Origin of the sequence: Paenibacillus sp. CF384 (genome assembly GCF_900106745.1) — a bacterium.
Classification (GTDB): Bacteria; Bacillota; Bacilli; order Paenibacillales; family Paenibacillaceae; genus Paenibacillus_Z.
Genome location: NZ_FNNV01000005.1, coordinates 173,015 through 230,685 on the forward strand (window position 1 = coordinate 173,015; position 57,671 = coordinate 230,685).

At 49.5% G+C, this 57,671-nt stretch carries 49 protein-coding genes and 2 pseudogenes (2 of these 51 running past the window's edge); 13 read left to right on the forward strand and 38 right to left on the reverse strand.

From position 1 onward, the window contains the following. From BLW29_RS11225 to BLW29_RS11275, 10 genes and pseudogenes are all read right to left on the reverse strand, one after another. Positions 1 to 211, reverse strand: the start of a protein-coding gene (locus BLW29_RS11225; protein WP_090979422.1) for a CBS domain-containing protein. It extends 458 nt beyond the left edge of the window; the window shows 211 of its 669 coding nt (coding positions 1-211); the start codon lies at positions 209 to 211; its stop codon lies beyond the left edge, outside the window. A gap of 194 nt (positions 212 to 405) precedes the next feature. Beyond that, positions 406 to 495, reverse strand: a pseudogene (locus BLW29_RS11230) (LuxR C-terminal-related transcriptional regulator); the annotation flags it as partial. A 504-nt stretch (positions 496 to 999) separates the two neighbouring features. After that, a complete protein-coding gene (locus BLW29_RS11240; protein WP_177186585.1) occupies positions 1,000 to 2,592 on the reverse strand; it encodes a recombinase family protein in 1,593 nt (530 codons plus the stop codon). Positions 2,593 to 2,834: 242 nt separating this feature from the next. Then, positions 2,835 to 3,488, reverse strand: coding sequence for a sigma factor-like helix-turn-helix DNA-binding protein (locus tag BLW29_RS11245; RefSeq protein ID WP_177186586.1), 654 nt, complete (start codon positions 3,486 to 3,488; stop codon positions 2,835 to 2,837). A gap of 147 nt (positions 3,489 to 3,635) precedes the next feature. Next, the gene (locus BLW29_RS11250; protein ID WP_090979430.1) at positions 3,636 to 4,103 is read right to left on the reverse strand and encodes a hypothetical protein; all 468 of its coding nucleotides are present in this window, start codon (positions 4,101 to 4,103) and stop codon (positions 3,636 to 3,638) included. Between the two features lie 304 nt (positions 4,104 to 4,407). Further along, positions 4,408 to 4,812, reverse strand: coding sequence for a nucleoside triphosphate pyrophosphohydrolase family protein (locus BLW29_RS11255; protein WP_256208533.1), 405 nt, complete (start codon positions 4,810 to 4,812; stop codon positions 4,408 to 4,410). Positions 4,813 to 5,002: 190 nt separating this feature from the next. Then, positions 5,003 to 5,695 (reverse strand): hypothetical protein, encoded by a 693-nt coding sequence (locus BLW29_RS11260; RefSeq protein WP_090979433.1) that lies wholly within the window; start codon positions 5,693 to 5,695, stop codon positions 5,003 to 5,005. After that, on the reverse strand, positions 5,692 to 6,237 hold the full coding sequence (locus tag BLW29_RS11265; RefSeq protein ID WP_090979435.1) for a RuvC family protein: 546 nt from the start codon (positions 6,235 to 6,237) through the stop codon (positions 5,692 to 5,694). Before BLW29_RS11265 ends, BLW29_RS11260 begins: the two co-directional genes overlap by 4 nt. Positions 6,238 to 6,390: 153 nt before the next feature. Beyond that, complete coding sequence (locus tag BLW29_RS32100) at positions 6,391 to 6,630, reverse strand: LexA family protein (protein WP_090979437.1); 240 nt, start codon at positions 6,628 to 6,630, stop codon at positions 6,391 to 6,393. Positions 6,631 to 6,671: 41 nt separating this feature from the next. After that, positions 6,672 to 7,049 carry a DUF2513 domain-containing protein gene (locus BLW29_RS11275; protein ID WP_090979439.1) on the reverse strand — a complete coding sequence of 126 codons (378 nt, stop codon included), beginning with the start codon at positions 7,047 to 7,049 and terminating at the stop codon, positions 6,672 to 6,674. Positions 7,050 to 7,133: 84 nt separating this feature from the next. On the opposite strand from BLW29_RS11275, the gene BLW29_RS11280 reads away from it, so the two are divergent. Beyond that, positions 7,134 to 7,331: a hypothetical protein gene (locus BLW29_RS11280; protein ID WP_090979441.1), complete on the forward strand. Its 198-nt coding sequence runs from the start codon at positions 7,134 to 7,136 to the stop codon at positions 7,329 to 7,331. A 10-nt stretch (positions 7,332 to 7,341) separates the two neighbouring features. Here the strand turns inward: BLW29_RS11280 and BLW29_RS11285 are convergent, their stop codons facing one another. The 4 genes and pseudogenes from BLW29_RS11285 to BLW29_RS11305 all read right to left on the reverse strand — a co-directional run. Then, a complete protein-coding gene (locus BLW29_RS11285; protein ID WP_090979443.1) occupies positions 7,342 to 7,743 on the reverse strand; it encodes a YhjD family protein in 402 nt (133 codons plus the stop codon). Between the two features lie 47 nt (positions 7,744 to 7,790). Then, positions 7,791 to 8,627 (reverse strand): ATP-dependent DNA ligase, encoded by an 837-nt coding sequence (locus BLW29_RS11290; protein WP_177186587.1) that lies wholly within the window; start codon positions 8,625 to 8,627, stop codon positions 7,791 to 7,793. A gap of 678 nt (positions 8,628 to 9,305) precedes the next feature. Then, positions 9,306 to 9,596, reverse strand: a complete 291-nt coding sequence (locus tag BLW29_RS11300; protein ID WP_090979447.1) for a hypothetical protein — start codon at positions 9,594 to 9,596, stop codon at positions 9,306 to 9,308. 185 nt (positions 9,597 to 9,781) lie between these two features. Beyond that, positions 9,782 to 9,931 (reverse strand): annotated as a pseudogene (locus BLW29_RS11305) (LuxR C-terminal-related transcriptional regulator); the annotation flags it as partial. A 230-nt stretch (positions 9,932 to 10,161) separates the two neighbouring features. Here BLW29_RS11305 and BLW29_RS11310 point away from each other — a divergent pair. Both BLW29_RS11310 and BLW29_RS11315 read left to right on the forward strand, forming a co-directional pair. Beyond that, a complete protein-coding gene (locus BLW29_RS11310) occupies positions 10,162 to 10,404 on the forward strand; it encodes a hypothetical protein (RefSeq protein WP_090979451.1) in 243 nt (80 codons plus the stop codon). Positions 10,405 to 10,406: 2 nt separating this feature from the next. Beyond that, complete coding sequence (locus BLW29_RS11315; protein WP_090979453.1) at positions 10,407 to 10,793, forward strand: retropepsin-like aspartic protease; 387 nt, start codon at positions 10,407 to 10,409, stop codon at positions 10,791 to 10,793. Between the two features lie 314 nt (positions 10,794 to 11,107). Here the strand turns inward: BLW29_RS11315 and BLW29_RS11320 are convergent, their stop codons facing one another. Then, complete coding sequence (locus BLW29_RS11320) at positions 11,108 to 12,022, reverse strand: phytanoyl-CoA dioxygenase family protein (protein ID WP_090979455.1); 915 nt, start codon at positions 12,020 to 12,022, stop codon at positions 11,108 to 11,110. Between the two features lie 172 nt (positions 12,023 to 12,194). Here BLW29_RS11320 and BLW29_RS11325 point away from each other — a divergent pair, with 172 nt between their 5' ends. Beyond that, the gene (locus BLW29_RS11325) at positions 12,195 to 13,052 is read left to right on the forward strand and encodes a helix-turn-helix transcriptional regulator (RefSeq protein WP_090979456.1); all 858 of its coding nucleotides are present in this window, start codon (positions 12,195 to 12,197) and stop codon (positions 13,050 to 13,052) included. Between the two features lie 96 nt (positions 13,053 to 13,148). Here the strand turns inward: BLW29_RS11325 and BLW29_RS11330 are convergent, their stop codons facing one another. Beyond that, a complete protein-coding gene (locus BLW29_RS11330; protein ID WP_090979458.1) occupies positions 13,149 to 13,937 on the reverse strand; it encodes a YhcN/YlaJ family sporulation lipoprotein in 789 nt (262 codons plus the stop codon). Positions 13,938 to 14,026: 89 nt separating this feature from the next. After that, a complete protein-coding gene (locus BLW29_RS11335) occupies positions 14,027 to 15,970 on the reverse strand; it encodes an adenylate/guanylate cyclase domain-containing protein (protein ID WP_090979460.1) in 1,944 nt (647 codons plus the stop codon). A gap of 141 nt (positions 15,971 to 16,111) precedes the next feature. Between BLW29_RS11335 and BLW29_RS11340 the strand changes: the two genes are divergently transcribed. Genes BLW29_RS11340 through BLW29_RS11350 form a run of 3 tightly spaced genes read left to right on the forward strand, consistent with a single transcriptional unit; the run spans position 16,112 to position 19,575 of the window. Next, positions 16,112 to 17,431 carry a spore germination protein gene (locus BLW29_RS11340; protein ID WP_090979462.1) on the forward strand — a complete coding sequence of 440 codons (1,320 nt, stop codon included), beginning with the start codon at positions 16,112 to 16,114 and terminating at the stop codon, positions 17,429 to 17,431. Further along, positions 17,428 to 18,486, forward strand: a complete 1,059-nt coding sequence (locus tag BLW29_RS11345) for a GerAB/ArcD/ProY family transporter (RefSeq protein ID WP_090979464.1) — start codon at positions 17,428 to 17,430, stop codon at positions 18,484 to 18,486. Before BLW29_RS11340 ends, BLW29_RS11345 begins: the two co-directional genes overlap by 4 nt. Before the next feature lie 9 nt (positions 18,487 to 18,495). Then, positions 18,496 to 19,575: a Ger(x)C family spore germination protein gene (locus tag BLW29_RS11350; RefSeq protein WP_090979466.1), complete on the forward strand. Its 1,080-nt coding sequence runs from the start codon at positions 18,496 to 18,498 to the stop codon at positions 19,573 to 19,575. Between the two features lie 69 nt (positions 19,576 to 19,644). Here BLW29_RS11350 and BLW29_RS11355 read toward each other — a convergent pair whose 3' ends face one another. The 16 genes from BLW29_RS11355 to BLW29_RS11430 form a co-directional block, all read right to left on the reverse strand. Continuing rightward, positions 19,645 to 20,790 carry a YyaL domain-containing protein gene (locus BLW29_RS11355; RefSeq protein WP_090979468.1) on the reverse strand — a complete coding sequence of 382 codons (1,146 nt, stop codon included), beginning with the start codon at positions 20,788 to 20,790 and terminating at the stop codon, positions 19,645 to 19,647. A gap of 15 nt (positions 20,791 to 20,805) precedes the next feature. After that, on the reverse strand, positions 20,806 to 22,647 hold the full coding sequence (locus BLW29_RS11360; RefSeq protein ID WP_090979470.1) for a hypothetical protein: 1,842 nt from the start codon (positions 22,645 to 22,647) through the stop codon (positions 20,806 to 20,808). A gap of 25 nt (positions 22,648 to 22,672) precedes the next feature. Further along, positions 22,673 to 23,422, reverse strand: a complete 750-nt coding sequence (kduD, locus tag BLW29_RS11365) for a 2-dehydro-3-deoxy-D-gluconate 5-dehydrogenase KduD (protein ID WP_090979471.1) — start codon at positions 23,420 to 23,422, stop codon at positions 22,673 to 22,675. Positions 23,423 to 23,424: 2 nt separating this feature from the next. Beyond that, the gene (locus BLW29_RS11370) at positions 23,425 to 24,192 is read right to left on the reverse strand and encodes a DeoR/GlpR family DNA-binding transcription regulator (RefSeq protein WP_090979472.1); all 768 of its coding nucleotides are present in this window, start codon (positions 24,190 to 24,192) and stop codon (positions 23,425 to 23,427) included. 33 nt (positions 24,193 to 24,225) lie between these two features. Then, positions 24,226 to 25,059, reverse strand: a complete 834-nt coding sequence (gene kduI, locus BLW29_RS11375; RefSeq protein ID WP_090979474.1) for a 5-dehydro-4-deoxy-D-glucuronate isomerase — start codon at positions 25,057 to 25,059, stop codon at positions 24,226 to 24,228. 934 nt (positions 25,060 to 25,993) lie between these two features. Continuing rightward, the gene (locus BLW29_RS11380; protein ID WP_090979475.1) at positions 25,994 to 27,541 is read right to left on the reverse strand and encodes an alpha-L-rhamnosidase-related protein; all 1,548 of its coding nucleotides are present in this window, start codon (positions 27,539 to 27,541) and stop codon (positions 25,994 to 25,996) included. A 209-nt stretch (positions 27,542 to 27,750) separates the two neighbouring features. After that, a complete protein-coding gene (locus BLW29_RS11385) occupies positions 27,751 to 28,578 on the reverse strand; it encodes a carbohydrate ABC transporter permease (protein WP_090979477.1) in 828 nt (275 codons plus the stop codon). A gap of 4 nt (positions 28,579 to 28,582) precedes the next feature. Further along, on the reverse strand, positions 28,583 to 29,443 hold the full coding sequence (locus tag BLW29_RS11390) for a carbohydrate ABC transporter permease (protein WP_090979479.1): 861 nt from the start codon (positions 29,441 to 29,443) through the stop codon (positions 28,583 to 28,585). A 71-nt stretch (positions 29,444 to 29,514) separates the two neighbouring features. Next, positions 29,515 to 30,882 (reverse strand): ABC transporter substrate-binding protein, encoded by a 1,368-nt coding sequence (locus tag BLW29_RS11395; RefSeq protein ID WP_177186588.1) that lies wholly within the window; start codon positions 30,880 to 30,882, stop codon positions 29,515 to 29,517. 98 nt (positions 30,883 to 30,980) lie between these two features. Next, positions 30,981 to 32,561: a response regulator transcription factor gene (locus BLW29_RS11400; RefSeq protein ID WP_090979483.1), complete on the reverse strand. Its 1,581-nt coding sequence runs from the start codon at positions 32,559 to 32,561 to the stop codon at positions 30,981 to 30,983. Then, entirely contained in the window at positions 32,542 to 34,263 is a 1,722-nt protein-coding gene (locus tag BLW29_RS11405; protein WP_177186589.1) for a cache domain-containing sensor histidine kinase, read from the reverse strand. The genes BLW29_RS11400 and BLW29_RS11405 overlap by 20 nt, the downstream gene beginning before the upstream one ends. A gap of 135 nt (positions 34,264 to 34,398) precedes the next feature. Beyond that, complete coding sequence (locus tag BLW29_RS11410) at positions 34,399 to 37,431, reverse strand: discoidin domain-containing protein (protein ID WP_177186590.1); 3,033 nt, start codon at positions 37,429 to 37,431, stop codon at positions 34,399 to 34,401. A gap of 853 nt (positions 37,432 to 38,284) precedes the next feature. Next, the gene (locus tag BLW29_RS11415; RefSeq protein ID WP_090979489.1) at positions 38,285 to 39,256 is read right to left on the reverse strand and encodes a glycoside hydrolase family 43 protein; all 972 of its coding nucleotides are present in this window, start codon (positions 39,254 to 39,256) and stop codon (positions 38,285 to 38,287) included. Between the two features lie 116 nt (positions 39,257 to 39,372). Then, on the reverse strand, positions 39,373 to 39,819 hold the full coding sequence (locus BLW29_RS11420) for a divergent PAP2 family protein (protein WP_090979491.1): 447 nt from the start codon (positions 39,817 to 39,819) through the stop codon (positions 39,373 to 39,375). A gap of 81 nt (positions 39,820 to 39,900) precedes the next feature. Further along, positions 39,901 to 41,067 carry an MFS transporter gene (locus BLW29_RS11425; protein WP_177186591.1) on the reverse strand — a complete coding sequence of 389 codons (1,167 nt, stop codon included), beginning with the start codon at positions 41,065 to 41,067 and terminating at the stop codon, positions 39,901 to 39,903. 185 nt (positions 41,068 to 41,252) lie between these two features. Further along, the gene (locus BLW29_RS11430) at positions 41,253 to 42,278 is read right to left on the reverse strand and encodes an alpha/beta fold hydrolase (RefSeq protein ID WP_256208534.1); all 1,026 of its coding nucleotides are present in this window, start codon (positions 42,276 to 42,278) and stop codon (positions 41,253 to 41,255) included. Positions 42,279 to 42,572: 294 nt separating this feature from the next. On the opposite strand from BLW29_RS11430, the gene BLW29_RS11435 reads away from it, so the two are divergent. Together BLW29_RS11435 and BLW29_RS11440 are read left to right on the forward strand one after the other, a co-directional pair. Further along, the gene (locus BLW29_RS11435; protein ID WP_090979495.1) at positions 42,573 to 43,565 is read left to right on the forward strand and encodes a ketoacyl-ACP synthase III; all 993 of its coding nucleotides are present in this window, start codon (positions 42,573 to 42,575) and stop codon (positions 43,563 to 43,565) included. 134 nt (positions 43,566 to 43,699) lie between these two features. Next, on the forward strand, positions 43,700 to 44,623 hold the full coding sequence (locus tag BLW29_RS11440) for a hypothetical protein (RefSeq protein ID WP_090979497.1): 924 nt from the start codon (positions 43,700 to 43,702) through the stop codon (positions 44,621 to 44,623). Between the two features lie 964 nt (positions 44,624 to 45,587). Here the strand turns inward: BLW29_RS11440 and BLW29_RS11445 are convergent. Continuing rightward, the gene (locus BLW29_RS11445) at positions 45,588 to 46,724 is read right to left on the reverse strand and encodes a sn-glycerol-1-phosphate dehydrogenase (protein ID WP_090979499.1); all 1,137 of its coding nucleotides are present in this window, start codon (positions 46,722 to 46,724) and stop codon (positions 45,588 to 45,590) included. A 205-nt stretch (positions 46,725 to 46,929) separates the two neighbouring features. Between BLW29_RS11445 and BLW29_RS11450 the strand changes: the two genes are divergently transcribed. Then, entirely contained in the window at positions 46,930 to 48,018 is a 1,089-nt protein-coding gene (locus BLW29_RS11450) for a glycosyltransferase family 4 protein (protein ID WP_090979500.1), read from the forward strand. 104 nt (positions 48,019 to 48,122) lie between these two features. Beyond that, complete coding sequence (locus tag BLW29_RS11455; protein WP_090979502.1) at positions 48,123 to 48,839, forward strand: glycosyltransferase family 2 protein; 717 nt, start codon at positions 48,123 to 48,125, stop codon at positions 48,837 to 48,839. 76 nt (positions 48,840 to 48,915) lie between these two features. On the opposite strand, the gene BLW29_RS11460 is transcribed toward BLW29_RS11455, so the two are convergent. Next, positions 48,916 to 49,647 carry a Stf0 family sulfotransferase gene (locus tag BLW29_RS11460; RefSeq protein WP_090979503.1) on the reverse strand — a complete coding sequence of 244 codons (732 nt, stop codon included), beginning with the start codon at positions 49,645 to 49,647 and terminating at the stop codon, positions 48,916 to 48,918. A gap of 456 nt (positions 49,648 to 50,103) precedes the next feature. Here BLW29_RS11460 and BLW29_RS11465 point away from each other — a divergent pair, with 456 nt between their 5' ends. Continuing rightward, positions 50,104 to 50,991, forward strand: coding sequence for an AraC family transcriptional regulator (locus BLW29_RS11465; protein WP_177186592.1), 888 nt, complete (start codon positions 50,104 to 50,106; stop codon positions 50,989 to 50,991). A gap of 687 nt (positions 50,992 to 51,678) precedes the next feature. Here the strand turns inward: BLW29_RS11465 and BLW29_RS11470 are convergent. Then, positions 51,679 to 54,327, reverse strand: coding sequence for a GH116 family glycosyl-hydrolase (locus tag BLW29_RS11470; protein WP_090979507.1), 2,649 nt, complete (start codon positions 54,325 to 54,327; stop codon positions 51,679 to 51,681). Positions 54,328 to 54,490: 163 nt separating this feature from the next. On the opposite strand from BLW29_RS11470, the gene BLW29_RS11475 reads away from it, so the two are divergent. Then, positions 54,491 to 54,967, forward strand: a complete 477-nt coding sequence (locus tag BLW29_RS11475) for a hypothetical protein (protein WP_143044386.1) — start codon at positions 54,491 to 54,493, stop codon at positions 54,965 to 54,967. A gap of 80 nt (positions 54,968 to 55,047) precedes the next feature. On the opposite strand, the gene BLW29_RS11480 is transcribed toward BLW29_RS11475, so the two are convergent. Then, complete coding sequence (locus BLW29_RS11480) at positions 55,048 to 56,967, reverse strand: D-apionate lactonase family protein (protein ID WP_143044387.1); 1,920 nt, start codon at positions 56,965 to 56,967, stop codon at positions 55,048 to 55,050. 89 nt (positions 56,968 to 57,056) lie between these two features. Further along, positions 57,057 to 57,671, reverse strand: partial view of a pyroglutamyl-peptidase I gene (gene pcp, locus BLW29_RS11485; RefSeq protein ID WP_090979512.1) — the 3' portion only. It continues 33 nt past the right edge of the window; the window shows 615 of its 648 coding nt (coding positions 34-648); its start codon lies beyond the right edge, outside the window — the gene reads right to left on this strand; it ends in the stop codon at positions 57,057 to 57,059.

Genomic DNA, 57,671 nt, shown 5'->3' on the forward strand with positions numbered 1-57,671 from the left:
CCAGAGCTGCCGTCCCCGGAAAATAACCAACTCTCGGCTTCGCCTCCAAGAGTCGAAGCATAACGAGCAGTGATAAATCCGCGCGGAGCGTCGGCTTACCCGTCCCCAGCATCTCCGCCAGCTGATCGCCCGTGATCGGCGCATGCAGCTTAACGAGCTTCAATATTTCGACTTGCCTTGCCGTTAACGTGATGCCAACCACCTCATTCATGCGTCCTTATTTGATAATTAATGTATCACATTGGATTATTAGTACACAATATATATTTGGCTATATTTGCTTGTTTTGATGATACGCACCTAACTTTATAACCCCCATAAACGTCAAAAAACCTTCTCGCAAACGTTTCCGAATAAATTCGGAAGCATTGCCAGAAGGCTGAGCAAGGTATGCGGTGATTATCGTCAAATCTTTAATTCCCCAAGCTTTATAAGCTCGACAACCGCTTGTGAACGACCTTTTACGTTCAACTTCTGCATGACGTTGGAGATGTGTTTTCAAGCACATAAAATCATAATGGTTCCGTTCCCCTTGAAAACACAGTAAAATCAAGGGGAAAGAGGTGAATTATATGTACCTGTTCAAAGAAAATTAAGTGCCTCGACTGTAAAGGGAATTATCAAGCGATCACCGAGCGAGGGAAGAAACGGTATTACTGCAGCACGTATCATAATTATAGGACCTGCACGCGGTGGAAGGTTGATGAGGTATTGCTTGTTGAGTTAATTTACAATCATTACGAAATAGAGCTTATAAAACAAGGACTCATCATCGGTAGTGGAAAAAAGATCGTGAAGCCGCAGGTTTCTTTGGATTTCATCGTCGATCGTGTTGACCAGGTTGAGGTGAGTCCCAAAAGTCAGACGCTACAGATCAACTACAAAGATGGGACTTATACGAAATTATCACCGCATCATGATGCTTATTATGTTGAATAGACAAAAAACCTCCCTCAAGCGTTTAGGACGACAAGAATCCCGCTTGAGGGAGGTATTGGATTAAATAATGGTCTGAACAATGGTTTCGCCATTCTTATCAATTTCAATTCTCCGGACGACTTTTAAGAGCAGCGCACGCGTTTTATCTACGTCATCATATGACTTTAGGCTTGTCAGTTCCTTGAGCGCAAGCTGCATCTCTTTTACGTTTTTCTCAACATTTAACACTTGTTTCTGACTTGCCTCAAGTAACTGGAGCTTCCGAGTTACTTCTTCGATTTCTTTCTCGTACTGTTCCTTCTCAAAATTATACTGCTCCGTATCTATTTCACCAAGCATGTGTTGCCTGCGGATCTCGAAGAGTAGTTTGCGATTGTCTGCGATTTTCTTCTCATGCTTAGAAATATCCTTATCGTAGCCACTTTTAGGCAGCTTAGCTTCAACGGATTTAATACCATGTCGATTGAAATCTTTTACGATTTTACGAATTATCTTCAAAATTTCCTCAATCAGATCATCCTTAAGATCGAAGTACTCAATCCATCTTCCATTGCTGCAACCTACTTCACCGATACGGCGCCGGCGGGAACACATTAGGTAACGATATTGTTTATTTCGCTTTAAAGTGGACATGGTCACCATGGCAGCCCCGCACTCAGCACAATATGCCATCTTTGCGAACACATTTACAAATGCTCGACGGCCGCCGCGGACGCCGCCGCCCCTGATCAATCTAAGCTCCTGGGCTTGGTCATATAGTTCTTTCGAGATAATTACTTCATGGGTTTGAAACTGAGTCCGTTCCCATTCTTCCTTGGGTTTTTGTACGAGCTTCTTTCCGCGATCCATTAGATCGTTCAAATCATTATAGGCGACCTCTACTGTATGCCTCCCAAACACAGTAAACCCAGTGTAGTTCTCATTTGTTAGAACTCTCTGTACCGAAGAGAGACCCCATAGACCACCTTTATACGAAGGTACCGGCTCACGACTTCCACCATCACCATTGAGATAGTTAACTATTGACTTTTCGCCTAAACCTTTATTAACGTATAGATCGAAAATGAGCTTTACAACTTCAGCCTGCTCGGGTATCACTTCAAGTGTTTTCCTTACAGACTTTTTCCCCATAGGAGTCGGTACGACAACTTTCTTGTACCCAAATGGAGGGATGCTTCCTGTAAAGTTTCCTTCAATGGCGGATTGTCGTATTCCCCTACGGGAAGATACACTGATGTCCCCGCTTGTGTTTTGATTAACCACGGATTTGATACCAAAAAGCAGCTCATCATCTTTCACACCAGAGTCATATGCATCCTCAATTGATACTACCCTTATCTTCAATGCATTAACTAAGATCCGTTTCAACGAAATTGCATCTAATGCATCACGACTGAAACGTGAAAGGGAAGTAAACCAGAGCGAACTGATTTCTCCCCTCTTGGCATCTGCAATCATCCTTTGAACATCATCACGAGCGACAATACTAGAAGCAGAATCTCTATCTTCATAGGCAGCATTATCGCTAAAATATATTCCCATTCTCGCAGCATGCTCACGAATAAAAGCCTGTTGGTGTTCTGGACTATCTTTCTGTGAGTCCTTCAAAGTCGAAACTCGGACATATAAACGATCTTCACCTTTTTTGCTCATTACACATTTCCTCCGAGATGTATTTGCACAGAACATCATCAAGATTATCCGATACAACACCGTTATTTGCAAGTACCGATTGTATCCTGTCTCTGACGAGCTCGCGAACTACTTCGTGAGGACGATCACCCACACGGACAATGCGTATGGTGAATGATTTTTTCTTCGTTTTTTTTTCCATATCAGCATCACCCTGTGGTATTTTATGAGCGAGAGCATGGACTTTTTCCATGCTCTCGTACTTATTCCTCGTATTCCATCAAAAACAAATTCCCTCCGAGATCCTCACTGACTTTCTTCTGTGCTCGCTCTACATACTCGCTGACAGAAGATTTCTGGATACAAAGCATATTGGCGATGTATGAATGTGAAAATCCTTGACCGTGTGCTAACTCATAGCATTCACGTTCCCGATCACTTAGACGACGCAGTGCCTCTTCGATCTGAAACAGCTGCCATTCGGTTAAAGTGGAGCTGCTGCGAGAATTGTATTGGTTTGAATATGCTTGCATGATAAGCGGATCTTTATATTTTTGACGCTGGTACGCCGATCGCCGCTCGATCCCGCGCTTACTTCCGCCTGGTTGCCTTCCGTTATGCAGCCATTCAATTACGTGATTTAAGTCGGATATGATTTCTTTTGTATCTTGAAGATCAACGAAAGCACCTTGGTTACTCGCTTTCCACAGTCTATAAGCATTTCGATTCTTTTTCTCACCGAGCTGCTCCATCGTCATCCCAGTCTCTTCCTCAATTATCTCCTCAAGCTCACGCCGGCGCTTTTGATGATAGCGAAGAGTATGACGATACCATTTCTTCAAATCTTGGAGATCCACAACAAATCCGTGATCATCCTTTATGAAATATTTGTCCGGTTCATCACTCACATCTCTCACGCTCTCACGCCCCTTTAGTTGTTGTAGGAGATGCCCCGGCGAACCGGGGCCGTAATTTAAAACAATTGCCTGATGAAATCAATGATTCCATACCACATAGCACAACTGACTAACACAGCACCTGTCTTCCAGCCATTCCAGCGCATGCTATTCCTCCAGATCGCCGAGCGGATCTTCATCATCGCCATGCTCATCTTCCGCTGAATCTTCATGCTCACCATCATCAGTTTCAGCTTCGTCATCCGCAGGCTGCTCTTCGGAAGCCTCTGCCTCTGATTCGCTATCTTCCTCCAGACCAGGCAACGAAACATCCTCGTGTTCTTCGGCAGCAGCAGCTTCTTCCAAGGTCAATTGCCGGCCGCCATCATCCACGTTGACCGATCCATCCTTATCGATGGTGCCGCGGATTCCTTCGTGTTGAACGGCAGAACGAATATCGTCAATGTCCATTTGAGATGAACCGACCCCCAGCGTTACTTGGCCGGCTGCCTTAAGCTTGTGAAGAGCAAGAATCTGTTCGTCGGATAGGTCGCCTCTTACTTGGAATTCAAGAACCGTCTCGTCCTTTTTGTTTGTGTTGAATTTCGTGAAATTTACGCCTAATATAGTTTTCATTTAAAATTGCTCCTCTCGATTATCAAACATATGTTCGGTTTTATAGCAGCACTTTGCTGCCAGACGCCGGAGACGACCGGGGGTTAAATCTATTTCATCGTGATTTCCGCAGTCGCCATCCCTAAGCATTCTGCTTCTGATTTAGTCGAATTACATACTGGGCAACGGATCTGCCTCACGAGTGGTCCGCGTTCAACCCAGAAATATTGATCACATCCATAGCAGACACAAACATATACTTCCTTCTGAATTGGTCGAGGAAATGACTCCACGTTCCCGCTGCGTTTTCGGTAGTTTGCCAAGCCTAGAGCTTCTTCCCGCCGTGCCGGATCGGCCGCGTCGCATTGTAGGCCATCTTCTCAGTGATCGCTTTCTCTAGATCAATTCCATATCGGCCGCATGCATCGAATACTCGAATCACGATGTCAGCCAGTTCTGATGGAATCCCACAAGGCTTACCGAGATGATCTTCTCCATCCCAATTCATGACGTTACTGCTTTCATGAGTCAACAATCCTAAAGAGGGGTGCTTAAATTCGTACCATACTTTTGTACATCTGTGTCCATTCCGGTGATCTTCCAACGCCTCGGAAGCCTCCGAGTGAATCAATGCTATGATTTCACCGAAACTCCGATCCTCTTGCCACCAGCCTTTGTTTACTGCGTTCTGGTGTGCTTCCTCGATTAATTGATTAATAGATTTTTCCACGTTCATTCCCTCCTCATAATCTTCCGTATTGTCAAGGAGATAAATCGAATTGCTACGAGTGCTAAGCTAAAGATTCCAACGGAATTAAAAACTGCCTCCGGCCAATTCATGGTCGTTCCCTCCTCAAAACAAGATCATACGTTCGGTTTAATGACAGCACGAAACCCTTTACCGAGCGAAGGCGCGGTATTTACCAAGCAAAACTTTCGGGTACATATACTTGAACTTGTGTCCGAAGAATCTGACGGAGGTCTGTCTGCGGCTCCATGTGGTCCGTTTCAGCAACTCTAATCAGATAGCGCCACTCGTGTTTCGTTGCATAGACACCGCGGTGGATGGTCCACCAATCGAATTCAACAGCCTGGCAGCTTGGAGCGGTCACAGTCTTAAGTGGGATGTTTTCTTCACAATGTCTCATGCGTTCTGTAGCCTGATTGATGAGCTTATTCAAATCTGGATGTGGACCATCAGGCAATTCAATAAGCTGTGGTTGAGCGACAAACTCGGTTAGGCAGCCTGCACCAGTCACAATCAGATGAAATCGTGACGTTGTCATTTCTTCTTGGGCATGTATATTCGGGACGTCTTTCACTTCTGGCCGGAGCTCCTTACCACGCGGCACGCCATCAGTATGCCAATTCGGAATAGCCGGACACATTCCTGGCATGAGCATGTGGACCTTAGTATCTACGACGATGTGCTTCCGATCGAACCTTAGATCCATCGCTCCAATTGCTGCTTTCGTAAGCTCGCCGCCATATTTCAGTGCATCATCTAGCGAAGCGTTCCAAAGCTGCGGCGTATTCTTCAGTACATCGATTGTTGGTTGCTCAATGGCTCCGCCATAACGTAGTGGTGTGCGGTTGAATAAAATACGACTCATAGTGATCTTTTCCCCTTTGCCTTTTTCTCCGGCGGACTCTCGATCGCTTCGAGCACTTCACGTTGGAACGAAGTGAATGCTGTTGACATGAGCTCCGCGTTATAAGAGTTCAGACCGAGCGCAATGTGTGCCAAGACGAAAGCGTCCAGAACGTTATTGCTGCTGCTCTCGAATCCCCAGCGTTTGAAGATGTGGACACCAAGTTCATCCTTCTTCGTGTTACCCTTACCGCTGGCGAACTTCTTGAGCTGGGAAGGCGAGGCTTCGATGTAGCTCATTCCGCGGCGGAAGAGTGCCATCCGGAGGCCCCAACCAATGCCGCCGAGTTGTATAGCCTGCTGAGAAGCGAAGCCAAACCCCTCAATGACGATTACATCATCTGGATATATATGATCTATGATTTCGTCAATCTGTGTGGACATACGCTTCGGGTCCGTCTTGCCGATACCCTGCAGTTCCTTCTTTTGAAGCACTCCTCCTGCAGTATCTAGTGCGACGAAACCGCACCGCGTTGATGGATCAAGTCCTACAAATCGAGTCATTGTGCTGCACCTTCCTTTCCGTGGAACGGCCGTCCACCATCATATTCGCGGATAGCGTCTTCCAATGTAAATGTTTTAGCGATTGATGCTCTATCAGACATTACTCGTCTGACTTGGTCAGCATCACTAAATAACATGATCCAGTAAAATGTGTCAGGCATTGGCGCCCTCCAATCTCGCAAGCAGTTGTTCGTTTTGTTCACGTAGCCGCTGGAGTTCATCCTCCAAGGAATGATCGCTTTTAATCACTATTGCTCGCGGTGCTCCAGGTACACGTTTGATGAGTGCAGCAGCTTCAAGTTGATCCAGATAGCGAAGGATTGTTGACGCGCTGTTTAAGTTGATTCCTTTGGAAATTTCGCGCACTGTCGGTGGATATTTATTTTCTTCCATAATTTATTTATGGCAATAAAAAAGCACCCCCGAAGGAGTGCTCATTTATTCAGTCCTAATTTTCCAAGAGCAAATGCTTTTGCAGCCTCAAGGGCTACCGCCCCAATTACCGTAATAGGTAACGTGGATAAATCCTTGCCTATCTTATTTTTCATATCAGCCCACACGCTGTCATTTCGGATTGAATCAAGAAATTCATGTCCATTCCACAACATTCGAGTCGGCCTAATAAACCTAGTCTCATCAGGTACAGATGAAGCCTGTATAAATCCAGCTTCTCTCAAAAGCTTAACATGATAAGTAACTTCAATTTCAGAAAAACCTTCAAACCTTAATGGAACCCAGTTGTTACCGCCAACCGCATGCTCTTCTACTTCCAAGAGAATTTTTCTGAGTAAGTCCATATCCCTTTTCAACATCAATCACCTCAAGTTGGAAATTCGACGAGAGGAAGGAGTTTCCTCTCCACGCACCGAATATTGTCTTTTTAGGAGGCGATCATCATGTTTAGCATCGGTCAGGAGCTCTACCTGGAATCCGAATTGAAACGAGTAAAACTTGCTCAACTGCCAATTGTGGTTAAATACTTGGAAGGCGAGATCGCCGATTACGGCGGACCGATCCAGGAGCTTAACGAACATTCCGTGAGGGTAAATGATATGTACTACACAAAAGCGGCCTGCCGGTTCTATATCCGGTAAGCCGCTTTTATTATTTCAGAGAATGAACTCTCGACAAACCCATCTCCGCACGCGCTACGTACTTTCCAAGCTTAATTTGGAGATCCGTTTTAATTACAAAGTGCATAATACCAAAATCGTTCTGGTAGCCTCGGCATTTGTACCGATACCAAATTGCGGCTTCGCTAGTTTTTTCATGCAGAGCCCACACCTTAATATCAGCATGCTTAAGCTGCCGCCGTATTTCAACGAGATCCTCATGGATTAAATCAAGCAGGTGCTCGTTAGTAGCTAGGAAAAGTGCCTTGAGAGGCTGGTTTGTACGTTCCATTTTTTTGCGCTGCTTCTCGACCACATCCAGAAGCATGGGCAACAGACAACTGTCTCGGATCATTTCCAGTTCTTCTTTAGTAGCTAATTGTACGCCGCCCATAATGTCACCTCATGGGTATTATATGCGAACAATTGTTCTTAAATCAATTAGAGAATGAATTCCATGAATACAGGTGAGCGAAGCATTCCATTCTTCGTCCAGTTCCTCGTCTTCACTCGAGCCTTGATAACCGGCTGCAAGTGGACGAAATCCTTATCGTCCTTAATGGCCAACTTATCAACTACACTCCGGAATGCCTTCTTGTGGTCATCGTTCACTCCGAACTCGACGATGCCCGCCGGCCGGATCCGTCCGTTGTCTTCTACCGAAGTAAGCCAGCCGAATTCGTTCTTCTTATAGCCAGTCAAGTAAACCTCAGCTTCGGTCCAGTTGATTACCTTCTGCCAAGATGGCGATCGGGTATCAACCTTATACCTCGAATTCAAATCCTTGATTACTATGCCTTCAAGCCCATGCAGCTGCACCGCTTCGAAATAGTCGATAATGCTGCCGTTAGACACTTGAACCTTGGTATAGTACTCATTATCTCGGAAAGCTTCAGCAAGCAGTGCTTTCCTCCGTGCAAGCGGCAAACCTGTCACATCGATCCCGCGGTGCCGGAGAATATCAAAGGCACAGAACGTGACTTTCGTCTTGCTCGTCTTTGACTGGAACCGCGACATCATTTCTTCGAAATCAGGCTTTCCTTGTTTATCAATTACAACCAGTTCCCCGTCAAGTATTGTGCCTTGCGGGAATGGTGGTTTATGCAGTTCTGGAAACTTTGCAGATACATCGTTGTTGTGCCGAGTATACAGCTTCAGTTCATCCATGTTCGATACGATCAACCGGATGCCGTCGAACTTCATCTCAGCGATGTGGTTGCGTTTGTCATATGCCCTGTTGTTTGGAGCGTACTGCAGCAACATTGGAGAAATAAACATTTTCATCACCCTATTCCATTATAAACCCTCGGAGTCTAATAAATTGCGGGAATTTGTGGGCAAAGAAAAAGAGGGACCACTAGTTAGTTGGTACCTCATCATACTTCAATATTTGACTGTTCCTAAGACAGAGTGCAGCTTCTTATTTTTAACACTAAAGAAAGTATATTCATCTCCAACAGTGAGCATCATCCCACTGATTTTCCTGCTTTTAATATAAATATCCTCAGTCATCGAACAGCTAGTGCATGAGAATGTAATTACCTTGAAGGTCGGTGTGTCACTTTTACTGTTCCGCATTTTGCCATTGGAGCAAGAGTCGCATTTCACATAAGTATCGCCGGCTTCTATAACGAGTCTTCCATCGAACTTGTTTACTGGCTTAATTCTGAAATTGTATATATCCTTAAGCGCTGCTCTCAACAAATTTATTCACCCTCACCACTGAGTAATTTCTTAGTGAAATTATCCTATATTGAATAGGAATTCTGCAAGCAGTCATTTAGATATTACTGGTGCCCGCCAGCGAGAGCAGAAAGGGCTTGTGCTGTAATCATACCCCAAACATACGTTCTGCCTGTATAACCAATGGTTATGATCGTTTGGTGATGATTTCGAAGGGTTGTTTACCTTCTCACTTATAGGTGGCAGTCGTAGGACAGAAAATGAGCATTTTACTCAAGCCCTTTTCTCCAGTACTAATTCCAACGCCAGTTTGAGATCTTTGGGTTCATAATAGTCCAACCATTCTTTCCCCTCAGAGATGCGCTTGCTGTCATCGGCCAGATAACGTCCATAATCGAAATTCAGCACAGTGCCATCTTCGCTCATCTGAAAATATGTAGCCAGATCATCTGGCGAATCAATTGAGAAAAATCCACCTCGCTCGTTATAGGCAAATAACTCCGCATCTTGTGGCAGCTTCTGCAAATAGGCTATTAAGTCCTTAACCGTTATAGCATCATCCATGAAATTGTCACCCAACCTTTTTATCAATATGTAATTGTCAATGATCGAATTATATGTAAAGGCCGGCTTTGCAAAGCCAGCTCGGTGCGGGATCCGCGACCATCGCGCCAGTTGGTGGTGGCTAGGTTTCGTCCGCTTATGCTGCGGGCTCATCAGGCGATATAATTGTTCCGTGTTTCAAACTATATCACGTTGGAGATGTGGTTTCGAACAGTTTTCTCGCTGATGAACAGTTGCTGTGCGATATCCCTTGTGGTTTTATCCTGCACAAGCAGCTCGAAAACCTCGCGTTCACGATGAGTTAATAAGAACTTGCTCTTCTGGTCGCTACCCATTGATGTTTGTCACCCCTCCTTGCTCGGGTTTTTATGGTTTAACAAGGTTAAGGGATACAGTCAAATTATATTATGATCAGGCGCCTGTAGTGGTGCGGTATCTTGAAAAAATGGGCGGGTATTTGTCGCTCCATGACGGATGCCTATGCTATCCCTGGATTGATACTCAAATTTAACCCATCTGTGATAAAATCAATAATAAGAACAAGAATTTACAGGAGGGATCTACAATGAAATGGCAGCAAGTCAGAGAATTGTTTCCCGACCAATTTGTACTGCTTTCGATATTGGATTACCGTGAGGAAGAAGATAAAAAAGTAGTAACAGAAGTAGCACCTGTCAAGGCCATTTCGGAGCGTGACGCCAACAAAGAGTTTTTCAGCGCAGCACCGGGAAACGTCGTCTATCATACCTCTAACGAGGAATGCGTTATTCACCTGCGCAAAGATCCGTTGTTAAGAGTGAGGCGTTAAATTTGAAAATATCTTATGATGGACAACTACTTACAGCCATAATCAATGTTTGTTATCGTGGTCAATGTCTGCAAATTTCCGATGTTATCATTGACACAGGCTCTTCACACACCATATTCAGCCCTGATGTTCTGGAAGAAATCGGAGTTACTTATGAAAATGGAGATTCGGTTTATGAAGCCTATGGTATTGGTGGCTCAGTACCTTTTTACACGAAGATCATGGAATATATTGAGATCGACACATTCAAAATTGAGTCGGTGGAAGTCGATGTGGGCATCCTCCCTAAATCACACAAAGGACTGCTCGGTCTGGATATTTTGAAAACTTACGGTTTCATTATAGACATGGATAAATGCGTTCTGTACTTGCCATCTTCCGTAAAATAGCTGAGAGTCGAGTTTTCCGACTCTCAGCATCTTTTTTCAGCGGTTTTGGCGGTGAGAGTTGGGTTTCCCGACTCTCAGTTACCGCGGAGGGGTTAATTGGGTTAGTTTGAGGGCTGAGAGCCGGGTTTTCCGACTCTCAGCTTCTTTTTTCAGCGGTTTTGGTGGTGAGAGTCGGGTTTCCCGACTCTCAGATACCGCCGCGACGGAGGCATTCTCAGTTACCTCCCGGCGGCGAAATATGGGTGGATATTCACCACCCATAACAAAAAGCCCGGCCGCAACAACGCGACCGGGCCCCAGGCTCACATAAGCGCCTATCGGCGCCAGTACATTTCGTGCGCGTAGCGATACTGCGCCGGCTGCTTCGGCGCGCGGATCGCGAATGCGCCGCCCGGCTCATACGCGAATGGCGCTTCGCCTTGCGCGTACGACGCGACTTTGCGGCGCTCGATGCAGTCCAGCAGCACATGCTGTTTGAGCGACAAGTACTCCAGCGTGTGCGGGCCGAAATCGGCTTCGATCTCGCCGGGACGGAATTCGTAGTAAACGGTGCGGCGCAGCGGGTTGCCGTCACCTGCAGGCGAGCCGTGCAGCACTTCGATATTGTGGAAGATCACATCTCCGGGCTGCATCGGAACCGGAATCGCATCCTCCGTCGTGAAGCCGGGCTGCTTGCAGCGTTGATCGGCTTCCTCTTTACTCCACTTATTACTCCCCGGAATAACCCATAAGCAGGTTTGCAGATCCGCTTCATCCAGATAGAAATCCACATTGAAGATCGGACGCGCATCCTCACAGCCGTCCGGTACCGCAGCGTCGCGATGCCACGGCACGATAATGCCTTCGTTCGGCGCCTTCAACACCATGGAATCCCAGGTGGCGATGAAGTTCCGGCCCTGCAGCTTCTCCACAGAGCGCAATATAAACGGATGACCGAGCAGCACCTTCATCGGATGGCTTTTAGCAATGACATATTCGACGCGCTTTAAGATCGATTGGCCTGATTTCACACCAACCCCATACATAAAGTCCGGGTCGCCATCTGCACCTGCGGCACCTTTCTCGTAGAGCGCTTGCATGTCGTTCTGCACCACTTTCAATTCTTCGCCAACGACCACATTCCGAATGACAAGAAAACCATTATCCAAGAAAAACTGCGCCTGTTCCTCCGTAATACTCTCCTGCGCCCTTGCATCGACGAACGGCATTTCCACCTTGATAGTGCCCATTTATGCTCCACTCCCTCATAGGTAATGAGTGCTTCTCAGCTAAGTATAAGGGATATGGACGAAAGGTGTATGTAGTTGAAAGTAACAAAGAGGTTGCAGAAATCACACGAAATTGCGATAGTAAACTTGAACAGTCAGCACCTACCCTAACCCCGCCGAGGTGACACGACCAATGAATACGCCGACCAAAGTCCCCTACTACCATCACACGCTGCCCGAACATGTCGCAGGTTTATATTTTCATCCCCCTTACATCACGCTCGCCCATTTGTTTCACGCGCCGCAGCAATGGGATATCGCAAGACGCATGTTGAATAATTATCAATTCCAATATGTTGTTGAAGGCGCCGCCGAATATCGGATTGAGGATCAAACCTACACGACACGCCGAGGCGATCTGATCTATCACTCCCCATTGCAAGCTCATGAAGTACACACGATTCCAGGGGAAAAATATATTTGTATCTCCATCCTATTCGACTTCGGAGAGACGAACTATCCCGTTGAACGAATGCTTGGCGAGGAACGTTTCTTGGGCAATTTCGCAGGCCATGACATCGAGAAAAAGCTTACGCAGCTGATTACTCACTATCATCAGCCCGGACTTACCCACCATACACAGTGTCAAGGACTTCTGATGCAAATTTTGGCCGATCTCTCGGGCATCAAGCAGGAACAAGAAACGAAGACGGAGGGGCAGCAGAAGATAAAGACCAAAATGGTGCTCATCCGAAATTACATCGCCAATCACTACAGCGGGAACATTCAGCATCATGAGCTGGAAGCCATGTCGGGGCTCAGCCGCAATTATATTATCATTAAATTCCGCCATGTTTTCGGCATGACACCATTCGAGTATTTAACGCGCGTACGGATTGAACGAGCCAAGGAACTAGCCATTCAAACGAATATGTCGATCGGAGAAATAGCCAATGCCGTAGGTTATGCGGATGTGCATACGTTCGGCCGTATGTTCAAGAACAAGATGGGTACAAGCTTCAGTCAGTTTTGTTCCTCCATGGTGACTTAACTTCATGCAAAGAAGAGAACAGAAGCCCATTCACGTCAGAGTACGTGAATGGGCTGCCGCTTAAATGCTCATAGTAACTAGTAATAACGCCTTGAATTAAGATCCGGATCTATGCGGGAAAACACGGTCCACCATGGCGTTAAATTCAGCGATGAAGCCTTGAATCGGATGACCAAGCTTCACATCGCTCATGTAAGCGTCCATGCGATCGAAGAATTCCGGATTCGCTGAGACGTATACATTCTTAACTGTTGGCGCCATCTGTTTGACTTCATTGGCAATCCGGTCTTTCAAGCCGCCGGTCACGTCTGCATCCCGCGTCATCCGACTCGGAGCACTAGGAACCGTTGGTGCCGGATTGGTGTTATAGACCCGCAGCATGTTCGGACCGGTAGCAATTGCACTGATTTTCGTACCCATCGTGCCAGTATTCATGTTTGGACGCTGATAGGCTCGCTGTGTACGACTAAGCGGAGTCGGTGCAGAAGGAACGTTCATTGCACGCGTGCCCATGCCCTTCATCTCCGACTTATCCTTCAGCGAAACGCCGACATAGGCGTTATCATCGGTCAGCATCACATGAGCTTTGTTCACTTCAGGCAAGCTTTCGAGCCGATCAGAGATCTCCTTGCTCATTTCGAGCCTGTAGTTTTTGTGGAGACCGATAATATTATTGCTGTTTAATCGATGTCCGTCCACCCGATTCATTTCGTTCATTTGATCGTTCGCGAATCTGGAATTGATGATTCGGTTGCCGTTCATGTCATAAGCGATACTGTTATTGCGGATGTTGCGGTTGCCAAGGTCCCCTTGTTTATCCATACAGCCTGTCAGTATCGTCGTCAACATCGCGCCGGCTGCGAGCACTGCCCATTTTCGCTGCATTCCATCTCATCCTCCGTTTCGTATGAACCGAATTGATGCGGCCCGTTTATAGGGTTAGCCGAACGGGGATGAGCTATGCTGGCAAGTTTTTAGGTGGGCACCTTCTCCGCTTCCGCTTCTTTCGTTTCCGCCTCTGCAGCTTCATGCTGTACGAACAGAACGCGCACCAGTTGAACCGGTTCAAGCATCCCTTTAAGGTCCACAACGAACGGATCCGTCACCGTAAACGTTTCGTTCCTTTGTTGTCCGCCGAGCTGCGCAAGAAGTCCCGCCTCAAGCACGATTTCTCGAGGACCGCCGATGGCTTGAATCCGCGCCGCCATATTGACTGTCCGTCCAAAATAATCATTCCGACCGTTCATCCCAACCGTCACCGCCGGTCCATGATGAAGTCCGATTCGCAGGTCGAGCCCTTTCAACGAATGCCAGTCCTGCTGAATGTTCAGCGCCGCTCTAAAGCCTGCTTCCGGACTGTCGAACACGGCCATTACCGCATCGCCGATCGTTTTGACAACTACGCCTCCATGCTGCTGCACCTGCTCCGACAGAAACTCGAACATCTGCCTTACATAGCCGTAAGCGCTGGCGTCACCGACACTTTCGTAATACGCGGTTGATCCGCACAGATCGGTAAACAGTACCGTTAAACTCGAAACGCCTGCCTGTTGACCCGGAGCCAGAACATCGGATGCAAACAGAGCGCGGAATTCGGGGAACATCGTAACTTGGGAAGCCGTCGCAACGACATCATCCCAACCTTCACGCTCCAGAACGACCATCACGTCAATATCACGCTTATTGGTTATCGTTATCCACCCTCCGGTTGTTCCATGAATCCCCTCTTGCACCCACCCATGTTCGGCCAAAATAACGCTCCCCGCATTTCCTTCCACCTCAGCATTAACCTTCGACCCCTCAGACTGCTCTGACAGCCTTACCTCAAGCCGCTCATTGCTGCGAAGAACACGCAGTCTCCAATCAATGGCCTGCTCGGGCAGCTCCATCCGAATCGACTCGCCGATGCGTATCAACCGCTGCGTATGAATATGTGGGGCCATCGCAGGCGCTCCTACGCAATAAACGGACCGTACAGCACGCCTAACCTCAGGATGAACCGAGAAGCACAATTCCACATAGCGATCAAACATCACCTCATACTGAATACCGCAGTAATCGCAATGATAACTTTCCGTAATGGCAGCCAGCTTGTCCGAGGACGATTCCGCCACACGGCAATTCGGGCAGATCAATCGCCATTCCAAATTAAATAAACCAAGTCTAGTGCCATGAAGCATCAGCTTCAGCACTTCGCTTCGCGGCAATTGCCACTCCTTCGCAAGGACGTATGGGCGAATATCCGCCACGTCTTGATCATCACTGCGCCTGATAAGGTCAGCCAGGCGTTCAACCGGAGCGCCGCTAAAGCCAAGCTCATCAAGCTGCTCCAGCACGTGATTAAGCTTGCTGTCGTTAACTTTGTGATCGTGACTAGCGTTTACTTGAGCGTTCACTTGAGCGTCCGCGTTAGCTCTCATGACAACGGCTTGGTTCCCTGCGGCCACAGCTGCAACGATAGATGATTCTATGTAACGAAATGTTTTGTGCATCGATTGCTGAGCAATGAGTTTAACAGGGAGATGCATCACAGCCGACGCAGGTATGATCGTCGAATAAAGCGTAACCATCGTATGTTCTTCCCCTGCTACTTCAACAGCTTTCAACTGTATGCCTGAACGGAATTTGCTCATTGGTCCTTTGGCATAGTGACGAAACACCTCGTACCACTGCTCATGTGTCCATTCAAAAGGATACTCCTCCCACTCCATCGGGATGAGCTGAAGCGCCTTCGATTTCAACGTGCGGCTGACAGACTTCGGCTTATGCTTCTGCTTGTTCACCGGGTCTAGTCCGATCGCTCGATTAAGACGATTCGTATCGGATAAAATCTGCCACACTCGGGATTTGGGCTGCGGGAATTGCTTCTCCATCGTTAAACGGATCGAAGCCGTACTCATTTCAGACGCTTGACTCAATAGGACTCAGCCCCTTTTGGCGGTTCTTGCCTAACTCTCTCTTTATCATAAAGGAAAAGTGTGACAATCAGTAGCATAAACAAGCCTGCCAGATTCATAATTTCGGCGGCTTTTACCAATACTACCCACAGGTGGTGAGTAATGGTGAAACATGTCATCGAAACATTTGCGAAGAGTCCCGATTTTCAACATCAGCATATTCTGCTCGGGGGCAAGCATGCAGAGCTATTCGCCCTATCGAGTCTCGTCGATGTCGCCGCAACCGTGTGGCGGCTGAAGGAAATCGCTTCTGCGGAGGCCTATACGTGGGAGCAGTTGAAGTGGACACTTGGCGCAGATGAAGCAGCTAAGGCAGAAGAGCATGTTCAAGGCCTGTTGGAAGGACGAGCCCTTCTCTTTAGCTCAAACGGTTCGGAAGCGATTTGGATACAGCCCCTGTCTCAGAATTTGAACCGATCCATCAATACGCCTAACAATCAAAATATCCTCATTTCCTCCCAAACCGGCTTCATTGAAGACATGATGACGAATGTTGGCTTGATCCGTAATGAGCTTCGTTCCGCGCATTTGAAGCAGTCTCTTGTGCTCGTAGGCTCTACGCATAAGCAGCGCATGATCATTTTATCGCTCGATCATTCAGTAGATGCGGCGTTGCTCGCGGAATGCGAAGCAGCCATTCGTGCCCATGCCAACGAAGATTTCACGTCTACAAGGCAAGTGGCCAAGTGGCTCCGGCAGCAGCCGTTATGGAGTCCGCTCCCTTGCTATAACCGAACGGAGTCGCCGCATGAGACCTGCCATTATCTGAAACAAGGTCGGATTGCGCTGCTCATCGAAGGTTACCCGGAAGCGATCATCATTCCTGTCCATCTTGCCGACTTGTTTATTTTGGATACGGATCTTGACCTGCCTTCTGTTCTTTCAATTATGCTCATTTTCTTCCGGGTCCTTGGCGCGCTCATCGCTATCATTGCACCTGCCGCTTACGTTGCTTTAGTTTCGATCAATCCGGATGTCATGAAGCTGGAATTGATTTATTCCATCGCCCAAAGCCGCGTAGGCGTGCCTTATCCTTCGCTTACGGAAGCGCTCATCTTGTTTTTCATCATTGAAATGCTCCTGGAAGCGATCGTCCGCTTGCCTAAGAGCATCGGTCCAGCCATGACAATGGTAGGGGGGATCATTCTCGGTCAAGCGGTTGTCGAGGCTAAGCTGGTCAGCAATTTACTGATTATCGTACTGGCGGCTTCTACGATCGCTAACTTCACGATAATTGGCTATCAATTCGCGCTCACGGTTCGGCTGTGGCGATATATCATGCTATTTTTTGCGGCATTGTTCGGCCCTTTAGGGATCGTGTGCGGCTTATATTTGCTTCTATCTCTCCTCAGCAATACCACCGTGCTCCATAAACCGTTTGTGCCAACCACCGCTCTGAGAGGAGGAAAACCGAACAAATGAAGCAAGGTATCTCCATTTCCGTGTTATTTATCGTGCTTCAATATGGTCTGCTCATGTTTATTTTTCCGCAAAGTGTTATTCAGTCTCAGCCCTCCGGACATTGGATGACAGTCGTATTGGGATGGCTGCTCCAAGGCATCTTGCTTCGTTTGATGGTTGGTGGATTGAAGGAGGAGAAGGCAGACTTGCTCCTTTGTTTCTTACAGGCAAGAACGGCAGCCCGAATCTTCTGGCTCTGGTTGATAACCATCAGCAACGTTCTTGTCATCACCATCATCATTCGAGGCCACTCCCAATTACTCAAAATGTTATTTCTACCGAATACGCCGATTTGGGTGTTAATGGCACTCCTGCTAATTTCGTCTTTGTGTATTTCGTATGCCGGGCGAAACTCGTTATTACGGCTTTCCCTGCTGGCCGGGTTATTCGGACTTCCACTTGTCATGATCAGCCTTGCGAGTGTGTACGGCAATCTATCCCTAGATATGATTAGTCCGCTCAACCCTACATTAGCGTTCATGGGGGACGCGAAGATACTGCCCCTGTTCTTTATCTTCTCGCATACGATCGGCGTGATCGGATTTTTTGGCCCGCTTTCCCAAAACTCCAAACGCTGGTTGTGGGGAGCTTGGTGCCTGTCCTTGTTCTTTTATCTGATCGTCGTTTATATCCCGCTTGGTATGTTTGGACACGAAGGCGCAGCCCCTTTGCGATACCCGCTTATTATTGTTCTGGATTCCATTCGGGTCAATTGGTTTTTCTTCGATCGGCTATCCATGTTTTATGTGATGGCTGTCTTATTGAGTACGCTATTGAACGTCACCGGTCTGCTCTGGCTTACTCGATCGCTTGCCAGTCGTTCCTCGAGATTCACCAAATGGATCGCGAGTCCCATCACGATCTCTGTGCTTGCCCTGTGTTTAGCCATGCTTGTTGTAAACATGGGAGATCTGGAGAAATTATCGGAATGGGGTGCCCCTGCACGATTTGGACTCGTGTTAGCCATTGCGCTGGCAGGGACTTATTACCGAAGACAAGTGCGGCCTAGGAGATGAACTGACGCAATGATCTTTCGAACATGTAAACCAGCATGTCTTCTCGTATGTCTCACTTTTCCTCTGCTCCTGAGCGGATGTTGGGACAGCCACGACATTAATCTTCGAACGATGCCCGTCATCATCGGCATTGGCAAAGGGGAATCTCAAGCTTATAACGTCACCCTCCAAATACCGATTCCTGCAGAGGATACATTCTCCATCAAGACGGTCTCCCAAGAATCCAGTTCGATTGGTTTAGCCTTCGATAATATGAAAATCAACATCGAGAACTATATTGACTTGTTAGATATCGAGATGGTCGTTTTTCATGAATCCGTTGCACACGAAGGGCTGGAGGAAGAATTCAATAATGCCGTCCGAACTAGAGGCATTCCACCTCGATCCTTAGTAGCCATAACGGATGCGAATATGAAAGAGCTGTTTACCAATACGAATAAAGCCATTAAATCCGATGTGACGACTTTTCTGAAATTCTCCAATAAAGCGGCCGGCTGGACACCTAAAACCGCCAAAACCAAAATGTGGGAAGCCTATGAATCCACGAAATCCTACACCCAAGACGTGATTATCCCCATCATTCGTCCCGGTAAGGAAACGGTACTCAACTTCCCCGGATCCGCTGTCATGCGAGAAGGAAAGATGGTGGCACGCATTGGGCAGGAAGAGACCATGTTCGCTAACGTGGTTACAAACCGGTTCCACGGTGCGGCAATCGAGGTTCTAAAGAGTGCAAATCTGATGATTCTGAACGCCAAAATGAAATGGAAGGCTCGATTAACACAAGATGGACCGACCTTAGATGGCACTCTATACGTAAAAGCTGCCCTCACCGAAAGCAGAGAGGATGCTTCCGAAGAGGAATTGACAGCAGAAATGGAAAAGTATATGACCGATCAGCTCTATCGCTTAACTGCCAAACTGCAGCGATTCAAGAGCGACCCTCTTGGATTTGGGAATCATTTTAGAAACAAGCTACAGCTCGAAGAGCTGAAGCGTTGGCGTACCGACTATTATCCGAAACTGAAAGTGAATTACAAAGTTAAAGTGGTCATTAATAATTTCGGAAATTTAGAGAGAGAAGAGTGAGTGGAGTAGGGGGAACAGTGAGAAATTGCTGCGTGAAATGCAACATTTCCTATAGCTGCGGGACAGTTACTACTCCCAAGGAATCGTGATGTCCCCTCTGAGCCTCGCCAGACCTTCTACAAAATAATAGTCGCCGTAAATCAGCGGTACGTCGACATTCTTACGCTCCGGATAATGACTCGTACCGTGCAAAATAAGTCCTTCTTCCTGATCATCGTCAAAGGCCCCGTAATTCCGATAGAGCGACTCCAATATGCGCTCACCTGCTCGCCTGTAGCTGTGCGATTCCGCATCTGGTACAAGTTCAGCGATTAACAGCAAGCCGCATGCCGCGCATGCGCCGGCGGAAGAATCGCGAAGCGCTCGCGTCTCAAGCGGCGCGCGGAAATCCCAGGCCGGGACAGCATCCTCGGGCAGCTGTGAGAGGAAGAAATGCGCGACTCTCTGGGCCGCTTCTATGTAATCTTGACGGCCCGTATGCTTAGCAGCCAGCGCAAGCCCATAGATTGCCCAAGCCGTGCCTCGTGACCATGCGGATTCAGGCGCGTAGCCTTGCCCGCCGATATATTCGGCAACCTCACCGGTCTGAGGGTCGAAGCGCACGATATGCCGAACTGATCCGTCCGGGCGAATGAAATGCGCGAGCACGGTGCTCATATGCGCTTCCGCAATATGGGCATAACGCGGATCACCGCTTTCCCGCGAAGCGAAGTAAAGCAGCGGCAAATTCATCGCGCAATCGATGATGGCCAGACCAGCATTGTTATCGCCTTCCCGCCAAGGATTCCAAGCGCGGATATAGTTGCCCTTTACATTAAATCGGCCTGCCAGATGGCTCGCCGCTTTGAAGGCTCGTCTGCGCGAAGCTTCACTGCCGCTCAGCTTGTAATTGATGATGCTGGTCAGCGTCCACATGAAACCTGAATCATGATCAAGATGGTCAAAGCCATCAAGTACAGCGTCAAGCTTGAGCTCACATTGCTCGGCAAGCGCTTGAAATTCCGGATTGCCATCACGCAGCAGCCACAGCAGTCCCGGCCAGAATCCCGCCGTCCACCATTGCGGCTGTTCCAATACATAACGGCCGCCTTGGCTTGCATGTGGAAAGTTGGCTCCGATTCGGACACTGGTACGTTTCACCTTCTGGATCGTCTGCTCCCACGCCTCATTCACCCATGAAATAGCTACAGATTCCGAATTTGCAGTTTCCGCCATGCCATACCCACCTGCCTATTCTAGAAATGTGAATTGAAAAACAAGCTCAATTGCAGCTTCGCCCTTAATCCTATCTTCTCTTAGATCCAAGTAAATGCGAGTAAAGCTCTCTTCCTGACCAAAGTGGTTCGAGTACGTCCGCTCCTCGATCCGGACCTCGTAGCAGCCCGATTCGTATTCAAGCCTAGCTGCATGGCGTTCGCCTTGCAGGCTAATTCGTCCATCAGCTATCACTTCCGGCTTGGAGCGGGTGATGAACGTCTCCGTAATGGGTGCTGGATTCCCGCTAAAACAAAACGTATCCCGCAGCTCTAATAGGGGCCGTTCGGAACTCTTCTGCCAGCTGAATTGCCGCCGATAAGAGGTCAACCCGCTGCTTGGATAACACGAGGCCAGCTCCAATTCGAAGCGATCTTCTGCCTCACCGGTATGCGCTTCAAGAACGGTTGCTGCACTTTGCGCGCCAACTGCTTGTAGATGCCCGCCGATGATCGGCAGCGAATGGCCTTGCGCCCCGTTGCAATCATAGCCGTAACGCCCTGCGCCGAAGTAGTCGGCCGTATATTCACCGCTGCCAAGATCGGCCGCGAATGCCGGATCCTCATCCGCGAGCAGAATAAAATGGCCCACATCGATATGGTTATGCGGCTCGTGGTTTGTGCCGCCTTTGGCTGCAAACCCGAAGCGGCCCGCCGTAGTCGTATAACGGGAAACAAGCCACTTCGCATCCGGCAGAAACCAGCTTCCGGACAGCCAGCTCTCCGCTCTTGGAACCTCCGGTCGATGCCAGATGAAATTGCGCAGCGCATGGGCGAAACGCCAGCAATGATCATCGCTGAAGCTCGCCCGAATGGTCAGCGGAGGATAATTTACTTCATCATAATTGGAGGCTAGATAATCCGAGAGTCCGAGATGAACATTCACAACCGGAACAGCGTCCGAGAAGTTAGCAGGCCGGTTGCCGGCCAGGTAACAGCGCTGCTGAAACTGCGCAATGGCTCGCACTTTGTTGTCGTCGAGCAGGTTCGCTTTGCCGCCGGTTCCGCGGTTCAGCAGATCAGCGAACGCAACGAAATAACCGAAACCGTAATTCCAATAGCCCGGACCTTCGAGGCAGGCGCCATCCTCGCCAAAGCCGGACAGATAATGCCCCATAGTGGCAATAGCTTTCTCCAGGATAGCGGCTGCTCGATCGGAATCCGACTCTATGAGAAGTGCAGCGGAAGCGATGGACCCGGCGCAAACCGCCGCCCAGTTATGATCCGCCGTTTCCCAGTGATAGGGACCCTCACTCAGATAGCGCTGGAACAGACGCCGATCCACTTCACGACGAATCGCAGCCTGAAGCGGAATAGAAAGATGCCCCTCACCAGATATCGCTAGAATCTCTGAGAGCGCGAAGCCGGTCTCAGCTGCGAACAGATCGATGTTGCGATCAATCGCCTGACCTCTCATATGGGCCGGCAAGCACCAAGTCGTCTCCTCTAAGATTGCCGCAATGATTTCCTCCAGCGAGGCGATGTAACGTATCTCGCTCGGATACAAGAAGTGAAGAATCGCGAAGGTTGCAAGCCGCCTTCTGCGCTGGAAGTAGACGTCTTCGTACAGCAACCGATTCCCGGTTTTCTCATAGAGCGCATACAGCTCAGGCGTAAGCTCCGGTATTGGCGCTTGGATCAGGAGCTGCTCTTCCTTCTCTACTTCCCGTACCATGTCTGCAAAATGAGGTGAACCTGCGATCTCCTGCCACTTGGCAGCGCTTATTGCATCCTCTCCGTACACACACCGTTCGGCAGAACGTCCTTCTTCGAGCCCGCTCAACAGTTGATCCTTCGTCCAACCGATCACCTCTGCCACGCTCTCGCCTCCCGCCTGATTTGAACTAGCGTGCCAACCAGCCGCCATCCACGCAGAGGACATGGCCGTTCATATAATCGGATGCTGCCGAAGCAAGGAACACGGCAGGTCCCTGCAAGTCCTTCGGCAATCCCCATCTGCCTGCCGGAATCCGCTCCAGAATCGCTTGTCTCCGCTTCTCATCGGCCATGAGCGGAGCCGTATTACGCGTATCGATATATCCGGGCGCGATCGCATTCACTTGAATGCCTTTGCCGCCCCATTCATTGGCGAGCGCCTTCGTGATTCCGGTAACGGCATGTTTGCTTGCCGTATAACCCGGTACATTAATGCCGCCTTGGAAGCTGAGCATCGAGGCGATATTGATGATTTTGCCGCTGCCCCTGGCAATCATATGGTTGCCTGCCATTTGGCTGAGGAAGAACACGGCATTCATATTCAGGTCGATGACATCGAACCAATCGGCACGCGAATGCTCGACTGCCGGTGAGCGACGAATCGTTCCGGCATTGTTGACCAGTATATCGATGCCGCCGAAACACGCTGCCGCTTCATGAAACAATGGCTCTAAATGATCGAGCTGACTTAAATCCGCAGAAATTTGGGAAGCAAGTCCGCCTGTGCTGCGAATCATGTGAACCGTCTCGTCGCTGTTCGAAGCGGAGACGGCCACGATAGAAGCACCCGCTTCAGCCAGTCCGACCGCGATTGCTTGGCCGATCCCGCCTGAAGTACCGGTGACCAGTGCTGTTTTGCCAGTTAAATTAAAGCTCATCCTTATGTTCCCTTCTCTCCTATAAGAAGTGTCGCTCCTTCTTGCCGGAACTGCTCTGCTGTCTCCCGCGAAATGCCGGAATCCGTTATGATCGCGCTAACCTCGCTTAACTTCGCGAATGTGAAGAGCGCGCCTTGACCGAATTTATAATGATCCGCCACGACGTAGGAGGTCTTGGCTGTCTCCAGCCATGCCCGCTTAATGTCTGCCGATTCGCCGGAGTAGATCGTAAACCCGGACTGAGGATGGATGGCTGTTGCGGAGAGGAACGCTTTGGCAATGTTCAGCCTGCGAATATAGGCCGCCGCCTCGGCTCCGATCAGCATATTGCGAATTTGATAGCCGCCCGGTACGACCAAACGAATCGACGTTCTTCTAGCCAACTCCGCAATAATAGAAAGATCATTCGTGACGACCGTCAGCGGCTCATCCGGCAGCAGCTTGGCAATCGCAAGCGTTGTGCGGCCGCCATCGAGGGCAATAACCTCGTTGGCTGCTATCAGCGAAACCGCCAGCTCTGCAATCTCTTGATGCTCGGCTGCGTATGGCGCTTCTTCTTGCTTCATCGACAGGATGCCAAGCTGATTCTCCTGTGCCAGGACCGCTCCACCGTGAATGCGCTGCAGCAGCCCCTTCTGTTCCAGCTTGGCTAAGTCCTCGCGAATGGTCTTGCCTGTCACCCGCAGTTGCTCGCTGAGTTCTGTGACCATCACTTCTCGGGAGACGAGCAGTATTTCCATAATTTTCTCATATCTACGCAAAGGGTTCATCGGAAACCATCACTTTCATGCTGAATTGTCTGTTTAGCGTAAGTCTTTCATAGCGACGGCGTCCATGTCCTCGAAGGTCTGGTTCTCTCCCGCCATCCCCCAAATGAACGTATAACTGTTCGTCCCCACGCCGCTGTGAATTGACCAGCTCGGGGAGATGACCGCTTGCTCATTGCGCACGACCAAGTGGCGGGTTTCAGCCGCTTCGCCCATGAGATGAAACACCGCGCCGTTATCCGGCATGTCGAAGTAGAAATACACTTCCGACCTGCGGTTATGCGTATGGCACGGCATCGTATTCCACATGCTTCCCGGCTTCAGCAATGTCATGCCCATTACGAGCTGACAGCTCTGAATGCCGCCTGTGTGAATGTAGCGGTAGATGGTTCGCTCATTGGAGTTCTCCAAGCTGCCCAGATGGTTGGGGGATGCTTCACTAATCGCTGCTTTCACAGTCGGATATGTCTGATGTGCAGGAGCGGAATTCAAATAATACTTCGCAGGCTGCGAGCCATCTTCGCTTGCGAAGCTGACTTCCTTCGCGCCGCGGCCAATGTACAGACAGTCCTTGCTGTCCATGGCATAGACTTCTCCGTCCACCGTAACCGTACCCTTGCCGCCGACATTAATAATCCCAATCTCCCGGCGCTCCAGAAACGTAGCCGCACCTATCGTTGCCGGATCGACCGCGAGGTTCACCGGACCATGGACCGGAACTGCACCACCGATAATAAAACGATCCACATGCGAGTAGCTAAGCTTGAGTTCGTCAGCGGCAAACAACCGTTCGATCAGAAATTCTTCGCGAAGACGAGTCGTGTCAAATGACTTTACTTCATTAGGATGCGAGGCATAGCGGATTTCCATGTGGACATATCTCCTCTTATGTTCATATTAGTTCATTTGGTAATATATATGTTCATTTTAAGTGAAGGATGTCTGTTAGGCAACAACAAAAAACGCATCTGTCTAAGCATGCGTTTCCTGTGGGAGCCTCCACAGTCGAGGGCTATGAGTACCGGCGGCCCGGGGCGGTTAAGGCGCGGACTGGGATGTGAGAGAGTTTCACTTTGGAACTCTCTCATCCACGCTATGAGCCGGATTAGTTTAGCTTGAGTGCTGAGAGTTCCATTCTCGAACTCTCAGCACGCATTCGGCGCGGATTTTGCGGTGAGAGTTCCACTTTGGAACTTTCACTGCGACACTATGAGCCGGATTAGTTAGCTTGATTGCTGAGAGTTCCATTCTAGAACTCTCAGCAATCATTCGGCGCGGATTTTGCGGTGAGAGTTCCACTTTGGAACTTTCACTGCTACGCAAGAAGACAGGATGGTTCGTTTCGCCGTAGAGAACATTTCAAACTCGAACCAACCCCAGCATGCTTGACTGAGAGGCGGATTCCCGACTCTCGGGGCGTGGCCATAGTGTGGTGAGCGACTTTGGCCCGCTGAGAGACGGATTTCCCGACTCTCAGCAGCTATTTCCAGCGATTTTGCGATTGAGAGACGGATTTTCCGACTCTCATGGCGTGGCCATGGTTTGTCGTGCGACTTTGACCGCTGAGAGACGGATTTTCCGACTCTCAGCAGCTATTTCCAGCCATTTTACGACTGAGAGTCGGGTTTTCCGACTCTCGGGGCGTGGCCATAGTGTGGTGAGCGACCTTGGCCCGCTGAGAGACGGATTTCCCGACTCTCAGCAGCTATTTCCAGCGATTTCACGATTGAGAGTCGGGTTTTCCGACTTTCAATGCGTGACAATAAATAATGGCGATGATGACGGTGGAAGTAAGTAGTACCGCCTAGCTCCCCGCGAAATACTTGCGAATAAAGTATGTCGGCGTACAGCTCCAGGCATGGCAGTAGCTGTTGATTAGATTGCTGCCGTATGGCGAATTGTTCTTGTCTGCCGGCTGGAATACTTCCCAGAACGTGTCCGCTCCATCACGGGCCATCTCGCCCCAGTAAGCACGCATTTGCTCCAGCGCCTTGTCCTTCCTCCCGGAAACGATCAACGCTTCGATCAAATGATGGTACATATAAGGAGTCATCGGACGAATGACAGGATCCTCTTCGAAGAGACGATCCAGCAAAGCACCGTTCGCTTCTTGATCCAGTACGCCGGCGAGCACCATCCATACTTGTGAAGCCCACGAAACTTGACCCGCTTCTCCACTTTCGAACATGCCGGTACGCTCGTTCAGCAGATGGTTCAAAGCTGCTGTCGAGACATGTTCCACGTAACCTTGGATCGCAGCAGCCTGCTCACGCTGCCCCATCGTTTCCGCTAGCACCACAGCTTGCTTCATACAATAAATCAATATCGCTTGTGCGGAAGCCTGCTTGTTTAAATCATTCTGCCAATCCGTGAAGCAATACCAGGACGGATCGTCCGTCACGATTCCCCGAGCATCTAAACGAAGAAGAGCCAGCTCGACCTGCTCCAGCGCGATCGGCCACAGCTGCGAGAGCGTATCACGATCTTGCGAAGCGGCGTAATAATCATGCAGCGTCGAAATGAAAAACAACGAATAATCGTACAAGTAAATATCATCTGCCGCCGGCTCTGGCTTCTCATACACGCATGCCGATACTTGGCCGCCTTCAAGGCGCAAGCCTGCGAACAGATACAAGCATCTCTTCACAAGATCATAATGATTGAAGGTCTCATAATTCGCCAGCGCCTGCAGCCGAAGATCACCGATCCACAAACGCCGATCCCGTTTGGGCCCGTCCTCGAATACGGTGTGCATGCAATCCTGCAAGGTACGAATCGCGATTCGGTCCATTTCTCGCAAATCTGCAGGCACATGATCCGGCAAAGGTGCTACGAGAGAAAGATCCCCCGAACTTACGGACGTCACATAAACATCCGGGAACGCCAGCTTGAATTTCCGGGCCGGAGTAATCACTTCGATCTTCAAATAACGGAAGCTGTATCGCCGAGGAAGCGTATAAGTGCCTGGCACCACGTCAAAATTCACAATCTCATCCTGCAGCCATGAGCGGTCCAGCCCTCCCTCATAGGTATCGAAGCTCTCGCCAATTTCACAAGGCATTTCCCCGAATATAAATTTCAATCGAACCGGGGCATCCGCTCTTGCCTCCACGGACTGCAGCGAAATCGTCAAGTAGCCCACTTGATGGTCTCCGAAATCCAAGACAAAGGAATCGCCTTTGCTGAACCTCTGTTCCTGCAGTTCTTCGAACGTGCTTGCATGCTGGGTTTTCCACCCATGCAGCGCTTCTGAATCGTGTACCACATCAACAACGCGAGCAGGAGATACTTTGTTCCCGATCAACTCGGGCTTCAGCTCTTCTGCTGCATCAACGAAACTTTGATTAATCATATTGGACTCCCAGCTCTGAGGATTAGCCTTTGACGGAACCTGCCGTCAAAGCGCCGATAAAGCAAAAATCCCTAACCTGCCGGATCCTACGATCGACAGGCCAGGGAATCAAATACTCCATAAACCTACAATAACTTATTTTATTTTAAACGAAAACGGGTTTCTCTAGAAAATCCTCATTTTAAAGAAAAAGTCCTCCCTTTATCGGCTTACGATTTCACCGTAATTTGCATCCCTTTAATAAAGTTCTTCTGAAGAGCAAAGAACAGAATCAGGGTCGGAATAGACGTCACCAGGATACCCGCCATCAGCGTTGTAATTCCCGTTGAAATGTAGGTCCCTTGCATGGCGGCAAGTCCCGACATGATCGGACGAATATCATCGCTTCGCGTTAGGATCAGTCCGAAGATCAGATCATTCCATATAAACGTGAATTGGAACAAGAACAAGACCGAGATCGGCGGCACCAAGAACGGGAAGATGATCCGAAATAGAATGGCGATTGTCGAATAGCCGTCCAATTGCGCCGCTTCCACATATTCCCGCGAGATGGTCGTCATAAAGTTACGCAGCAAGAACACGCAGAACGGAATACAGATGGCGGTATAGAACAGACACATGCCAAGGAACGTATCATAGATGCCCACCTTCTGAAAACCCGAGAACAAGGGAACCAGGTACATTTGGAAAGGAAAGATCGTGCCGCTATAAATCAGCAGGAACCAGTAGAAGGAGCCTTTCAAGCGAAGAACAACCAAACCGTACGCCGCAAAAGCAGAGATCAGAATGCTGGCCGTCGCCCCTACTACACCATAGGTAAAGCTGTTTTTTACGTATTTGGTGAGCTTCCCTGCATTCATTGCTTCCTCTATGTTCTGGAAGAGATGAAATTCCTTCGGCCACGCCCACATGCTTCCGTTCATGAAGTCGCCTATCGATTTCGTCGAATTCATCAGAACCAATACGACCGGAGCAATCCAAACAATAGCTAACGTGATGACAATGATATACTTGAGCCCATTTGCAAGACGTTTCATGCCCTCACTCCTCGACGATCGTTTTCTTCAAATAAAACCAAGATGCAACAATGGATAATACCGTTAAGAGAATTGAAATCGCTGCACCTTGTCCGAAGTGGAACAGCATGAAGGATTCGCGATACATCGTGACGGCCAACGTTTCCGAAGAACGGTAAGGTCCGCCTTGCGTCATGACCCAGATAATATCGAACGTCTTAAAGCTATTAACCAGCGCCAGCCCCATCACAACGATCGTAACCGGGTTTAAGAGAGGCAGCGTTATTTTCCAAAACATTTGAAATCGGTTCGCGCCGTCAATCGCGGCAGCCTCGAACGGATCCTTCGGCAATGAGCCTAAACCGACGAGGAACAATAGCATATTCGTGCCGGCTCCCTGCCATATGGAAGCAACCAGCATCGCGAACGTATTATAGTAAGGCGTACGCAGCCAATCTTTAGCCCAAGATTCAAGCCCGATATGCGTGAGAAGATAATTGATTCCGCTTGGGGAGAACAAGAAGATCCAAATGACACCGACTACGGTAAGCGACATCGCGTAAGGCATATAAAACAGGTTTTTGAAAAACCGTTGTCCCTTCATTTGCTGCAGCAGAATGCTGAGCAGAAGCCCCAGTCCAACCGGGAGCACCAAGGACAAGGCAACCCACATAAATGTATTCTTGAGCGATGTAATATACGTCACATCACTAAACACTTCCATGTAATTACTCAAGCCGACCCAGTGAGACCTCGTTAGTCCATCCCAATCCGTGAAGCTGATATAGAAGGTGTAGATAACGGAGGAAACAAAAAAAACAGTGATCATCAAGGCGGCAGGTAATACATAAAGCAATGCTTCTCCGTGTTTCTTGAAGTAGTTCATCTTGTCACACTCCCATGTGTCCCGATAATAAGCAGGGTTAAGAGGCAGCTATCGCCCCTTAACCCTATTCGCTATTTTTTCTGTTCTGCCCAGTATTTCTCTGCCTTCTTCTCGATGTTGTTCAGGACATCCATGTATTGGTCCGGATTGAGCATGAAGCGAATAAATTCGCTTGAACCGTACTCGGAAAGCTCGGAAGGCGTTGCTTCCCAGTAACGAGTGATGGCTGTGTAGCTGCCTGCGGAAATATTGTCCACAAGCGCCTTAATCGTTGGGCTGCTTGCTTCTACATCCTTACGAGTAGGCACGCCGCCGAATACCTTGAGCAGCTTCTCGTTCGTTTCTTTGTTCGTTAACGAAAGGGCAGCTTTAATGGCGTCATCGCGGTTTTTAGCATTTTGCGAGACTAGGAACGGCGTGATCTCGGAGATGACGGTATTGCCGGCTTCCGGCTTAATCGCAGGCATGATGAACGAGCCATATCCTTCTTCAGGCTTCATGCCTACACCGTTCAAGAAGCTCTCGTACCAAGTGCCCACCAAGTACATGCCGATTTCGCCTTTCACGAATGCCTGCGGAATTTCGGCATCCATCGTCATCGGTTTGGAGAAGTAGCCTTTGTCGTACATCGATTTCCACAGTTCCATCACTTCTACCATTTCAGGATCTGTATATTTCGCTTGGCCGATAACGAGTTTATTGTAGAAATCAGGATAGGAGTGAATGAGCAGATCCTCAAACCAGATAAAGCCGTTCCATGTATCCTTGATCGAGGTGCCGAATGGCGTAATGTTCTTCGCTTTCAGCGTATCGCTGATTTTCATCAATTCGTCCCATGTCTTCGGTGGCGTTAAGCCGTTATCTGCGAATACCTTCTTGTTATAGAAGATCGTCCAGTAATGGGCAGAAGCCGGAATACCGTAAACCTTGCCATCGACTGTCAATGGTCCTGCGAGCGAAGGCAGAATGCCATTGCCGTCCGCGCTAAGCTCTTTCCACTGCTCCGTCATATCAGCCAGGTTTCCGCTGTCCGCGAGCTCCTTTAATTTATAACCGTTCCACCATTTGAAGAGATCAGGCGCTTCTTGCGTAGTGAATCCAATACGCACTGCGGTTTGATAAGCTGTTGTGTCCGTGTAAGGAACACCTTCGAAGGTGACGTTGTCTGACGCTTGAACTATAGGATTAATTTCCTTCAGGTAATCCGTAAGTGGCGCAAAATCATAATAGAATTGCGCGTTAATTGGCTTTGCTTCTTCAGTTGCAGGCGCATTATTCGCCGCCGCATTCGTCGAATTGTTAGTAGTCGCAGCTGTATTGGTTTCTGTCGCTGCCGTATTGTTCGACCCGGAATTATTGTTGCTTGAGCAACCCGCTACGACAAAGGATAAGCTTGACAGCGCTACCACACTGCTGAGCAACATGTTTTTCTTCTTCATTCTTTGGTTCCCCCCATTTGTTTTGACTGGACCATATGAATTGTCTACTGCTTCATTGTATAGGGGTATCGGATCGGTTCCCATCTAGGAAATATAGATTATCTTAGAGTATTTATAGTTCTATATTCTTGAGGGGATGAACCGCAGTATTTCTTGAACAGTGTGGAGAAATAAGCGGCGTCGTTATAACCTACCATTTCCGCGATCTGATAGGTTTTCAAATCGGTGTGGATTAACTGCTTCTTCGCTTCCCCCATTCGCACTTCAGTTAAGTATTCTATAATGCTTTTGCCTGTCTTCTTCTTGAACATCACGCTCAAATAAGCCGAGTTCATGTAGATATATTCCGAGATTGAAGTTAAAGTAATATTTTCGCTGAAATGCTCCCGAATGTACTTCATCACTTGCTCCGATGTTCGATTCTCGATTTTCCCCTTCTTGCTATCCGAACTGATCTCCTTAAGCACCTTGATTAGCGGATTCATTCTCGCATAGAAGGAGTCTGCCGACTCCATGATGCCAAATTCCGCACCCAGATCATACTCCTGATCCCCAAGCTCCTTCACGAAATGGCGCAGCAAGGAATGGAATACAATAATCACTTCTTTCTCCATGGCTGCAATGGCTTCGAGCGTCAATTCTGCCTGCTTCAACCCTTCATACCATTGTTTCAGCCGCTCGATGACCGTATCCGCTTGTTCAAGATCAAACAGCTCCGCTAACTGATCCATATAAGGTTTGATGGATCGGCTTGTACTACGACTTGCTTGCGAGTAGAAAACAATGATATGACTATCGGAGATCAGACGAACCTTCAGCACCCGCGTCGCTTCTTGATAACCGATTGACAGCTGTCGCAGGTCATGCGTGTCGGATATGCCAATCGAAACCGAGATTTTTAACAGTTCTCTGCTTTTCATCACGATCTGGCTGCATAACGCATGCACCTTCACTTCGTCCATAACGCCTTCATAGAGCACGACCAGCACCTCCTGCTCGTCATAATAGCAAGGGGCATAGCCTGTCAGTTCCTCTACGATATTGTGAAGGGCGTACTTCATTAACGTCCAATCGCTTGTGCCATACTTCCCCTTCGTTTCCGACTTCTCTTCAATTTGAATGGTGAATAGCGAGTAGCTGCCTGCTTTCAAAGGAATACCAATCGTGTCTGCCTCGGTTAGGATGGTCTCTATCTGCTGCACCTTGTCGTGCTGTATGAACGTTCTCAGAAATTCATGCCGGATGAGATATTGATTCTGATTCAGAATCCCCTTCAGCTTCACCTCTTCGAGCATTTTCTTCTGCATCGCGGTAAACTCGACCTCGATCTTCCCGAGCAGTTCAAGGAGATCATGATACATGATCGGCTTTAAAATATAATCCTTACAATTCAGTTTCAGCGCTCGCTTCGCATATTCAAAATCATCGTAGCCGCTCAGCACGATGGAACGTATGGCGGGGTTCGTTTGCATCACTTCCTCTAGGAGCTGAAGCCCGTCCTTCTTCGGCATGCGGATGTCCGTAATGATAAGATCCACACCGATGTGAGAGAGCTGCTCCAATGCTTCCTCTCCATTACTGGCTACCGCAACGACCGAGCCGTTTAAGCCCATTCGCCCGATCATCTTAACAAGCCCCTCGCGGAGCAGATCTTCATCTTCAACGATCATGATTCTCATTGCGCAGCCTCCTAGGGATTTCAATATAGAATGACGTTCCTATGCCTTCTTCGCTTTCCAAACTAAATTCGAAATCCCCTTCGTACGAAAGCGCGATGCGATTATATACATTTTGCAGTCCGATGCCGCCCGACTGATCCTCGTATTCCCTCAGCTTCATCATCGTGGCGTCGACCGTTTGTTGATCCATCCCCACGCCGGAGTCCTTGACCGAGATAAACAGCCTGCTGTCGCCGGCATCTGTCAGCTTCTCTCCTACATGAATGTTGACCAGCCCTTCTTTCCCTTTCGGAACAATCCCATGAATGATGGCATTCTCTACGATAGGCTGAATCAATAGACGAATGACCAGCCAATTATTCACGATTTCGTCGATCTGTAAGTTGAACTGAATGAGCGGGAAGCGGAATTGCATAATTCGAATATAGGTCCGAATATAGTCGCATTCTTGCTTAACCTCGACCCATTCCTCCTGACTGCCGATCGAATAGCGCAGCAGTTTGCCGAGCAGGGAGGACATGTCCGAAATTTTATAATTCTCATCCAGCTCCGCCTGCATCGTAATCGCGCTTAAGGTGTTGTATAGAAAATGAGGATTTATTTGCGATTGCAGCGCCTCGATTTCCGATTTCTTGCGTCTTCGTTCCGTGTCTGTGACCGTGTCGATGAGATCATGAATTCTGCGAACCATGAGGTTGAAGCTGTTGGATATCATGCCGATTTCATCCTTGCGCTTGAAGCTGATGGTGTCGATGATGAAGTTTGTCTTCGAAGCCCGCTGCATGATCTTACTCAAGTTCCAGAGCGGCCTTGTTAAGCGATAGCTGAGTAGATACACGATGACCATGGTCAATAAAATAAAGACAATATTTGCGAGCAAAATCCATTTGCGAAGCTGATCTACCTTCTGGAATAAGAGATGCTCCGGAACCATGCCGACAAGCTTCCAGCCGGTTAACTCCGAATCGTAGCTGACATGGAACTGCTGCTCTTGGTTGTTCCAATCCATCTGATCGCCGGTTCTTTTCCCATTGAGATCAAAGATAACGCGATCGGTTTGATCCAGAATCAGTAAATCGCCCTCCTGCAAGAAATTCTCGTTGTCCTCCTGCGTAAGGAAATTCAGTTGAAAGGCGAGCTGTATCGTTGCCGTAACGTGGAAGGTATTCGGGTTAATGATCGTTCGCGTTACCGAGAACACCGTTTCCCCATCCGCTGACTTGACTGGCGGCCAAACGAGGCTGCCCCCATTGTATTCACGCGTGCGATCGATCCAATCTTTATTCGCTTCCACATAATCCTTGCCCAGATGAAAGCGGTTACCATTAATGTCGACAAAATTAACGGCATAGATATTGTCATCCATTTCACGGAGCATCGACAGCCAGCCATTAATCTGTACGCGCTCATCGTAGGGATAACCGTACAAGCCATGAATATTAAACCGATGTCTTTCGAAAATGCTCATTAGCGTGCTATCATACTCCGGGTTCTTAGTGATGCCGGTGACAAGCTGAATGTAACTGTCCATCGTTCGCCCCGAGTTATTCGTAATGCCCTTGAGCCATGTAATCGCATCCTTCTGCATCTGCGTCTTAATGGTAGAGAAGGTAAGGAAATTGATAAGGACCGAAGGCAGGAGCACGGTCAAGAGGATAACGAGCATTAACCGATGCTGGAAGGAAAGTGGTTTCCGAATCATGATCGTCTCCTTCATTAGACAAATTTCGCGTTAATTCAAGTATGCTTAAAATTTAAAGAAAGTAAATATCTGTTTTGGGTATAAACGCAAAAAACCGCTCCATTTCCGGCTTGGAAATGAAGCGGCAGCCTTGATTTAATTTACACCAAGAACGGTAAATCCGTAAGCGGGCAGCGTTACCGTATAGCTGGTTGACGTAATAGCAGCAGCTGCTCCTCCGTTTAAGAGATCAACAGGCGTCTGTGAGGTGCTGATGTCCGTGTTCGCCAGATTTACGGTAATGGTCTGCGAGGCGTTCTGATAGTTTAGGATGACAAGCGCTTTGCTGGTGCCGGTCTTGTTCGTGCGTTTGAATGCGTAATACTTGTTATTATCGTTCGTGTTCAGCTTCACTCTGGAGCCGTTCGGCGATAACGCCTTGTAGCTGTTCTGCGCTTTAATAAGCTTGCTTAACATATTCTGATCCGAAGCCGGCCAAGTTGGAATGATCGTCGTCGTGGGATCAATCGTATGCTGCCCATTATGCAGGTAGAAGAACGTGCCCATCGTCGTCAGAGTAGCAATCTCAAGCAGCCTTTTGGTCGAAGAAACTCCGGCAATCTCCCAGCTTGGCGGCGTCTGCGTAATCCCATTCACCGCATTGATTGCATCTCGGTTGTTTTTCAAGATACCGTCTATGGCGTTCGGATTCTGGTTATTAATGGCCGGAATAATCGTACTGTAACCGGAGCCGCCCCAATTCGTAATCTCATAATCCTGCAGCAGGTTATAGTGCCAATCGGTAATCATTTCTTGTCCGCCTGCACCTTCGGCATTGCTGGAAATATCATAGTTTCGCAGAACATCGGTGATGCTCGAATTGTTGATCGAGACATTAATGCCGTCATAGACAACGGGAGCGTCCAGAACGATGCCGTCAAAGCCTTTGTCCATCCAGAAGCGGAGATACTTCTTCGCCTCGTCCCGCCATTCCTGATTGGCAAAGTTATACGATGGAATGTTGGAATCCCACTGAGGAGTTGCCGGGTCATCGCCCCAATACGCCCAGTAATAGGCGTTCGCCCTTGCGCTCCATGTCCAGCGCTCATATGGGCTTGGCGTCGGACTGAAGTGGAACCAATAACGCTCCTTGCTATACACGTTATTGCGGTAATCGTCAGCTGCTTTCAGAAACATCGCGGCCGTGTCACGAGCATAACCCGGATTCAGCATGACCACGATACGAATCCCTTTGGCGTGAGCCTGACTTATCAGATTTTCCATTTCAGCCATCGTGCCGAGACTCGTGTCTACCCCGTAATTATCCGTTGCTCCAAGCCCTGCCCACACATCCGGTGCACCCGGATAAGGAGCAACAAGCTCGATTGCCCCGTAACCCTTCGACTTCAACGTATCCAGTTGACTGGTCAGGTAATTGAAGGTCTGATTATAATATTTGGCATAATAGCGCATGACGCCGGAGGTGCTTTCCCACCATTTGGTCGTGACCGGTGAGCCGTAGCCGAATACCTTCAATTCCCCGCTGCACGCCCAGTGCGCAGCCTGCGAGTAATTGACAGTCAGTCTGATATAGCGGTAGGTCCCGGTTACATTCGTAACGGAGCTCGTTCCGTTAATCCCCGTCCCTGTCTTATCCACGAGCATCGTCCAATTGGTCTTATCTGTCGAGCCTTCGATCTTAAACTTCCAAATATCCGGATCAAAAAAATTCTGTTCCAATCTAGTCACTAGGCTGTTAACGCCTAAATCGACAATAATCCATTGCGGCATTGTCGCATCGGAGGCAATCCAGTAGCTGTTCGGATTCCCGTCTACCGCAATCCATGGCTCATAGCCAGGCGCCAAGGAGGACGATGTAACGGATGTACCCACTGCCAAATTACGCTCAAGCGGCGTGCCGAATACTTTCAGTTCCCCGCTGCATGCCCAGTGACTGTTCTGCGAGAAGGTTACGGTCAATCGGACATAGCGATAAGTCCCGCTAACGTCTTGTCCCAGGAACGTTCCATTGATCCCCGCTCCCGTCTTATCCGCAAGCATCGTCCAGTTCACGTTATCCAGGGAGGCTTCAATCTTGAATTTCCAAATATCCGCATCAAAGAAATTCTGCTCCACCCGCTTGAGTGAACTGATGCCCCCCAGATCAACGGTCAACGACTGAGGCATCGCAGCATCCGTTGCAAGCCAGTAGGTACTCGGGTCACCATCCACGGCTTTGAATGTATCCCATCCCGGTTCAGTCGTGGATGCCGAGGTTGATTTCCCTAAGGCGAGGTTGGCGAATCCGTATACATTGAATTCCGTGCTGCCGCTCCAGAATCCTGACGCGGAGGAATTGACCGTCAATCTAACATAACGGTAGGTGCCGCTTACCGCCTGCTTGAAGGATTGGCCAGCCGCAGGCGTCATTCGATCGAGCAGCATCGTCCAGCTTGTATTATCTAGAGAGCCTTCAATCTTAAAGCCGAACGTATCGAAATCCTTGAAGTTCTGCTCGACCCCAGTGACGATGCTCGGGCTTCCCAAGTCTACCTTCAACCACTGCGGCGTACTTCCGCTGCTTGCTGCCCAGTAGGTTGACGTATTTCCATCGCCCGCTTTGCTCGGCTCATATTTCACTAAGTTCGAGGAGGCGGTGTATGCTTTTCCTTGTGAGATGATGTAGCCTTCATCAGAGCCGATAATCGTAAGCTCTTGGCTGGATGCCGCGTAACCGGAGGCTGAGCTTAGGACGGTGAGCTTAACGTACCTGTAGGTTCCGTTCACGCTGTCTCCGAAGGTCCGGCCGGAAGCACTGGCAGACTTGTCTACCAATGTTGCCCAGTTGGCATTATCGATTGAGCCTTCAATCTTGTACTTCCACACATCGTCATTCGCGAAGGTCTGATCGATCTTGCTTAAGGTGTACAGTCCTCCAAGATCAATCTGTAACCACTGAGGCATCGAGGTGCTGCTTGCATTCCAGTATGTAGTAAGGTTTCCGTCGACCGCTTTGCCTGCGGCATAGGTGGAGCTTTGCGCTGAAGAAGCTGTTGCTGTTCCCGTTAACGCCAAGTTGCCATTCGCTGCATGGGCGATATTCACTTCTACCGGTGCAAATAACGCAAACAGTGTCATCATCATCGCCATAACGGTCATCATGGACATCCATCTGGTATTGCGATTCATCAACGATTCCCCTTTCATAATGAAAACGCTTTCTAACCGTCATTATAATGCAACAACCAGAAGCGTTAATAGAGAAAATATATTGGATTGTAGTTGAATAATTATGGGGATTGTGAAAGCGATGAGGTAAAGAAACTAACGTCCATCTTCTGTTTGGCAGCTCAATATGCGGAATAGTAGCTTATCGCGTCAAAACCGACCAATTGACACCTCATAAGCGGAATAGTCTCTTACTGCGCCGATATTCTTGTAAACTAGCCCCAATCTCCAACATGTCTCCTCTATAAGCGAAATATCCGCTTATCGAAGGCAAAACCGACCAATTGACGCTCCATAAGCTGAATAGTCTCTTACTGCGCCAATATTCTTGTAAACTAACCCCAATCTCCTACTTTCCCCCTCTTTAAGCGAAATATCCGCTTATCGAAGGCAAAACCGACCAATTGACACCTCATAAGCGGAATAGTCTCTTAGAGTGAAAAAAGCTAAGTTAGGTTTCGTGCTCCGCTGTAATGTAGACTTCTGGGTTAGCTTCTTTTGCGATATTCGCTGCTTTCGCTGCAATGTAGACTTCTGGGTTAGCTTCTTGAGTGGTTCCTAAAGCTACACTTCGCTCAATTCCCCCACTTTTCCGCGAATGTGTGGTTCCTAGGACTACTCTTCGCTCAATCCCACCACTTTTCTGCGAATGTGTGGTTCCTAGTGCTACTCTTCGCTCGATTCCACCACTTTCGGCGCATGTGTGGTTCGTAGAACCACTCTTCGCTCGAGCCCACCGCTTTTGGTGAATGGGGGGGGGGGCTACTCACATAAAAAAAGAACCCAGTCGATAAGCTGAGTTCCAATTCCAATGCTATTCCTGATAAGGGTTGATCGTTTGGATCGTACCATCCTCGTTGTAGTGCAGCTCGGTAAATTTCACGCTGCGTTTGTGATCGACTCCGCCGGAGAGGGAGGCGTCATGGTAGAACAGATACCATTTGTCTTGAAACTCTACGATGGAGTGATGCGTCGTCCAGCCGAGAACCGGTGTCAGAATCGTGCCTTTGAACACAAACGGTCCTTCCGGATTGTCGCTCACCGCGTACACGAGCTTGTGCGTTGTTCCAGTGGAGTAGGAGAGATAATAAGTTCCGTTATACTTGTGCATCCAAGGACCTTCGAAATAGCGGCGATCCTCGTCCCCTGCCGGAATCGGATTCCCATCTTCATCTACGATCGAAATTTCCTTCGGTGCTTGCTTGAACGTGAGCATATCGTCACTCAGCTCGGCTACTTGTGGGCCAAGTGCCGGCGCGTGTGCGTCAGGTCCAGCGGCTTCGGGCAAGTAGGTGCCGGTCTGCCATTTCTCCAATTGTCCGCCCCATAGTCCGCCGAAATACATAAACGCTCTGCCGTCATCATTCACATATACCGCAGGATCGATGCTGAAGCTTCCGGGAATATAGTTCTCCTCTGCCTGGAATGGCCCGCTAGGAGAAGTCCCCGTAGCGACACCTATGCGGAAGATGCCATCGTGGTCTCTGGCCGGGAAGAATAAATAGTACTTAAGATTTCGATAAGCAGCATCCGGTGCCCACATTTGCTTCGAGGCCCATGGCACGTCTTTCACGTGAAGCGCTTCTCCGTTGTCCACACAAGGCGACTCCATATTGTCCATCGACAACACGTGATAATCTTCCATCGCATACTGGTCGCCGTTATCATTCGTCGGTCCGTCATGGTCGATGTCATGCGAAGGATAGATATAGAGCTTCCCTTCAAAAACATGAGCAGAAGGATCTGCCGTGTATATGTGCGTGACAATTGGCTCATTCGGTTTCATCACAAACGCTCCTTCTCTATCGCGTAATCGCTTTCATCCTATTATAGAGAAGTTTTCACCTCTCTTCATCAGATAAAGTATTGATTTTACTTATAAAACTTTAGAATTTGCCGCCTTTACGAGTAAGCATATTGAAGCAAGATACTTATCCCAATACCAAAGAGCGCACCAACAAACACTTCGCTCGGGCGGTGGCCGAGCATCTCTTTTAATACCGGATCGACCTTCTCATGCCTGTGCATGGATAGTTTCTTGGCAATTCGATTCAAGATGGAGGCGTGCTCCCCCGCATGTCTGCGAATGCCGGCCGCATCATACATCGTAATGAAAGCAACCATACAAGCGATCGCGAACATGCTTGAAGTGAATCCCTCTTTGATGCCGATTGCAGTCGATAACGCCGTTACTGCCGCGGAATGCGAACTAGGCATGCCGCCCGTGCCAAAAGCAAGCTTGAGGTCCATTGTTCGATGCGTAACCAAATAAATAGGAACCTTAATCACTTGCGCAATAATTATGGCAGCCAGCCCCGCTACTAATGGGTAATTATGAATAACGTTCATATATGCCGACTCCTTGCTTCGCTATGACATCCGAGTTTGATATGATTTGCGTGTATGCCATTTAATGATAAAGGACAATCGTTATTTTGTCCCTCCGTTTTTTTTCCATTCACTCCCCGAGCGCTGGCGGAGCACGTACATCAAATAAACGACCAGATACAGAACATACATAATACCCGATAACAGGAACATTGTGGCATAGCCAGTCATCGACACAACTACCCCAAGCAGAATAGAGCCAAATCCGATCCCGATATCTAAGAAGTTATAATAGGTCGCTGAAGCAACTCCGCGGCGTTCCGGTTCAACCAGGTTAATGACCCAAGCCTGCAGAGCCGGGAACATAGCGCCAAAACCAGCCCCACTGAATATCCCTGCGAGCATAAGCATTGCCATCGAATCCGTATAGTACAACAGCACACAGCCGATGATACAAAGGATCGCCGCTCCGACCAGCACCCAGAACGGCCCTTTCCGATCGAACAATGGACCGCTCACGAACCGGATTAACACCTCACTGATTGCCACAACAAGGAAAAAGTAACCGGTCTCCTTGATACCGATTTCCATGCTGAACAAGGTCACAAAGCTGAGTAGTCCTCCAAAGGAGAACCCAACAAATAAACCAAGGGTTGATGGCACAAGCACTTTTGGCTCGATAATCCCAGCCCATGCCGCCGGCTTCTTCCCTGTTGAATGAGGCTCTACGGGTTCCGTTGCTATTGTTCCTGTACTCTCCTTTGCCTGAGCTCCAGTCTTCCGAATGAGCAGTGTCATGACCAATGTAATAGCAAGAATGATCACTCCAGCGCCGAACAAGCCGGTATAATTGTAATGCTCCAGGAGCCATAATCCGAGCAACGGCCCAAGCGAGAAGGAGACCGCATTGCCCATTGCAAAATACCCCATCCCTTCCCCTCGTCGTGCAGAAGGAATCACGTCGGAGACAAGTGTGACATAAAGGGCAGTCGCAATACCAAAGCCAAAACCATGGATAACCCGAAGCAGAAGCAGTGCAGAGATTGAATCGACTGCATAATGCCCCGTCATGCCTATAAGACTAATGGCCACACCGATAAGGAGCAATTTTCGCTTACCGAACTTTCGCAGCCCGATACTAATCAGGAGCCTAGACAGGACTGCTGAGAAAGTAAAGATACCCAGCATCATCCCGATCTGCGACCCACTCCCTCCACGCTCAATCTGCAAATATTGGAAGTGTAGGCAGCAGCATTTCGATTGCAACAAATAAGAGCAGATTCGAGAGTCCGAGCAGGATAAAGTTTCGTGTCCAGAGCTTCTCTGTCGATCTCATATCCATTCACTTCCAATCCGTTTGAATTTCCCCACTAACGCCCAGTCCTTTCTCCAAAATAATAAGTCAGCGCCGCTCAGTGGCTGCGCTGACTTATTATCCGTTTTCTCTGATTTATTTATTTCCTAGCTGCTTCATACAGTTTCTTCTCCAAATATGCAGGCTTCGAATAAGCGGTCGACATATGATCCCCGTCACCGGTAATGAGTCGGAATTGGCCTAAGTGGCTGGATTGCGCAGGATGGAAACTATATTTCTCACCCTGCGGCGCTACCATGTCGGATGTGAGATAGAGATAGCTTTTGGGAATATGCAGGTTATAGAACTTCTTCAAATCCAGCTTTTGCAGCAGCGGAGTAGCTGGTTCAGGTTTCGCGCTTTGATAAATTTGTTTCGCCAAACTGTCGCTTGCTAAATTCACGAACCCGTCTCGGAATAACGGATACGGCATAGGAATGGTATTATTGCCGGAAGCTTCGATTAATTGACCAAAGGCTCCTTGCAGTTCAGGCGGAAGCTGGTCTGCTACACTCTGTCCGTCAAGCGGAACAAAGGCATCGAAGAATACTAAGCGATCAATGCGATCGGGTATTTGCTCCGCGACTTTCTGAATAATGGAACCGCCGAAGCTGTGTCCGACAAGCACGATATGAGTCAGTTTCTTGGCTTTAATATCGTTCACGATCGATTCCACGATCGCTTCATGGGCTACTTTAGGATCATACTGCTTGCCATGACCCGCGTATTCAGGTGCATAAGCGGCATGGCCGTTTCTTTTCAGTTCCACAACTGTCTTGTCCCAGAAGCTGGCATCGGACCAAGAACCATGGATAAGCACAAAATTCAAAGGCTCCTGTTTATTAGCTTTGACTGCTGCTTGAGCAATCTCGCTGGATGAAGCGTAGGATACCCCATTTTTCACGAATGGTTTCAACACATTCTGTCCGTCAATTTGCAGATAACCGGTAGCAGGGTCGAAGTACAGACGATCAGGGCCGATGTCATACATCTGGGATAAAGTTGCTTTTACAGGTAAGGCATTAGATGCTGCTTGAGCGGTACTAACGTTCCCCCATTGGGATCCCGTTAACAAAACAGCGGTCATCAGAGCAGTTCCAGCCACTTTTACTTTTATTGAAGTCATTATCATCTTCTCCTTTGATAGTGAGTTATTTGAAAATCGTTTGTTGCTTGGGTTTTGTTTGCTGTCGACAAGTAGAATCATAACATCGCCGAAACAAGCAATCTGTAACTTCATCACATAAGGGTTCTCTTCCATGAAAAATTAAAAAGGACTGTGCCTGATAAGCTGCAAAGTCCTGTTTATACATAATAAGACCAACTGTTTAGAATATTAGATAGACATGTGTAATAAAAAGGTGTACGCTACTATTATTAATATCAGATCATAGTACCTGGTACTAAGGAGATGAAGACCATGCTGCAACATCCTTTACGATCACTGGCATCTATAACTGCTTTTGGCGCTTATGTCCCTGAACGTGTATTAACGAATGAAGATTTGGAACAGATGGTAGAAACGACGGACGAGTGGATTTTCCAGCGAACCGGCATCAAAGAAAGACGGATAGCCGCAGACGATCAGTTCTGCAGTGACCTCTGCTTTGGCGCGGTTCGGGACCTGCAGCTCCGTTATGGAGTTGTGCTCGAGGATGTCGATTATATCCTAGTCGCAACAACTACGCCGGATACCTATTTTCCAAGTATGGCTGCGCGTGTACAGGCTGAGTTTGGCATTACTTCATGCGGAGCGGCCGATGTGCAAGCGGCTTGCGCTGGTTTTGTCTCGGCACTGCAGCTCGCCAATGGGTTATTGCTCTCAGGTGCTTATCACAAAATTCTCGTTATCGGTGCGGAGACGCTGTCCAAAGCGACGGATTACACCGATCGCTCTACATGTATTCTGTTCGGTGACGGTGCCGGAGCGATGCTCATAGAACGCAGTGAGGACGGGGCATTCCTCGCTTCCTTCAATAATACGAAAGGCAATGATGGCCATCATCTTTACCGCTCTTCGCTTTCTTCCGCCATTGACGGCGTGCCGATTCAGACGAACGGCTTGATCGTTCAGAACGGGCGCGAGGTGTATCGCTGGGCGGTAACGACTGTGCCTAAAGGCATTCAAACCATGATGGATCAGAACAGCCTGACGCTGGAAGACATCAACTGGTTCGTTCCGCACAGCGCCAATATGCGGATCGTGGAATCAGTTTGCGAGCGAACCGGTATTCCGCTTGAGAACACGCTGACTAGCATGCGTGAATACGGCAATACGTCTGCAGCTTCCATCCCGCTTGCTCTCGATCTTGCCATCAAGGATAATCGGATCAAAACCGGTGATCTGGTCTTGCTTTACGGCTTCGGCGGCGGCTTGACGGAGTCCGCTCTGCTGCTTCGCTGGACGTTATAATCGAAGGCTGACAGCCCTTTGCCAGAAAGTACATGGCGGGGCTGTTTTGTTTTATTTTGCCCGAAGGGTGGCAAAGGAAGTATACTAGTAGAAATACCAGTCTAAGTTTAAGAGAAAGTGTAGGTAGCCCGCTTATGAATGATCTGAAACAGGCTTATGAGCTGCTTGGCCTGCCGGAAGGCGCAGCGAAGGAAGATGTGGAGAAACGTTATTTTATTCTAATCCGTCGTGACCGGATGACGAAGCAACGCGAAGTAGCCGAGCATACCGAAGAGCAAGGCGTCAGTCTGGAAGAGATCAACCGAGCGTACAAGCTGATCCTGGAGATGGAAGATCAGAAGACGACGGACCAGTTTAATCAAGCGAATTACGGCAAATATAAGGCGATGGGGCCTTTCGTTCAGAAGACCGAGCACTTCTTTAACTATTATAAGTTTCATGTTCTTGGTGTAATCGCTGTCATTCTTATTATTATTTTTGGAACACGTGCGTATATCGATCATCGCCATGAGCAGGCTGAGCTTGCGAAGCTTCCTCCTGTTGATGTGAGCGTTTCCTTCTTCGGCGAATATTTCAGCGAGGACGGCACTTATCCGATGTCCGACCTTAAGCCGCTCGAGAACCGGTTCCTCTCGCAGTTCCCGGATTGGAAGCGCGTCACCGTGTTCTTCACGTACGTGCCTTCCCAAATGAACAGCCAGCAGGATTCCGCGATGATTCAGAAAAGCATGATTGATCTCATGATGAACAAGGCCGATGTCTACATCATGGATAAAGATAACTTCATGAAGCTCGCGCAGGATGGTTCGCTGCTTCCGCTTGACGGTGCGAATCTAAGCAAGCTGGGGGCTGGCTATAAACCAGAGCAGGCCTTGAAAGCCGTAACTGAAGACGTACCGGAACAACATGTGTACGGCGTCGATATCTCGGACAGCCCGCTGATGAAAGGCGTGCCGGTCTTCGGCAAAGAATACATTGCCGGCATCCGGATCAACGGCGAGAAACAAGACAACGCGTTTAAGTTTATCGCGAATTATTTGGAGCCAGCTGCTAAGTAAAGATAAGAGTAAGGGCCGTACCTGGAGTCAACTTCGTTGACTTAGGTACGGCCCTTGTTGGTGTTGGCGGGCTGATTGTTTCGCCGACATTCTTGTACAAGTAACCTCAATCTCCTGCTTGCCAGCTCGATAAGCGGTATATCCGCTTACGGTTTGCTAAAACGAGCAAACTTCACTCCCTTAGCGAAATAGCCGCTTACAGCGTCGAAATTCTTGTAAACTAACCACAATCTCTTACTTGCCAGCTCGATAAGCGATATATCCGCTTACAGTTTGCAAAAACGAGCAAACTTCACTCCTTTAGCGAAATAGCCGCTTACAGCGCTGAGATTCTTGTAAACTAACCACAATCTCCTACTTGCCAGCTCGATATGCGGTATATCCTCTTACGGGCTGCAAAAACGAGCAAAACTCACTCCCTTAGCGAAATAGCCGCTTACAGCGTCGAAATTCTTGTAAACTAACCTCAATCTCCTGCTTGCCAGCTCGATAAGCGATATAGCCGCTTACGGTTTGCTAAAACGAGCAAACCTCACTCCCTTAGCGAAATAGTCGCTTACAGCGCTGAGATTACTTTTAGGTTAGTTTCCGTGCTGAGAGTCGCATTTGGCGACTCTCAGCAGCTTTTAGGCGGTGTTCAGCGACTGAGAGTCGGATTTATCGACTCTCAGCTCTCGCCGACATCGCTATATGGTTAGTTTCCGTGCTGAGCGTCGCGTTTGGCGAATCTCAGCATCTTTTAGGCGGTGTTTGGCAACTGAGAGTCGGATTTATCGACTCTCAGCTCTCGCCGACATCACTATATGGTTAGTTTCCGTACTGAGAGTCGCGTTTGGCGACTCTCAGCATCTTTTAGGCGGTGTTCAGCGACTGAGAGTCGGATTTATCGACTCTCAGCTCTCGCCGACATCGCTATATGGTTAGTTTCCGTGCTGAGAGTCGCGTTTGGCGAATCTCGCAGCTCTCAAGAACGCTCCCGCAGCACCAGATGCTTCAAGCCCGTGTAGCGATCCCGCAGCTTATGCGCTTCTTGCATCGCTTCGGCGATGAGCGCGTCGGACAGGCCGATCTCGGCCGGATCGGACGGTCCGCCGGCTGCGCGGAGCCAGTCCCGCAGCTGGTCGGCATGCGGAAGCGAGCCGTAGATGGCGGGGTACTCCGCGGCAAGCTGCTCGCCGTACAGCTCGGCGAGCAGCACCGAAGCGACGCCGACCTTGGCCCCGTGCAGCAGCTGCCTACGGCCCTCGCGGATGTACGCCATCTCGAAATGATGCGACAAATGATGCTCGCCCCCAGACGCCGGGCGAGAATGTCCCACAAGCAGCATGGACCAGCCGGACAGCAGCAGCGCCTCCATCAGCACGCCAACCCCGCTAAGCGAGCCGGTTGCGATCTCGTTCACGTTCGCGATGCACGTCATGAGCGCCTGCTCGGTGAGCTCATAAGCCAGCGGGCAGAACGGCTCGCCTGCCAGCTCATGCGAGAATCGCCAATCGGCAAGCGACGTAAACTTGCCGAGCATATCGGCAAAGCCCGCTGCCGTAAGTCGCTGCGGCGCAGCAGCAAGGACATGCAAATCCGCGAATACGGCGCAAGGCGCGACGGCCGGAACCGTTATTTTCACGCCATCGACAATGATCGGCGCACCAACGGAGGTGAATCCGTCCACCGATGCCGCTGTCGGAACGGATACGAAATCGCGTCCCGTCTGATAACACACGAACCGCACGATATCGTGGATCGTGCCCGACCCTACGGCCAGAACCGCCTTAACATGCGGCGGGGTTTCCAGCATCAATTGCACGATCGTCCGCTCATCCGCGATGACATCCCCTTGGGCATTCGGCTTCAGCTCGCAAACCCGGAAAGCCACGCCTGCCCCCTCCAAATGCGCAGCAAGCTCTTTTCCGGCAGCATCCCACGTATTCGCATCGACAACAAGCACGACCTCGCCGTATCCTCGCTCTCGCACAAAAGGAGCAACTTCACGCAACGCACCTGAATCCAGCACGCCTGCCATCTCAATCGGGGCAAACACAACCCCTTCCGACTTCTCTCTGGCTGCAGCGTTTACTTCGTCTAATGCCAATTGGATATTCATTCCCACCGTTCCTCTCGCATGTATAGATGCTCTGAAACTTCGTCCTTTTCAGTATACATCGTTGCGCATGAAAATCACGCTTTAAGATAGGTTCCTATCCATAGTTGATACTTATCTCCCACTGATCAACAACTACCCACACGCGCTTCTATTCTTCCACATATTGTAATCATAAGTGTTTGCTAGATAGGGAGGTTCGCAACTGATGAAGCTGCTATTCACGTATTTTATTCCAAGCGGCGGGATCGAAACGCTGAATCGGCTGCGCTATCATGCGCTTCGCGCGGTTGGCATAGAGGCGCACGCGCTCTATTTGTGGGATGGCGCAGGTAGGCAGAATATGATTGGCATCCCTCATTTTGTCACCAACAGTAATGAGGAGATTCAAGCGATTCTAGCTGCGCATCAATATGATGCCATTATTGTAACCTGTGACCATCTTATGCTGGAACGGCTGTACGGACTTGGTTACCGGGGCGCCATGATTTACGAGGCTCAAGGCCTCGGCACGAAGGAGCAAGCATTGGCTACATTTGCATTTGCCTCCGGTTATATTCGCACGTATGCCAGAGCTGCCATTAGCCCGCCGACCTCGCATCTTATGGGGCTTTTTCAAACCTACCTGGGTACCCTCCCCCGATTCTATGTGCAAAATATGATCGATACGGCCAGCTTCATCCACCATCATGTGCCACTATTGAATCCTACCGGTGCGCCGATCCTAGGCTGGATCGGTCGTCTGGAGCGCAACAAAAACTGGCCGCTTTACTTGTCGATCTGCAGCGAACTGGTCAAGGAGCGCCCAAGTATGCAGGTATGGATTTTTGAAGATGCCACGATTTCAGAACCCGGCGAGCGGGAAAGATTCTACACCATGCTGTATGAACTCAATCTGCAGAACAATATTACGATACGCTCCAATATGCCGCATAGCCACATGCCCCATTACTTATCCGCAATAGGGGACTCCGGCGGCATGCTGCTTTCAACCTCGACCACCGAAGGCTTCGGTTATGCTGTCGCAGAAGCGATGAGCTGCCATTGTCCTGTGCTCTCCACCGATTCCGACGGCGTGCGCTGCTTCATTACGCATAATCAGACCGGGAAGTTTTTCATGAGTCACACGGTAGAAGAGGCCGTTCGAGAAGCAAAGGATCTCATGGACAACAAACCGCTAAGAGAGCTCATCGTGCGCGGCGCTAAAGAGCATATCCAAAGCGCATTCTCCCCAAACCGGTATGCAGCTGATTTGATCAATATTTTCATCGCGCTCCATTTAATGCAGCATGCCTGAAACACAAAAATGGTCCTCTACCTAAGAACAACCGCTGTGTCTGCATTCGCCCTGTCCCCATATAGTAAGGATAGATATGAATCCGTCGAGGTGAGAGAAAGACTATGCTGCCAAAAGTGTCGATCGTCATTCCTTTCTATAACGATCCTTATGTTGATCAAGCTATCGTCAGTGCGCTCTATCAAACCTATCCGAATATCGAAATCATCGTTGTCGATGACGGCTCGACCCGGCATCAGAACGTGATCGCCCCCTATCGCAGCCGCATTCATTATCTTGGCAAAAGAAACGGTGGAACAGGCAGCGCACTGAACTACGGCATGACGATGGCCACCGGCAAATACGTCGCTTGGTTAAGTTCTGACGACCGGCTCACACCGGATAAAGTGGAACGGCAAGTGGCCTACATGGAACAAACGCAGGCTCGTATCTGCCATACGGATTACCATGTCATTAATGAACACGGGGCTATTACGGAATATACGGCAGCAGCCAAATATTCGTCAGCCAAAGCGTTCATTAACGGCATACGGCACGGATGTCCGGTCAACGGATGCACGATCATGATGACCAAAGAGCTGTTTCACGGTTTAGGGGGCTTCAACGAGGGATTGCCCTATACCCATGACTACGATATGTGGATCCGCGTGCTGCTTTCTCGTGTTGATTTTCATTATCTGAATGAGCCGCTGACCTTGTACCGCCGCCACTCCCAGATGGGGACGGTCCGAAACTTCAACACGGTCATGCATGAGGCTAACGGCGTCAATGCCAAATACGCCCATCTGCTCGATCAACTGCTCGCAACACTGCCCGGTTAGCTAATTCGACAAGAAGAGAATGCCTGCTGATAGGATTATCGGCGGTGGGCATTCTCTTTATTGTTGTAAGGCCTAATTACCAAGCGCGATTCGTCCAATCCTTCTGTCTTTCTTCACGGTATCGCTGTACCCACTGCTCGGCAATGTCGTCTGCAATGGGATCGAATTGCGGCGGCGCTACAACAACACCTGTCGTCTCAATGCCCAAATAGGTCAGAATATCCAGCACTGTTCGCTCGTAGTTCTGGATAAAATCCTCATAGACGATGGTCATCGGCGTAATTCCGCCTTCATCGAAAAACTCTTGCATCGCAGCCTCGCGCAATACCGATTCCGCCTCCAAATGATTGATCGCATCGAAGTTATACTCGGCGGAAATATCGGCTTCACTTGGTTTCTGCCCATGCCCGCGGTGCCATTCATCCGAAACGATCGCGCGCCACCAGGATACGGCAAGACGCACTTTATTACGTCTAGTCATGTAGATATATTTGCAGTTTGGAAAAGTAGCTTCCCACACGGCCGGCCTTGGCACATCGTCTGCCAGATTATAGATCTTTCTGAAACACGTCATCCAGTTGTCAAACTGAGGGAAACATATCGAATCCTTGATGCCGAACACCCCGTTCGGAGTAGTCCCTTCTTCCAATCTCTGCTCCATTGCTTGCAAGCCGGTTGTTTCGGGATCGTTAAAGTGCATAAATTCTCTGGGGACTCCCGCTACACCTGTCGATTTCAGCGCTTCTGCGAGCAAAGTACTTCCGGTTCGTTGCGAGAAGAAGATCGTATACGATTGAGTTGGTTTCATAAAGTTATTCCTGCTTTCATCATGGATTATTTGTAGGCGTATGGAGTAAAATGCACGCAAAAAAGCCGCAGATGAACGAATTTCCATCTACGGCTTCAGGCAGCACGAGTACGCAGCATAAGCTGCGCGTCCGGTTAGGCCAAGCGTTAAGGATGAATGTTCATGACAGGGTGCATGTTAGCCGGTAACACAAACAGACCGCTGCTGAGCAGCCGTTCGATCGCGTGTTGTAGCTATCATGCCTATTCAGATATCGATTAACCGATAACTGCTGTCAAGAACTGGGTCATCTTTGCACGCTCCATCCTCTTACAAATTTATCCTAGTGTAATCGCTTCCTTATGCGATCGTCAAGTAAATTTTTACTTAACAAGAATAATCATCCAATGTGAGCTTCCCTCATCCAGACCTGTTATGATAGAGCAGACGAACTATTTTATACTAGGCAGGTTACTTATGAACGCTACTCAGCTTGATCTTGTTCCCTATATTCGTTCCGCAGCGAATGCGATTCGTAAGCCCTTCTTCCTCGGCGAGCGCACCTTGCTCGATTACGCGATTCTTTATGTGCAAGAGGGAACGATGCGCGTGACGCTTACTCGGGAGAATAGAGTGTTTTCCATTACGAGCGGGCAATTCTGCCTGCTGCAGCCTGGTGATCTACATATTTTGGAGGGGACGACGGATACCATCTCCCCCTATGTCCATATGGATCTATTCTATAACCCGCATCGCGAGCGCAGCTTCGTGACGTTGCCCGGGCAAATTCAAGTCGCTGGGCAAGAGGAACTGATCCAGCCTCGGATTTCTGACTTGGAGGGCTTTGAGCAGGTACCGACCCTATTCACTCCCCGAAATAAATCGGCATTCGTCGAAACGCTGCTTGCCCTCATCCAAGCCTGGGATGACGGAGCTTGCGGCCTGCTTAATCGGATGAAGGCGCATGGCGCTGCACTGCAATTGATTTTTCAGCTGCTTGAGCCGTATGTCGAGGAGGAGCGGACTCCGAATAAAAGCCACTCGCTGCTCGGCTGGGTGACATCCTATTTTGCTTTGCACATCTCAGAGCCGCTGCGGGTAGCCGATATGGCAAAAAGGGCGAACTTGTCCGTGCCGCGCTTCAACGTCGTGTTCCGCGAGACATTCGGCGTTTCGCCCTATCACTATTTTCTTACGCTGCGGCTCAAGCACGCCAAAGAGCTGCTTCGCACGAGTATGCTGACTATGCACGAAATCGCCGATTATTGCGGCTTTACGGACAATCATCATTTTGCCAACACGTTCAAGCGAACGACGGGAGTCACTCCCGGCCAATACCGGGCCGGGATGAACGAGAGTGAGTAGGGTGGCGGATTCCACCGATATTCCGTCAATGTAGACCTCTAGGTTCGCTACATTGACGGACTCCGCCGGTATTCTGCTATTGTAGACTTCTGGGTTCGCTACATTAGCGAATTCCACGGGTTTTCAGTCAATGTAGACCTCTGGGTTTGCTACATTGGCGGACTCCACGGATTTTCAGTCAATGTAGACCTCTGGGTTTGCTACATTGACTGACTCCACCGATATTCCGTCAATGTAGACCTCTAGGTTCGCTACATTAGCGGATTCCACGGGTTTTCAGTCAATGTGTTGCTCCCAAAGCTACTCTTCCGCCAATTTCACCTGTTTTCCACTAATGTGTTGCTCTAAGAGCTACTCTTCCGCCGAATCCAACTGTTTTCCGCTAGAGTGTTGCTCTGAGAGCCACTCTTCTGCCAATTTCACCTGTTTCCCGCAAATGTGTTGCTCTGGAAGCTACTCTTCTGCTAACTTCACCTGGTTTCCACTAGAGTGTTGCTCTCGGAGCCACTCTTCCGCCGAATCTACCGCTCTCCCACCAATGTGCGGTAACCGCTGCCTATCATGTTGCTACTTTCCCGCTTTCCCACCAATGTGCGGTAACCGCTACCTCTCATGTTGCTACTTTCCCGCTCTCCCACCTATGTGCGGTAACCGCTGCCTCTCATGTTGCTACTCTATGATTTCCCGCTAAAGTGTTGCCCCTTGAACAACACTATCCACCACGCTCAACATCACTCTAATCGAGCGAGCCGGCGAGAGCACCGCGCTGCCGCTGGCTAGGCGAAGCTGGTCTCCGCTGCGCTCGAAGTCCAGCTCATCATCGCCAAGACTCACCGCTTCAACGCGGTTCACGAGCGCTTCGCCCAACTGAAGGCGCTGCAGCGCAAACTCACCGTAGAGCACTTCGATTTCAAGCGCATCTTCACCGTATTTTACCGTACCCCATGCACCATCGAGCGCCCAGAAAGCTTGATAACTCGCCGCACCGACTCCTGCTGCCGCCGCAACCTTAGGCTCAAAACCGAGCAAACCCTGCCCTTTGTGATAGTGGAACCCACTGTAAGCATGCAGCAGCGAATAACTGGCCATCGAGCGGGCATAATTGCTGCCGCATTCGATTTCGTTCCACGGATTGCGGCGGTTCCCGTCATAGCGGCGGCGAATGGCTTCGACTATGGATAAGCCTTCCTCGTACAGGCCTTCCTGAATCATGTGCACCGCAGCTTGATATTCGAAGCCGGTCATCGTCTCCGAATTATAGGTCAGCGGAACGGCCGGTTTCGTCCGACCCTCCGGCCAGGTGCAGATGAGCAATCCTCCCTCGTCGCCTAGCGAATACAGCCGCCACGGGTTGGCTTCCTTCCTCATCTCGCTCTTGAAATTATAGCGATAGAGCGATTGCAGCGCCGTGCGCGTCTGCTCCCCGTCGAAGATCTCGCCTAAGCCGCACAAGTTGGCATGCCACTGCGCGACGACCTGATCGATGCTGCAGCCTTCGCCTATCTGATATTTGATCTCGCCTGCTTCCGCATTCCAGTACGCTTGTTCAACGGCATTGCCAATCTTCCCCTCCGAGTAACGGGTAAGCTGTGACAAATCTTGTAATTGAACCTGCTGTATATAATATTCTCCGTTAAACAGCTCGCGGTCGGTAAAAGCTTTTCCACGTTCGAACAGCCCGCGGTAGAGCTCCGCCGTTTCCGGCTCTCCCAGATAATCCGCGATCTCCGCCCCCGCCTTCAAAGCGGCGAGATAGAATCCGTTCAGCCATGAATTGGGCCCGAACAGCTCCATATCGAGCGTATGATGCTGCCGTCCTTCGAGTACGCCATCTTGATTGGCATCCCATCGATCCTCATTGGTGTCGGCCCAAGCGTAGGAAATCATCGATTTGGCCGCTTCCCAGTGCCCTCTTAACCACTCGTCATCCCCACTAATCCGCCAATCCCGGTACATTTTAATGATCCCGCCGAATTGCCCGTCAGCACAGGCATGATACTTCGAGCGCTCGCGCCCAACAGGCAGCATCAGTCGGAACTGCATCTGCCCGTCTTCTCGGCGATTATGTGTAAAGTCCAGATCGCGCATGCTCCGCTCTAGCTGTGGGAACAAATACGGCAGCGCATAAGCGTAGTTCCAAACATGCGTACAGGAACCTTCGCAGCAGCCGACATCCTCGATGCAGCCTTCGAAGCCGTAGAAAGATCCATCCTCGAGCCGCAGACAGGTTGGCGATTTCAGCACGGATAAATTCGCCACTACCGCATCCAGTACAGCCTCCGGAAGCGTTGATCCATACAGCGCATCACGGAATAGCCGCGTTTCCCGCTCCAACCGGTCCCACTCTGCAAATGCATATGCACTGCTGGCGAGCGAGTCTTCGAATCGAACCGCATAGTGATTTTTCCAGATGGTCCGTTTGCCGTCTTTCTCGGGATTCCAGTGATTGTACATGAACGGACTGCTCCAAGCGAGCATGAACCTTACGCTCCGCGACTCACCTGCTGGTACGTTTATTGACGCTGCCAGTGAAGCCATATCTTGATTGCGGAATTTGGCATCCGGCTCATATTCGCGATTGTTGAAGGGGCCAAACGTTGTGAAATCCCGCCAAAACATCTCCAGCGAATCACACCATCCGCCGCGATACCAGTACAGTTGGCAGCTGCCCTCCGTTTGATCCGTTGCCATCGTCAGCTCGCCATATTCCGGATTGTCCTTCTGCTCCGATTGTGTTGCCATATGTATCCGTCTCAAGCCGTTATCGTTCACATAGCGGTGCTGACTTGGTGAGGTCTTCATCATATTCGCCGAAGATAAGTTGACGGTGTAGGTTACTGCCTGCTTAGTCGTATTCAATACGGTAATCGTAAAGAATGCAGCCGGCAGACTGGAATCATCTTCATTCGAAGGAATGAACGGATTAAACGCGCTCATTCGCACCTGCCCTGGGAATGTCGGATCTTGAAACTCGATATCAGCCATCGGGAACGTACCCGTGAAGACAGTCTTCTCAAAATGAGGCATTCCCCCCAATGTCCCAGCATGCGGGCCAAATCCATATCCGGAATGCAGCGCGCCTCCTCGAACCGGCTCACCCATATAGGGAGGTTGGAGTTCCCCTTGTAAAATCCGAGCGTCGAGCACGCGCTCGCCATCTTCCGCTTTGATTGCAAAATGGCTAAGCACATTCATGCTGCGCTTGTTCGGACGATTCAAAATTTCCCAATCCATTAATCTTCCATTACCCGCCAGACCGATGCAGCCAGTGCCAATACCGCCTATCGGAAACGAGATTGCATGTAACCGCTCATCCTCATATACAAATTGCTTCACTGTAATCGCTCCCTTCTACTTCACATTGTAGTACGAAGCCAGAGAGGAAGCATTGTAAAAGGGCTTTCTTTTGTTGTAAATTCCGATTGTTTATTATCTTCCTTCAAAGGAATCATTATCTGACGATCAGATGGTATAATGGATTCAACTGGAAAAAAAGGGAGTGAGAGAGATCGCACGTTGGCTCATGAGCGCACTGATCATTGTTAGCTGCGTCGTCGTTGTTCTTAGCGGATGTACGAAACCGTCCGATATTTATGGAGGTATCAGCAAAACAGACTTCCCCGAATTGACCGAGGCCAATCTTGAATATGTCTACCAGTATAGAGGGCATGCCGACAATTGGAGTGCTGTTCTGTTCGTTTACAAGCTCAAAGGCGCAGATAAATTCAAGATGAAAGAGGTGCTCGTGTATACCGGAGAAGATCCGAAGCCTACCGGGCAGCTCTCTACCGAATACACATTTGGCGACGCCGTTGGCGGCTCTGGCATGTTAATTCCCGAAGCACCGGAGAACGGAATTTATGTGATGCTTCCATCGCTCGGAACGAAGGAGCTGCTGCCAAACACAACCGCCAAGCTGCTGGTCAAATGGGGAGCTCAATCCGAGTATATCGAGTTAAAATCTGTGCCGGCGTAGCGCTCGCAGCAGTTATTCATCCCTATAACAAAAACAAGGATGCGGGCTTAGGCTTGCATCCTTGTTCACGTCCTGAAACCTTAACGCACCACTACAACCGCGAACGGAAGCAGCTCCAGCTCAAAAGAGCCGTCATCCTGCACCACCGGCGGCGGATACGCTGCTGGCATAACCGGCTGGACCGATCGCTCATCCAGCGCGAACAGCTCCGCCGGCTTAATCGCCGTCGACTGCACACGAACCCGAATGGTTTTGTTCGTATAATTCGCTGCGAGCAAGGTCACAGCGCCATCTTTACCTCTTACTGCAAGTGCGTCACAGCATAACCGGTCAGACACTTGGCAATCCAGCACTTCTGCACCTTGCAGCTTGGCCGCAGCTGCCAATACATGATAGAGCGGATACTTCTCTTCCCCGCCCTCATGCATAACCCCAAGCAGCCCGGCTGTCTCTAGATAGCAGACCCGCTCAGCTCCGGCTTCCGATAAGCTCCGCAAGCTGCCAAGCGTCCATGCCGCGCCAAACAACGACCATTGGCGCGCATCGGTATGATTAGCTCGGTCCTCGGACCTGCGCCTTCCTTCTTCGCTAGTCGAGTTCGGATTCAGACGCGGCTTGAACGTGATTGGACCGATGCTTAGCGGCACTCCGGGTACAATACTTCGCGCACTGCGAACCGTATCCGCCTGTGCGGAAACCGTCTCGGCGAGTGAGGCAATATCGAAGGCATGCACCTGCGGATTAATCGTGTACATCGCCGCTTCCATCGGAGCAAGCGGCAGCTCCGCGCGGTTTAACTCCGTGAAGTAAGCACGAGTGCCTCCGCCCACGCGAAAGGACAGCTTCGCCGAATCGCGCAGCTTCATAAGCTCGGTGGACAGCTCATGACTGCTCACGAATCCAACTTCAGGGAATACAAACACCGTATCCACGGCTGCTTCCACTTCGGCGATAGCTTGAACAAACGTCTCGAGCAAACCTAGGCCTTGCCCTTCATTTTCCACCGGGACAATCACTTCAAGCTCTACGCCTGCGCCGAGCGCACCTGCGGCAGCAGTCGTATTCGCAAGCTCCTGCTCCCAGCCCGCATCTGCCAATCTTATGACCGCTCGCAGGAAAGTCAGTGCAAGCGGACGAAGCGCCTCAACCTCAGACAGCGACAGCTCACGGCCAGGAGTCATCCCTAAACCAACATCTGGAACCTTCCCGACCAGATGGTCGTACAGCTCCACGCTGATCTTTTGAGAATCCTGTTCGTTATCCGATTCCCTATCCACGATCTCGTCCACTTCACCGATTAACCTAAGCGTGACAGACTGTCTGACTCGCTCCCCGCTTGAAACTTTCACTGGGTAAGGGATGCTAAGCGGCGTGCAATAGGTTTTGTAAGAGGCATCCGTCCAATTCCTCTGATCCTCCATCTCGAACAAATCGCCGCTAAATCGCAACTCCGCAGTCAACTTCGGCGTTATATCATGGCGAATAGCTGTCATGCCGAGGAATGGCTGATGCGGCGAAATCCGCTCTGGAAACGCACCTAAGATTGTCCCCTCCTCGGATTCTACCTCCACCTTACAACCTGCCAGATCGGAAGGATGGAGAATGCAGAAGCCGATCCGATTGCGAAGAAACCCCGAATGTGCCTCACCGTCGAACGTGAAGCTAATCGTTCCATCCTTCGAGCCGGAGATGACTCCCTCCCACTCCAAATCAATTTCTGCCTGCCGATGCTCTGCTACGAAACTGACTTCAAACTCATCCATATGATTCGTTACCACACGAAACTCACGAAAAACCGGCTTAATCGTCCCCCAGTTCTGATCCCGGACAGCGGCGTAGATGCCGCGCACCACTTCCTGCCCGCCATAGCGAATATATCGAAGTCCTCCCTCTTCCAGCACAGCTGTCAGCGGCCCCGCCTTAAGCAGCAGCCGCTCTGGCAGCGGCTCGGTACTTCCGTATCGCAGCACGGATATCTCTTTTGCCTGACTTACCATCATTCACGCTCTCCCTTTCGTTAGGCTTGCTTCTTCATGCACAGTACACTGTCACTCTCATGCTCATCACTTTGAATGCCAAGAACATTCCGTCAATGCAGCTGACCTTCAGAAGCGAAAATATCTTGTTTATGCTGAACACTGGTAACCACGGCGATTTCGATCGCTTTTACCATAACCTCCAGGCTCATGCTCGGCATCTGCGGTTTCTGCTCGGTTTGGATGGGAAGGTAAGGGATATGGATAAAGCCGCCTCTTATCGCCGGAAACTCCGTCGCAAGCATATGCTGAAGACCGTAGAACAAATGATTGCATACGAATGTACCCGCAGTATGGGATACCGAAGCCGGTATGCCTGCTTTGCGCAGCTGTGAGGTAATTGCCTTTATCGGCAGCGAGGACCAATAGGCGACCGGGCCTGCTGCGGCGATAGGCTCATCGATCGGCTGATTACCCTCATTATCCGGGATGCGGGCATCGTTTACGTTGATTGCCACTCGCTCTATCGCAATATCGCTGCGGCCTCCCGCTTGCCCGACGCATATTACTACATCCGGTTTCACCTCCAGAATGGCCTGCCTTAGCTTTTGTATGGACTTCGTGAACACCGTCGGGATCTGTCTGACTTCCACTTCCAACCCTTCAAATGGCCGATGGCTTAATTGGCTGACGACCTCCCAAGCAGGATTAATCGTTTCTCCGCCAAA

Coding starts and splice junctions, on each gene's coding strand:
- BLW29_RS11240 (WP_177186585.1), bottom strand. CDS start 2,592: ATGAGCAAAAAAGGTGAAGATCGTTTATATGTCCGAGTTTCGACTTTG.
- BLW29_RS11250 (WP_090979430.1), bottom strand. CDS start 4,103: ATGAAAACTATATTAGGCGTAAATTTCACGAAATTCAACACAAACAAA.
- BLW29_RS11260 (WP_090979433.1), bottom strand. CDS start 5,695: ATGAGTCGTATTTTATTCAACCGCACACCACTACGTTATGGCGGAGCC.
- BLW29_RS11265 (WP_090979435.1), bottom strand. CDS start 6,237: ATGACTCGATTTGTAGGACTTGATCCATCAACGCGGTGCGGTTTCGTC.
- BLW29_RS32100 (WP_090979437.1), bottom strand. CDS start 6,630: ATGGAAGAAAATAAATATCCACCGACAGTGCGCGAAATTTCCAAAGGA.
- BLW29_RS11275 (WP_090979439.1), bottom strand. CDS start 7,049: ATGTTGAAAAGGGATATGGACTTACTCAGAAAAATTCTCTTGGAAGTA.
- BLW29_RS11280 (WP_090979441.1), top strand. CDS start 7,134: ATGTTTAGCATCGGTCAGGAGCTCTACCTGGAATCCGAATTGAAACGA.
- BLW29_RS11285 (WP_090979443.1), bottom strand. CDS start 7,743: ATGGGCGGCGTACAATTAGCTACTAAAGAAGAACTGGAAATGATCCGA.
- BLW29_RS11290 (WP_177186587.1), bottom strand. CDS start 8,627: ATGTTTATTTCTCCAATGTTGCTGCAGTACGCTCCAAACAACAGGGCA.
- BLW29_RS11300 (WP_090979447.1), bottom strand. CDS start 9,596: ATGGATGATGCTATAACGGTTAAGGACTTAATAGCCTATTTGCAGAAG.
- BLW29_RS11310 (WP_090979451.1), top strand. CDS start 10,162: ATGAAATGGCAGCAAGTCAGAGAATTGTTTCCCGACCAATTTGTACTG.
- BLW29_RS11320 (WP_090979455.1), bottom strand. CDS start 12,022: ATGGGCACTATCAAGGTGGAAATGCCGTTCGTCGATGCAAGGGCGCAG.
- BLW29_RS11325 (WP_090979456.1), top strand. CDS start 12,195: ATGAATACGCCGACCAAAGTCCCCTACTACCATCACACGCTGCCCGAA.
- BLW29_RS11330 (WP_090979458.1), bottom strand. CDS start 13,937: ATGCAGCGAAAATGGGCAGTGCTCGCAGCCGGCGCGATGTTGACGACG.
- BLW29_RS11340 (WP_090979462.1), top strand. CDS start 16,112: ATGGTGAAACATGTCATCGAAACATTTGCGAAGAGTCCCGATTTTCAA.
- BLW29_RS11345 (WP_090979464.1), top strand. CDS start 17,428: ATGAAGCAAGGTATCTCCATTTCCGTGTTATTTATCGTGCTTCAATAT.
- BLW29_RS11350 (WP_090979466.1), top strand. CDS start 18,496: ATGATCTTTCGAACATGTAAACCAGCATGTCTTCTCGTATGTCTCACT.
- BLW29_RS11355 (WP_090979468.1), bottom strand. CDS start 20,790: ATGGCGGAAACTGCAAATTCGGAATCTGTAGCTATTTCATGGGTGAAT.
- kduD (WP_090979471.1), bottom strand. CDS start 23,422: ATGAGCTTTAATTTAACTGGCAAAACAGCACTGGTCACCGGTACTTCA.
- BLW29_RS11370 (WP_090979472.1), bottom strand. CDS start 24,192: ATGAACCCTTTGCGTAGATATGAGAAAATTATGGAAATACTGCTCGTC.
- kduI (WP_090979474.1), bottom strand. CDS start 25,059: ATGGAAATCCGCTATGCCTCGCATCCTAATGAAGTAAAGTCATTTGAC.
- BLW29_RS11380 (WP_090979475.1), bottom strand. CDS start 27,541: ATGATTAATCAAAGTTTCGTTGATGCAGCAGAAGAGCTGAAGCCCGAG.
- BLW29_RS11385 (WP_090979477.1), bottom strand. CDS start 28,578: ATGAAACGTCTTGCAAATGGGCTCAAGTATATCATTGTCATCACGTTA.
- BLW29_RS11390 (WP_090979479.1), bottom strand. CDS start 29,443: ATGAACTACTTCAAGAAACACGGAGAAGCATTGCTTTATGTATTACCT.
- BLW29_RS11395 (WP_177186588.1), bottom strand. CDS start 30,882: ATGAAGAAGAAAAACATGTTGCTCAGCAGTGTGGTAGCGCTGTCAAGC.
- BLW29_RS11400 (WP_090979483.1), bottom strand. CDS start 32,561: ATGAGAATCATGATCGTTGAAGATGAAGATCTGCTCCGCGAGGGGCTT.
- BLW29_RS11405 (WP_177186589.1), bottom strand. CDS start 34,263: ATGATTCGGAAACCACTTTCCTTCCAGCATCGGTTAATGCTCGTTATC.
- BLW29_RS11410 (WP_177186590.1), bottom strand. CDS start 37,431: ATGAATCGCAATACCAGATGGATGTCCATGATGACCGTTATGGCGATG.
- BLW29_RS11415 (WP_090979489.1), bottom strand. CDS start 39,256: ATGAAACCGAATGAGCCAATTGTCACGCACATATACACGGCAGATCCT.
- BLW29_RS11420 (WP_090979491.1), bottom strand. CDS start 39,819: ATGAACGTTATTCATAATTACCCATTAGTAGCGGGGCTGGCTGCCATA.
- BLW29_RS11430 (WP_256208534.1), bottom strand. CDS start 42,278: ATGACTTCAATAAAAGTAAAAGTGGCTGGAACTGCTCTGATGACCGCT.
- BLW29_RS11435 (WP_090979495.1), top strand. CDS start 42,573: ATGCTGCAACATCCTTTACGATCACTGGCATCTATAACTGCTTTTGGC.
- BLW29_RS11440 (WP_090979497.1), top strand. CDS start 43,700: ATGAATGATCTGAAACAGGCTTATGAGCTGCTTGGCCTGCCGGAAGGC.
- BLW29_RS11445 (WP_090979499.1), bottom strand. CDS start 46,724: ATGAATATCCAATTGGCATTAGACGAAGTAAACGCTGCAGCCAGAGAG.
- BLW29_RS11450 (WP_090979500.1), top strand. CDS start 46,930: ATGAAGCTGCTATTCACGTATTTTATTCCAAGCGGCGGGATCGAAACG.
- BLW29_RS11455 (WP_090979502.1), top strand. CDS start 48,123: ATGCTGCCAAAAGTGTCGATCGTCATTCCTTTCTATAACGATCCTTAT.
- BLW29_RS11460 (WP_090979503.1), bottom strand. CDS start 49,647: ATGAAACCAACTCAATCGTATACGATCTTCTTCTCGCAACGAACCGGA.
- BLW29_RS11465 (WP_177186592.1), top strand. CDS start 50,104: ATGAACGCTACTCAGCTTGATCTTGTTCCCTATATTCGTTCCGCAGCG.
- BLW29_RS11480 (WP_143044387.1), bottom strand. CDS start 56,967: ATGATGGTAAGTCAGGCAAAAGAGATATCCGTGCTGCGATACGGAAGT.